The organism is Klenkia sp. AC732 (assembly GCF_979256525.1).
On sequence record NZ_CEEDOS010000010.1, the window covers coordinates 55,566 to 111,682 of the forward strand.

Genomic DNA, 56,117 nt, shown 5'->3' on the forward strand with positions numbered 1-56,117 from the left:
CCGCGGTGGCCTCCAGCAGTGACCAGACCGGCGCCACGCACGCGTCCGTGCCGGCGAACACCCGCCACCACTCGTCCCGGGTCCGGCCGGCGAAGACCTCGGTGAACCGCTCGCGCAGCGCCGGCCAGGCGGCCGGGTCCGCCCGGTCGGGCAGCGTGGCGTCGTCGGCCAGGCCCAGACCGGTGAGCAGCGCGGCGTAGAACTGCTCCTCCAGCGCGCCGACGGCCAGGAACTGCCCGTCGGCGCAGCGGTACACGTCGTAGAACGGCGCCCCGGTGTCGAGCAGGTTCACCCCGCGGGCGTCGGTCCACGCCCCGGTGTCCAGCATCCCGTGCAGCATCGTGGTGAGGACGGCGGTGCCGTCGACGATGGCGGCGTCCACGACCTGGCCCTGCCCCGTCGTCCGGGCGTGCAGGACGCCGGCGACGACGCCCAGGGCCAGGAAGACCCCGCCACCGCCGAAGTCGCCGAGCAGGTTGACCGGCGGAGCCGGTCGCTCGTCGGGCCGCCCGGAGGCGCCCAGTGCGCCGGTGAGCGCGATGTAGCCGATGTCGTGCCCGGCGCTGTGCGCCAGCGGGCCGGTCTGGCCCCAGCCGGTCATCCGGCCGTAGACCAGCCGCGGGTTCAGCGCGTGCGCCGGCTCCGGGCCCAGGCCCAGCCGCTCCATGACGCCGGGCCGGAAGCCCTCCAGCAGCACGTCGGCCCGCTCGACCAGCGCCCGGACGACGGTCAGGTCGGCGTCGTCCTTGAGGTCCAGGGCGATCGAGCGCTTGCCGCGGTCCAGCAGCGACGTCGCCCCCATCGAACCGACCAGCCCGGTCGAGGCGCTGCGCCGGTCGATCCGGACGACGTCGGCGCCCAGGTCGGCCAGCAGCATCCCGCAGAACGGGCCCGGGCCCAGCCCGGCGAACTCCACGACGCGTACTCCCTGCAACGGTCCGGCCACGGTGCCGTCCTCTCCTCGCGGTGTCGCCCCGCCTCGCCCCGGCATGGGATCCCTCGCATACCGCTGAACGCTCCCGCCGTATGCGAGGGATCCCATGCCGAAGCGGGGCGCGGGCTCCTCGGTGGCATGCTGCCGCACCGTGCGGACCTACGGGGTGGTGGCCGCCGGCGGTGCCCTGGGGGCGCTGGCCCGGTGGGCGGTGGGGCGCGGGCTGCCGCACGACCCGGGCGCGTGGCCGTGGGCGACCGTGACGGTGAACGTGACCGGCTGCCTGCTCATCGGCCTGCTGCTGGCGGTGCTGCTGGCCCGGGCGCCGGGGCACCCGTGGCTGCGGCCGTTCCTGGCGACCGGGGTGCTCGGCGGCTACACGACGTTCTCCGCCCTGGCCGTGGACGCCGTCCAGCTCGCCGACGCCGGCCGCTGGCCGGTGGCGGTCGGGTACCTGCTGGCCAGCGTGGTGGGCGGCCTGGCCGCCGTGGTGGTCGGGCTGGTCCTGGGGCGGGCGGCGGTCGGCCGTCCCGGTGTGGCGGAGGCCGGGGAGGGCCGGTCGTGACGGCGCTGTGGGTGGTGCTGGGCGCGCTGGTCGGTGCCCCGGTCCGCCTCGCCGCGGACCGGCTGGCCGTGCGGTGGCGGGGCGCGGGCAGCGTCGTGGGGATCCTGGTCGTGAACGTCGTGGGCAGCCTGGCGCTGGGCCTCGTCGTCGGCGCGCGGGACCTGTCCCCCGCGGTGGTGGCACTGGTCGGCACCGGCTTCTGCGGGACGCTCACCACCTTCTCCACCTACGGGTACGACGTCGTCCGGCTGGTGGAGGGACGGCGGGTCGGCCGGGCGCTGGTGTACCTGACCGGCTCGTTGCTGCTGGGCGTCGGTGCGGCGACGATCGGGTACGTGATCGTCCGCTGACCTGCGACCGACGCGGGCGCTCAGTAGGGTCGGGGTCGGTATGGCAGCTGAGCAGAAGTCCGAGAGCCCCGTCGTCGTCGTCGCCAACCGGCTGCCCGTGGACCAGGTGGTGGCCCCGGACGGGTCGGTCAGCTGGACCCGCAGCCCCGGTGGCCTGGTCACCGCCCTGGAGCCGTTCGTGGCCGGGCGCGGTGGTGCGTGGGTGGGCTGGTCGGGGTCCTCCGGTGACGCTCCCGAGCCCTTCGAGTCCGGTGGGATGCAGCTGGTCCCGGTCGCGCTGAGCGAGGACGACGTCGACCAGTACTACGAGGGCTTCTCCAACGCCTCGCTGTGGCCGCTGTACCACGACGTGGTCGAGAAGCCGGAGTACCACCGGACCTGGTGGAACAGCTACGTGCAGGTCAACCGCCGGTTCGCCGAGAAGGCCGCCGAGGTCGCCGCCGAGGGCGCGATCGTCTGGGTGCACGACTACCAGCTGCAGCTGGTCCCGGCGATGCTGCGCCAGCTGCGCCCGGACCTGACGATCGGGTTCTTCCTGCACATCCCGTTCCCGCCCTACGAGCTGTTCACCCAGCTGCCGTGGCGCAACGCGATCGTCGAGGGCCTGCTGGGCGCGGACCTGATCGGCTTCCAGATGCCGGCCGCAGCCACCAACTTCGTCCAGCTGGCCAAGCGGCTGCACGACCTGCCCACCCGCGGCAGCACGATCGACTACGACGGGCGCACCGTCACCGCCCGGGCCTTCCCGATCTCCATCGACGTCGCCGCGTTCGACGAGCTGGCCCGCACGCCGGCGGTGCTGGAGCGGGCCGCGGAGATCCGCCGGGAGCTCGGCAACCCCGAGAAGATGGTGCTGGGGGTCGACCGGCTGGACTACACCAAGGGGATCAGCGTCCGGCTCGAGGTCTTCCTGGAGCTGCTGGAGGACGAGCAGGTCGAGGCGCCGTCCACGGTCTTCATGCAGGTGGCCACGCCCAGCCGTGAGCGGGTCGAGCACTACGTGACGATGCGCGAGACGATCGAGCAGCAGGTCGGCCACATCAACGGCGTCTTCGGCTCCACGTCGGGGCCGGCCGTGCACTACTTCAACCAGTCGATGCCGCGCGAGGAGCTCGCCGCCCTGTACCGGGCCGCCGACGTCATGCTCGTGACGCCGTACCGGGACGGCATGAACCTGGTCGCCAAGGAGTACGTCGCCGCCCGCAGCGACAACGCCGGCACCCTGGTGCTCAGCGAGTTCGCCGGGGCCGCCGCCGAGCTCAAGCAGGCCTACCTGGTCAACCCGCACGACAAGGACGGCGTGAAGAAGGCGCTGCTGCGCGCGCTGCGGGCCGACCCCGCCGAGTCGGCCAAGGCCATGAAGGCGATGCGCCGGTACCTGCTCAAGCACGACCTGGACCACTGGGCGAACTCCTTCTTCGACGCCCTGGAGGCGCAGGCGTGACCACCGAGCTGGGGCTCCACCTGGAGGACGCGCTGGACGTGCTGGCCCTGCGGCGACCGCTGCTGCTGGCCAGCGACTACGACGGCGTGCTGTCCGCGCTGGCCGACGACCCGCAGGCCGCCGGCCCCGAGCCGTGGGCGGCGGACCTGCTGGCCCGCCTGGCCGGCGCGGAGGGTGTCACCGTCGCGCTGGTCAGCGGCCGCGGCGTCGCCGACCTGCGGGCCACCAGCGGCTTCACCGGCCCCTACCGGTGGGTGGGCAGCCACGGCGCCGAGTTCGACGGCGACCTGGACCCCGCGGTGCTGGCCGCGCGGGACCGGCTGGTCGCGGCTGTCGGACCGCTGGTGGAGCGCGTGCCCGGGGCGCGGCTGGAGGTCAAGCCGGCCGCCGTCGCCGTGCACGTGCGCACGGTGCCCGACCGGGACGCGGCCGGCGCGCTGCTGGCCGCCGCGGACGCGGCCGCCGAGCCCGAGGTCACCCGCAAGCCCGGCAAGGACGTCATGGAGCTGGCGCTCACCGCGGCCGACAAGGGCACCGCGCTGGTCCGGCTGCGCGACGAGCTGGGCGCCGACGCCGTCCTCTACCTGGGCGACGACGTCACCGACGAGGACGCCTTCACCGCCCTGGGCCGGGAGGACGTCACGGTCAAGGTCGGCGCCGGGACGACGGCCGCGCAGCACCGGGTCGCCGACCTGGACTCCGTGCGGGCCCTGCTGGAGCGGCTCGCGACTGCCCTGGCCGTCTGAGCCCGCAGCGTCTCCGAGCCCGCAGCGCTCTGAGCTCGCAGCAGCGCGTCACCTCGCCGTCACGGGGAGGCGGCAGACTGCGCGCGTGGCCAGGGACCTGCGCGTGTGCTTCGTCGGCGACTCCTTCACCGCCGGCACCGGGGACGAGACCGGGTCGGGCTGGGTGCGGCCGCTGGTCGCGGAGGCCCGGGCGAGCGGGACGGCGCTGACGGCCTACGAGCTGGGCGTCCGCCGGGAGACCTCGCTGGACGTGGCGCGCCGCTTCCACGCCGAGGTCGCCGCCCGGTTGCGCGACGGCGACGACGGGCGGGTGGTGCTGTCCTTCGGGGCCAACGACGTCTCGGCGCCCGCCGGTCGGCCGCGGGTGCCGCACGAGCGCACCCTCGCCGTCCTCACCGACCTGCTCGACGACGCCTGGGCCTCCGGCTGGGCCACCTTCGTGGTCGGCCCGCCGCCCTCGCTGGACCCGGCGCAGACCGCCCGCGCGATCGACCTGTCGCTGGGGATGGCGCAGGTGTGCGAGGAGTGCTCGGTGCCCTTCGTCGACGTCGCCGCCGGGCTCGCCGACGACGACACTTGGGCCTCTTCGGTCCGCGCCGGGGACGGCGTGCACCCGCTGGCCGCCGGCTACGCCCGCCTCGCCGACGTCGTTCGGGACCCGCTGCTGACCTGGCTGGACTGAGCCCGGGCCCGCTGTGCGGTGGTTGTGTAACCAAGGGACAGCGCCGATCGTGTGACGTGGGTCGCGCGCACCCCTAGCGTCCCGTGACGTGATCGCCGTCTCCCCAGCGTCGGGGGTGCACCTTCCGTGCAGCTGACCCGAAGAGGATTCCTCGCCGGAGCGCTCGCGCTGCCGGCCCTGTCCGCCCTGTCGGCCTGTGCCGGCACCGTCGTCTCACCCGGTGACCTGTCCCGCCTGCGCATGATGGTCCCGGCCAGCCCGGGCGGCGGGTGGGACACCACCGCCCGCACCCTGCAGCGGGTCGTCCAGCAGACCGGCGTCGCCCGCAACGTGCAGGTGTTCAACGTCGAGGGCGCCGGCGGCACCATCGGCCTGGGCCAGCTCGCCCGTGAGGACGACGACGCCCTGCTGATGATGATGGGCCTGGTCATGGTCGGGGCCATCGACACCAACGACTCGACCACCCGGCTCACCGACGTCACCCCGATCGCCCAGCTGATCGCCGAGACCGAGCTGATCGTCGTCCCGGCGGAGTCGCCGTACGAGACGCTCGAGGACTTCGTGCAGGGCTGGGCCGCGGACCCCCGCGGCACCCCGATCGCCGGCGGCTCGGCCGGTGGCACCGACCAGATCCTGGCTGGGCTGCTGGCCCAGGCGGTGGGCATCGACCCGATCGAGGTCAACTACATCGCCTACTCCGGCGGTGGGGAGTCCCTGGCGGCGCTGCTGGGCAACCAGGTCGCGGCCGGCATCTCCGGCACCGCCGACTACGGCCCGCAGGTGCAGTCCGGTGACCTGCGGGGCATCGCCGTGTCCACCGCGGAGCGGTCCAACCAGGTGCCCGACGTGCCCACGATCCTGGAGAGCGGCTACGACGTCGAGGTCACCAACTGGCGCGGCCTGATGGCCCGGCCGGGCATGAGCGACAGCGCCCGCGAGGACCTGATCGCGCTGGTCACCGAGGCCCACGACACCGACGAGTGGGCGGAGGCGCTGGACACCAACGGCTGGCTGGACACCTTCATGACCGGCGACGAGTACGGCGACTTCCTCGCCGAGGAGGAGACCCGCGTGCGCCAGGTCCTGACCGAGATCGGGTTGATCCAGTGAGCGCCAGCGAGATGGACCGTCCAGCAGAGCCAGTGAGCGCCAGCGAGATGGACCGTCCAGCAGGGCCATTGAGCACGAACGCGAGCGCGGGCACCGAGCCCCGCACCACCGCCCGCAACACCGGCGAGCTGGTGCTGGCCCTGCTGCTGGCCGCCCTGGGCGTCTACCTGCTGGTCGACGCCGGGGCGATCGCCGTCCCGGGGTCGACGAACACCCTGGGCCCGCGGTTCTTCCCCTACCTGGTGGGCGGGCTGACCGTGGCCACCGGTGCGCTGCTGGCCCTGCGGGTGCTCCGCGGTGACCGGGCGGCCTCCGACGACAGCGAGGACGTCGACCCCGACGCCCCGACCGACTGGCGCGCCGTCGCCGTCATCGCGGTGGCCTTCCTGGCCCACGCGCTGCTGATCAACGTCATCGGCTGGCCGCTGGCGGTGGCGCTGATGTTCGCCGCGGTCGCCTGGGCGCTGGGGGCGGTCGGCATCGTCCGGCCCTTCCTCATCGGCCTGGCCGTGGGCTGCATCGCCTGGGTCGTGTTCGTGAAGGCCCTCAACGTGGCGCTGCCCGGCGGCACGGTCCTCGAGTTCGTGACGAGTTGGTTCTGATGGGCTTCGACGCACTGCTGGGCGGGTTCGCCGACGCGATCACGCCGGTCAACCTGCTCTTCGCGCTGCTGGGCGTGGTCCTGGGCACGGCGGTCGGCGTGCTGCCGGGCATCGGCCCGGCGATGACCGTGGCGCTGCTGCTGCCGGCCACCTACGTGCTGGAGCCGACCGCGGCGCTGATCATGTTCGCCGGGATCTACTACGGCGGCATGTACGGCGGGTCGACGACGTCGATCCTGCTGAACACCCCCGGTGAGTCCAGCTCGATCATGACCGCGCTCGAGGGCAACAAGATGGCCAAGGCCGGGCGGGGCTCGGCAGCCCTGGCCACGGCCGCCATCGGCTCCTTCGTGGCCGGCACGATCGCCACCCTGCTGCTGGCGCTGGTGGCCCCGACCGTGGTCGACCTGGCCATCGGGATCACCGCGGCGGACTACTTCGCCCTCGCCGTCATCGCCTTCGTCGCCGTCGCCACGGTGCTGGGGTCCTCCCCGCTGCGCGGGCTGGCCTCGCTGTGCCTGGGGCTGTACCTGGGCCTGGTCGGCACCGACGTGATCACCGGCCAGGAGCGGTTCACCCTGGGCATCCCGCAGCTGTCCGACGGCATCGACGTCGTGGTGGTCGCGGTGGCGCTGTTCGCGGTGGGCGAGTCGCTGTTCGTGGCCAGCCGGCTGCGCAAGGGCGCCGTCCAGGTCATCGACCACAAGGGCAGCTGGATGACCAAGCAGGACTTCGCCCGGTCCTGGAAGCCCTGGCTGCGCGGGACGGCGTTCGGGTTCCCGTTCGGTGCGCTGCCCGCCGGTGGCGCCGAGATCCCGACGTTCCTGTCCTACGCGACCGAGCGCAAGCTCACCAAGCACCCCGAGGAGTTCGGCAAGGGCGCCATCGAGGGCGTCGCCGGGCCGGAGGCGGCCAACAACGCGGCCGCCGCGGGTGTGCTGGTGCCGCTGCTGACCCTGGGCCTGCCCACCTCGGCCACCGCGGCGATCATCCTGGCCGCGTTCCAGGGCTACGGCATCCAGCCCGGCCCGACGCTGCTGACCACCGAGGGCCCGCTGGTCTGGGCGCTGATCGCCTCGTTGTTCATCGGCAACGTCATGCTGCTGGTGCTGAACCTGCCGCTGGTCGGCGTGTGGGTGAAGCTGCTGAAGATCCCCAGGCCCTACCTGTACGCCGGCATCCTGGTCTTCGCCTCGCTGGGCTCCTTCGCGGTCAACGCCGACCCGCTGGACCTGGTCATCCTCATGGTGCTGGGCCTGCTCGGGTTCGTCATGCGGCGCTTCGGCTGGCCGGTCGCCCCGGCGGTCATCGGGCTGATCCTGGGCCCGATCGCGGAGAACAACCTGCGTCGCGCGCTGGCCATCAGCGACGGCGACCTGGGCGTGCTGGTCGACACCTGGTTCAGCCGCGTCGTGCTGCTGCTGGCGCTGCTCGCGCTGGTCGGGCCGTTCGTGCTGCGCCTGGTCAAGGGCCGGCGGGCCACGCCCGAGGAGGTCCAGGCCGACGGGCACCTGGAGCACCGTGACGAGCGCAGCGTCACGTCGGGCAAGGACCAGTGATGGGAGAGGATCAGGCCATGGCCGTCGTCGTCGTGGGGTACGTCCCCAATGCCCGCGGGCGCGCAGCGCTCGACCACGCTCTCGTCGAGGCCCGTCGCCGGGACGCGCTGCTCGTGGTGGTCAACAGCTCCCGCGGGGACGCCCTGGTGGACTCGGACTTCCTGCAGGGCCAGGCGCTGCTGGACCTGCACGAGGAGCTCACCGCCTCCGGGGTGCGCGCCGAGGTGCGCCAGCCGGTCCGCGGCCGGGACGTCTCCGAGGAGCTCACCGCGGTGGTCGAGGAGACCGGGGCCGAGCTGCTGGTCATCGGGCTGAAGAAGCGGTCGGCGGTCGGCAAGCTGCTCATGGGCTCGGCCGCGCAGCGCATCCTGCTCGACGTCGAGTGCCCCGTCCTCGGGGTCAAGTCCTCACCGACGGGCGCCTGAGCAGCACGGACGCAGCACCGACGCAGCACAGCACGATCAGAGGGGCCGGGCAGCAGACGCTGCCCGGCCCCTCTGCCGTGGGTGCGGGGCGGTCGCCGTGTCGACGTCCCGCGGACGGTGACCCGCCTCCCGGGCAGCAGTTCGGTGACGACGCAACGGAACGGCGCGATACCGGGACTGCTGGGGCCGAAGTGACGCGTGGTGCCGGAGACCACCGGCCGCCTGCCCGTCCTCAGGAGTCCCCCCGTGCCCGACACCGCTGTCCCCGCCCACGCCCGCCGGGGCCTCGCCCACCGCTCCCTGCGCACCAAGGCCGCCGTCCTGCTCGCCGTCGTCCTGGCCGCCGTCGGCGCCCTCGTGGGCACCCTGCTCGTCGGCAACGCGCGCATCTCGGAGGAGACCAGCCGCCTGGAGCAGCTGTCGACCGCGCAGACCCTGGTCCTGCAGCTCGACACCCGGGCCAGCGAGCTCAAGGTCGACGGCTACAAGGCCCTCGTCCGTGAGGACCCCGCCGCCCAGCAGGCCGACGTCGTCGACGACCAGGGGCAGGTGACCGACCTGCTCGCCCAGCTGGCCGAGGTCCCGCTCACCGGGGACAGCGCTGCCGCCGTCGCCGGCCTGACCGGCGCCTTCGAGACCTACGTGGCCGACATCGGCGCCTTCGTCGACGACGCCGTCGCCGACCAGGAGGGCACCCGCTCCCGCTGGGCCGACGTGCAGACCGCCAACGACGTCACCGACGACGCCGTCGGCACCGCCAAGGACGCGCTGGCCGCCGAGGTCGCCGCCGCCGGGGCGGCGCTGACCGCCACCACGGCGACCACCGGCTGGACCGCGGTCGCCGTCGCACTGGCCGGTCTGCTGGTGATCGGCTGGGTCGGCCGGACGACGCTGCTGTCCATCACCCGTCCCGTCGGGCGGGTGCACAAGGCCCTCGAGGCCCTCGCCGGGGGCGACCTCACGGTCAGCCCCGACGTCCGCTCCGACGACGAGATCGGCCGGATGGGTGCCGCCCTGGAGCGCGCCCAGTCCTCGCTGCGCACCCTGGTGGGCCAGGTGGCCGCCGCCGCCGACGCGGTCGCCGCCTCCGGCCAGCAGCTGTCGGGCTCCAGTGCCCAGATCGCCGTCTCCGCGGAGGCGACGTCCGTGCAGTCCGGGGTAGTGTCCGGTGCTGCCGACGAGGTCTCCCGCAACGTGGCCACCGTCGCCGCCGGCGCCGAGGAGATGAGCGCGTCGATCCGCGAGATCGCGCAGAGCGCCAACGAGGCGGTCCGGGTCGCCGGCACCGCCGTCACCGAGGCCGAGGCCACCAACGCCACCGTCGTCCGGCTGGGCGACAGCTCCAAGGAGATCGGGGACGTGGTCAAGGTGATCACGTCCATCGCGGAGCAGACCAACCTGCTGGCCCTCAACGCCACCATCGAGGCCGCCCGCGCCGGTGAGGCCGGCAAGGGCTTCGCCGTGGTCGCGAACGAGGTCAAGGAGCTGGCCCAGGAGACGGCCCGCGCCACCGAGGACATCGCCCGCCGGGTCGAGGCCATCCAGGGCGACACCGCCGCTGCGGTCCAGGCCATCGGCCGGATCTCGGTGACCATCGGGTCGATCAACGACTACCAGCTGACCATCGCCAGCGCGGTGGAGGAGCAGACGGCGACGACGAACGAGATGTCGCGCAGCGTGGCCGAGGCGGCCAGCGGCTCGACCGAGATCGCCGCCAACATCGTCGGGGTCAACTCCGCCGCCGGGGCCACCACCCAGGCGCTGGGGCAGACCCGGGTCGCCGTGGACGAGCTGTCCCGGATGGCGGACGACCTGCGCACCACCGTCGGCCGCTTCCGCTTCTGAGGGCGGGCGGGGCGGAGGGTGGGGGCGCAGCAGACCTGCGCCCCCACCCTCCGCTCAGGCGATCTGGAAGGAGCGCTTGGACAGGCCCATCATCCAGCCCTCGACGGTGGTGGTGACCGGCTGCTCGGGGTCCGCGGCAGCGCCCAGGGTGACGAACAGCGGGGTGAAGTGCTCCACCGTGGGGTGGGCGTAGGGCAGGCCCGGGGCCTGGGCCGCGTAGTCGGCCAGGCCCTCGACGTCCCCGCGGGCCAGGGCGTCGGCGGCCCAGGCGTCGAAGTCCGCGGACCAGGACGGCACGGTGCCGCTGGTGACGGACTCCCGGGTGAGGAACGGCAGGCCGTGGGTCATGAACCCCGAGCCGATGACCAGGGTGCCCTCCTCGCGGAGCTCGCGGACCCGGCGGCCCAGGTCCAGCAGCCGGTGCGGGTCGTGGGTGGGCAGGCTCATCTGCAGCACCGGGACGTCGCCCAGGGGGTACATGACCTTCAGCGGCACCCAGGCGCCGTGGTCCAGGCCGCGGGAGCGGTGCTCGTACACCGGCTCGGAGTCCGGCATGGCCGCGGCGACCCGGCGGGCCAGTGCTGAGGCGTCCGGTGTCCGGTACTCCATCTCGTGGTAGCGGCGGGCGAAGCCGCCGAAGTCGTAGACCAGCGGGGTGCCCGCGGCCGACCCGGACAGCGACAGCGGCGCCGACTCCCAGTGCGCGCTGATGATCAGCACGTCCTTGGGCTTGGGCATCGACAGCGCCCAGGTGTGCAGGTCGCGCATCCACGGGCCGTCGTCGAACAGCGGGGGCGCGCCGTGGCTGAGGTAGAGGCTCGGCAGGGCGTCGTCCCCGTCGGTCCAGGAGCGCTGCTCACGCGCGGCCGGCAGGGCGTCGACGAGGAAGTCGTCGAACGCCCCGGCGGGCACCTGCGGGTCGAAGATCGAGGTCACGGGTGCACCCTAGGCCGTTGTACTTGAGAAATCAACAAAACAGGTCCGGACTCAACTATTCCGACCCTGTGCCGACCTGAACTCCGGACGACCCTCCGGTGGGCAGTCCGGACGAGGGGTGTTCCACGTGGACCAGACGACGGGCCGACGACTGCGGACGGCGCGAGCCGCTGTCGCACTGCTGCTGCTGGGCGCCGTGCTGCTCACCGTCGGTCCGGCGCAGCGAGCCGTGCCGGTCGACAGCCCGGCGCTGGCCACGGTCAGTGACGCCGACCCGCTCCCGCCGTCGAACGTGCAGATCACGGTCGGGGACCGCCGGTTCACCACGATCAGCTGGACGGCGTCCAGCGAGCCGAACCGCAGCGGCTACCTGGTCCGGCTGGGGTCCACCTCCATCACCGTGAACGGCGCCGACGCCACCTCGACGGGGACCGTGGCCGCCCCGGCCTTCACCGGGCTGACCAACGGCACGGACTACACCGTCGAGGTGGTCACCCAGACCCGTTACGGGTTCCTGAACCTGGCGTCGGCCACCGGCACGGTCGCCACCACGGCCTCCGCGTACCCCCAGGACGGTCTCGCCCCCGCCGCACCGACCGGAGTCACCGCGGCACGCGGGGAGAACCGGGTCACCGTCTCCTGGGCGGCCAACACCGAGACCGACCTGGCCGGCTACCGCGTCCTGCGCGACGGCGTGGTCGTCAGCCCGACGGTCACCGGCCCCCGCACCTTCGTCGACACCGGCCTCGTCAACGACCGCGCGTACAGCTACACCGTGCAGGCCGTCGACGTGAGCCGGCAGTGGTCGGCGGTCTCGTCGCCCGCCGTGTCGGCGACCCCGACGGACCTGACAGCACCCGCGGCGCCCACCGGGCTGACCGCGGTCCGCGGCGACGGCCGGGTGACGCTGTCCTGGACGGCCGCCACCGAGCCCGACCTGGGCTCCTACCGGCTGCTGCGCAACGGGACCGAGGTCGCCACGGTGACCGGGACGACCACCACCGTGGACACCGGGCTAGTCAACGACACGACCTACACCTACACGCTGGTCGCGGTGGACACCCACGGCAACCGGTCGCCTGCGTCGGCCCCCGCGGTGTCCGCGACCCCGACCGACCTGACCCCGCCCGCGGTGCCCACCGGCCTGACCGCGGTCCGCGGCGACGGCCGGGTGACGCTGTCCTGGACGGCCGCCACCGAGCCCGACCTGGCCTCCTACCGGGTGCTGCGCGACGGCGTCGAGGTCGCCACCCGGACCACCCCGGCCTACGTGGACGGCGGGCTGACCAACGACACGGTCTACCGGTACGCCCTGGTGGCGGTGGACACCCACGGCAACCGCTCGGCGGCGTCCGCGCCCCCGGTGGCCGCGACGCCGACCGACCTGACCGCGCCGGCGGTGCCCACCGGGCTGACCGCCACCCGCGGGGACGGTCAGGTCGACCTGGCCTGGAGCGCGAACACCGAGCCCGACCTGGCCGGCTACCGGGTCCAGCGCGACGGTGTCCTGCTCACCACGGTCGCCGCGCCGGCGACCTCGCTGGCCGACGTCGGGCTGACCAACGACACCACGTACCGGTACACGATCACCGCGGTCGACACCCACGGCAACGCCTCGCCGGCCTCCGCGCCGGCCGTGTCCGCCACGCCCACCGACCTCACCCCGCCGGCCCCGCCGACCGGGCTGACCGCCGGGCGGGGGGACAGTCGGGTGACGTTGTCCTGGGCGGCCGCCACCGAGCCCGACCTGGCCTCCTACCGGGTGCTGCGCGACGGCGTCGAGGTCGCCACGGTCACCACCCCCGCCTTCGTCGACGCCGGGCTGACCAACGACACGACCCACCGGTACTCCCTGGTCGCCGTCGACACCCACGGCAACCGGTCCGCGGCGTCGGCCCCCGAGGTGCCGGCCACCCCGACGGACCTGACCGCGCCGGCAGTGCCCACCGGGCTGGTCGCCGTCCGCGGGGACGGCCGCGTCGACCTGGCCTGGGCGGCGAGCCCGGAGCCGGACCTGGCGTCCTACCGCCTCCACCGGGACGGCGTGGTGCTGGCCACGGTCCCGGCCGGCACCACGACGCTGGCCGACACCGGGCTGACCAACGACACCACGTACCGCTACGCCATCTCCGCGGTCGACAACCACGGCAACGTCTCCGCCACCTCCGACCCGGCGGTGCCGGCCACCCCGACCGACCTCACCGCGCCGGCCGCCCCGACCGGGCTGACCGCCACCCGTGGGGACGGCCGGGTCGACCTGACCTGGGCGGCGGCCACCGAGCCGGACCTGGCCTCCTACCGGGTGCTGCGCGACGGCGTCGAGGTCGCCACCGTCACCGCCCCGTCCCACGCCGACCCGGCGCTGACCAACGACACCGCGTACCGGTACACCGTCGTCGCCGTCGACACCCACGGGAACCGCTCGCCCGAGTCCGCCCCCGCCGACGCCACCCCGACGGACCTGACCGCGCCGCCGGCCCCGGTCGACGTCGTGGCGACCCCCGGGGAGCGGCGGGCGACCGTCAGCTGGGCGCCGCCCACCGCCGTGGACGTCGTCGAGCACCGGGTGCTGCGCGACGGCGTCGTCGTCGCCACCTCGCAGGGCACCTCGGTGCTGCTCACCGGCCTGGAGCCCACGGCGGTGACGTTCACCGTGGTCGCCGTCGACGGGCACGGCAACGTGTCCCCCGCGTCGGCCGCCGTCACCGTCACCCCCCACGACACCACCGCCCCCGCGGTGCCCGCCGGCGTCGCCGGGCGGGCCGGGGACGCCACGGCCACGGTGTCCTGGCAGCCGGTGGGCGACGCCGACCTCGCCTCCTACCGGGTGCTGCAGGACGGCGTCGTCGTCGCCACCGTGACCGGGACGACCGCCACCGTGAGCGGTCTGGTGAACGGCACCCCGTACCGGTTCACCGTGGTCGCGGTCGACGGCACCGGGAACGCCTCCGCGGAGTCCGTCGCGGTCACCGTCGTCCCGGTGGCCACCACCGTGCCGACGCTGGGCTCCGGGGAGACCGGCGGGCTGGCGGCGAGCCGGGACGGCCGGTTCGTCGTGGTCGGCACCCGGGCGCAGCTGGACCCCGCGGACACCAACTCCGCCTACGAGCTGTACCTGCTGGACCGCACCGCCGGGACGGCGACCCGCATCGCGCCGCTGCCGGCCACCGCCACCGGGGCCTCGGACCCGACCAACACCGCAGCCCCGGCGGTCAGCGACGACGGCCGCTACGTCGCCCTGGCCACCACCGCGGCGCTGGTCCCGGCCGACACCAACCGGCTCGCCGACGTCTACCGGCTCGACCTGCGCACCCGGACCTGGTCGCTGGTCAGCGTCCCGGTGGCCGGGACGGTGAGCCCCACCGTGGCCGGCACCGTGCTGCAGTCCGGCGCGTCGGTCGCGGCCACCAGCCCGACGGTGGCGATGAGCGCCGACGGCGACCTGGTCGTCTTCTACTCCGCCCGGGCCGACCTGGGACCCCGGGACACCAACGGCGCCGTCGACGTCTACGCCAAGCGGCCCTCCACCGGCGCCGTCACCCGGGTCTCGACGACGGTGACCGGCACCGACCTGCCGCGCACCGCGACCGGGCCCGCGCTGGCGCTGACCCCGGACGGGCGCACCGTGGTCTTCCCGGCGACCAGCTCCAGCGGCCCGCTGGTGCTCTACCGCAAGACGCTGAGCGGGCCCGGAGCCGGCGAGGCGGTCGTCGTCTCCACCGTGGTCGCGGCCGGGCGGACGACGGAGGTCGCGGTCTACCGGGACGCCGGTGACGTCGCGGTCTCCGACGACGGCCGGTACGTGGTCCTGGTGACGGCGGCCAAGCCGGCCGCGCCGGGGACCAGCTGGTCGACGGGGCTGGCGTACCGCAAGGACACCGTCACCGGGGCGCTGGACCCGCTGGGCACCGGGCAGACCGGCAGCTGGGAGCACCAGGTCGGGCTGGACCCCACCGGCCGGTACGCGTTCTTCTCCACGACCGCGCCGCTCGGTGCCGCCGACACCAACGGGCACACCGACGTGGCCCGGCGGGACCTGGACACCGGTGCGCTCACCCTGGTGACCGCCGACGCCGCCGGGCGGCCGACCACCGGTCCGACCGGCGCGGTGACGACGGCCGAGTACGGCCGGGTGCTGCCGGTGACCGGTGACCTGGTGCTGCTGACGACGTCCCAGGCGCTGCTGCCCAGCGACGGCAACCGGCTGCGCGACCTCTACGCCAAGGACCTCGGCAGCGGGGTGGTGCTGTCGCCGGTCCGCTGAGCGCGGGTCGGCGTGACCAGCCAGACCGCCTGGTACGGGGTGAGCTGGACGGCACCGTCGGAGACCCGGGGCCGCTCACCGGTCAGGTGGTCCACGACGGTGGCGGGGTCCAGTCCCAGGTCGGTCAGCACGTCGAGCGGCACGTGCCGCGGCTCGGGCGCGGCGTTGTAGGCGCCGAGCACGGCACCGAGCGGGTGCCGGCGGGCGACCAGCAGCACCGCCGGGTCCCGCGGGTCGAGCACCTGGGCGGGGAACGCGGCGTGCAGCTGGGGCAGCGTCGCCCGGGCCCGGGTCAGGGCGGCGATCCCGGCGACGATCGCCGGGGAGTCCGGGGCGGGGGTGCCGTCGGGGGTCCAGGTCAGCCGGGGCCGGTGGGCCCACCGGTTGTCCTCGGCGTGGCCGGCCTCCTCGGCCCAGTGCGGGTCGTCCAGCAGGCCCAGCTCGTCCCCGGACCACAGCACCGGGACGCCGCCGAACCCGAACACCACCGCGTGCGCCAGCAGCACCCGGGCCACGGCGTTCGGGTCCCAGGCGCCCAGGCCGGCCAGGGAGGCGGCGGTGCCGGAGATCCGCCGGTCGCCGGTGGCCTCGTTCTCCCCGAAGACCAGACCGCGGGCCCAGGAGCCGGGGAACTGCCCGGAGTACCAGTCGGAGAGGAAGGCCCGGTGCGCCGGGCCGGACAGCCCGACGGCGGCCGCGTCGCCGTCGTCGACCGCCCAGCCGATGTCGTCGTGGCAGCGCACGTAGGTGGTCCAGGCCGTCGTGGACGGCGGGACCGGCAGCGCCTGCAGCGCCCGGGAGGCGAGCACCGCGTCACGGGAGGCCAGCATCGACCACACCTGGACCATGAGCCCGTTGTGGTAGGCCAGGTCGCTGACCTTCCCCCAGTGCTCGCCGGTGCCCAGGTAGGCGACCAGGTCCCGCGGGCCGACGATCGCCTCGGCCTTGAACAGCAGCGCCGGGCAGGCGATCCGGGCCACCGTGCGCAGCGCCTGGGTGAGCGCGTGCACCTCGGGCTGGTTCTGGCAGTCGGTGCCCAGCCGCTTCCAGGTGAAGGCGATCGCGTCCAGCCGGAGCACCTCGACGCCGTGGTTGGCCAGGTCCAGGACCACGTCGGCGTAGGCGCAGAAGACGTCGGGGTTGGCCCAGTCGACGTCCCACTGGTAGCTGTTGAACGTCGTCCACACCCAGCCGTCGAGCTCGGCGTCGAAGGTGAAGCTGCCCGGTGCGAGGTCCGGGAAGACCTCGGGCAGCGTGGCCTCGTGGGCGTCGGGCAGGGTCCGGTCGGGGAAGACGTGGAAGAAGGCGCGCGCGGCCGGGTCGCCGGCCCGGGCCGCCCGGGCCCAGGCGTGCTCGCGGGCCACGTGGTTGAGCACCAGGTCCAGGCACAGGCTGATCCCGCGGCCGCGCAGCTCCCGGGTCAGCGCCCGCAGGTCGGCCGTCGTGCCCAGGTCGGGGCGGACGGCGCCGAAGTCGGCGACGGCGTACCCGCCGTCGTTGGGCGGTGGGCCGGGGGTGAGCACCGGCATGAGGTGCAGGTAGCCGACGCCGAGGTCCTGCAGGTACCCGGCCCGCGCGGCGACGGCGGCCAGGTCTCCGGCGAACCGGTCGGCGTAGGCGGCGTAGCCCACCAGCCCGGGCCGCTGGAACCAGTCCGGGGCCAGGGTGCGGCGCAGGTCCAGGGCGTGCAGCTCCTCGTCCCGCTCGGCGAAGGCCGCGGCGGCGGCGGCCAGCAGCCGGTCGGCGACGGCCTGCGGGTCGGGGTAGAGCGGGGTGAGCCCGGCCAGCAGGTCGGGGAGCCACCGGTCGACGCGGGCCCGGAAGAGCTCCTGCCGGTGCGCGGGCAGGGTGGCGAGGACGTCGTCGACCGGGGGCACGGCAGCAGCATCGCAGCCGGTGGCGGGGTCAGCGCTCGGTGGACCACCGTCGGGCCGACAGGTCCTCGATCATGGTCACCAGCTGCTCGCGCAGCCCGGGGAGGTCGGCGACGGCGTCGCCCAGCACCCGCTCGGCAGCGGCGTCGGAACCCGCCTCGGCCAGGGCCGTCCGTCCGCCGTCGGTGACGGAGACCTCGACGCGCCGGCGGTCGGTGGTCGAGCGGGCCCGGCTGACGTGCCCGTGCCGCTCCAGTCGCTCCAGCACCCGGCTCATGGTCTGGTCCTCGACCTGCATGGCCTGGGCCAGCTCGCGTTGGGACCTGGGTCCCGACCCGAGCATCCAGAGCACGGCGAACGAGGCGTGGTTCAGACCCCATCCGGCCAGGTGGGAGTCCCAGGCGTGTTCGGCCAGCCGGGCGGCCGTGGACAGCAGCCGCCCGGTCGCCCAGGTCCGGGGGTCGTTGCCCACCGGTTGTTCGTCCACGTGACACCCCGATCCGGTGACGATTGCTCAGCTTGCTGAACATACCTGCTAGGTTTCCTCAGCAGGCTGACCATCTTGCGCCGCCCCCCGCCCGACCGCGAGCCAGGAGCCCCCATGGCCGGCACCACCCCCACCCGCTCCCACCGCCGGCTGCGCTGGCTGCTGCCCGCGGTGCTGCTGCTCGCCTGGCTGGCGCTGTCCGCCGTCGCCGGGCCGTACAGCGGCAAGCTGGCAGAGGTCCAGTCCAACTCCCAGAGCGACTTCCTGCCCTCCGAGGCGGAGTCCCAGCGGGTCGCCGAGCTGTCCGCGGGGTTCAGCGACAGCGAGGCCTTCCCGGCCTTCGTGCTGCTGGAGTCCGACACCCCGCTGACCCCGGCCCAGCTGACCGACTTCGCCGACTTCGCGGCGTCGGTCCCCGACATCGAGGTGCCGGTGGCCGGGGCACCGGCCGAGCGGGTCGGGGAGTTCCTGCTGCCCGGGGACATCCCCGTCGTGCCCAGCGAGGACGGCCTGGCCGTGCTCGCGCTGCTCACCTTCGACACCGATCAGGTGTTCGAGACCCTCGCCGACGGCCAGAACCCGGTCGTCGCCGCCGTCGAGCAGCTCCGCACGGTCGTCCCCGACCTGGGCGGTGAGGTCTTCCTGGCCGGGCCGGCCGCCACCACCGCCGATCTCGTCTCCGCCTTCGGCGGCATCGACGGCACGCTGCTGCTGGTCGCCGGGATCGCCGTGCTGGTCATCCTGCTGGTCGTCTACCGCTCCCCCGTGCTGCCGTTCTTCGTGCTGCTGACCGCCGGGTTCGCCCTCACCACCGCCAGCCTGGTCGTCTACCTGCTCGCCGACGCCGACGTCGTCACCCTGGACGGGCAGGGCCAGGGCATCCTGTCGATCCTGGTCGTCGGCGCCGCGACGGACTACTCGCTGCTGCTGGTCGCCCGCTACCGCGAGGAACTGCGTCGCCACGACGACCGCTACACCGCGATGCGCCGGGCCTGGCGGCAGACGCTGGAGCCCGTCACGGCCAGCGCCGCCACGGTCGTGCTGGGGCTGCTGTGCCTGCTGCTGGCCGACATCGGCCCGACCCGTGGGCTGGGCCCGGTCACCGCCGTCGGCATCGTCTCCGCGGTCCTCGCCGCCCTGACGTTCCTGCCCGCGCTGCTGGTGCTGCCCGGCCGGACCTCGCCCGGGCAGCACGGTCGCTGGGTCTTCTGGCCCGGCATCCCGCAGGTCGGCTCGACGGGCCCCGAGGTCTCCGGCGTCTGGGCGCGGGTGGCCCGGCTGGTCGGCCGCCGGCCGGTCGCGGTCGGCGTGCTCAGCACCCTGGCCCTCGTCGTCCTCGCCGCGTTCGCACCGACCCTGGACACCCAGGGCGTCTCGCAGACCGACACCTTCCTGGACCGGGTCGAGTCCGTCGTGGGCGGGGAGGCCCTGGCCCGGCACTTCCCGGCCGGCTCCGGCTCCCCGACGCTGGTGATGGCGCCGGAGGACGAGCTGTCCGCCGTCACCACCGTGGTGCAGGACGCCGACGGCGTCTCCTCCCTCGTCCCGACCCTCGACGGGTCCGGGCAGCCGCGGGTGTCCGAGGGCATGGTGCAGCTGCAGGTCACGCTGGAGGACGCCGCGGACTCCCCCGCCGCCGAGGACGCCGTCGCCGCGCTGCGCACCGACCTCGACGGGGTCGACCGCGACGTGCTCGTCGGCGGGACCACCGCCCAGGCCCTCGACATCCGGGAGTACTCCACGGCCGACCGGGACCGGATCATCCCGGTGATCCTGCTGATGATCTTCGTGGTGCTCGCCGTGCTGCTGCGCTCGCTGCTGGCCCCGCTGCTGCTGGTGGTGGCCAACGTGCTGTCCTTCGCGGCCACCCTGGGAGCGGCCTCGCTGGTCTTCGACCACGTGCTGGACCTGCCCGGCGGCGACCCGACGGTGCCGCTGTACGCGTTCGTCTTCCTGGTCGCGCTGGGGATCGACTACTCGATCTTCCTGATGACCCGGGTGCGCGAGGAGTCGCTGCTGCAGGGCACCCGGCCCGGCGTGCTGCACGGCCTGGCGGTGACCGGCGGGGTGATCACCAGCGCCGGCATCGTGCTGGCCGCGACGTTCGCCGCGCTGGGCGTGCTGCCGATCCTCTTCCTGCTCCAGATCGCGTTCCTGGTCGCCTTCGGCGTCCTGCTGGACACCTTCGTCGTCCGCAGCCTGCTGGTGCCCGCGCTGGTGTACCTGACCGGCAAGAGGGTCTGGTGGCCGCACCCGGTGTCCCGCCGCGAGGAGCCCGCTCCCGCCGAGGGCGACGTCCTGCTCCCCACCGGGACCTCCACCCGATGATCGACCCGGCGCGGACCCTCAGCCCTCGGAGCGCCAGCGGTACTCCAGCTCCGGGCGGCCGGTCCCGCCGTACCGGGGCGTGCGGACGACGAGGCCGGCCTCGGCCAGGTGCTCCAGGTAGCGGCGCGCGGTGATCCTCGAGGCGCCGATCTGGGCGCCGGTCTCGGCCGCGGACAGCCCGTCCCCGGTCCGCACCGCGGCGACGACGGCGTCCAGGGTCTCCCGGCCCATGCCCTTGGGCAGCGGGGCCGGCCGGGTCGGGCGGGCGGCCTCCAGCACCCGGTCGACGGCGTCCTGCCCGGCGATGTCGCCGTCGGCGCGCAGCTGGGCGCGGTAGTCGGCGTAGGCGGTCAGCCGGTCCCGGAGCGCGGCGTAGGTGAAGGGCTTGAGCAGGTAGCCGACGACGCCCTGGGCGGCGGCAGCGCGCACCGTGGACAGCTCGCGCGCCGAGGTCACGGCCAGCACGTCGACGTCCCGGCCGGCAGCGCGCAGCCGGCGGACCAGCTCGATGCCGTGCGTGTCGGGCAGGTTCATGTCCAGCATCACCAGGTCCACCGGCAGCCGGCCCAGCGCGTCCCAGGCCGCCGCCCCGGTCCCGGCGACGGCGACGGCGACGAAGCCCGCGGTCCGGTCGACGTAGGCCCGGTGCGCATCGGCGGCGACCGGTTCGTCCTCCACCACCAGCACCCGCAGGTCGCTCACGACGTCACCCCCGCGGTGCTGCGCAGCGGCAGCGACACCCGGAACTCCGCGCCCGGCCCGGGCCGGACCGACACGGTCCCCCCGTTGCGCCGCACGGCCTGCGCGACCAGCGCCAGGCCCAGGCCGCGGCCGTTCCCGCGCGGGCCGTCGGCCTTGGTGGACCAGCCGCGCTGGAACACCTGCTCGGGGTCGGGGACGCCGGGGCCGGTGTCCTCCACCCGCAGCTCCAGCATCCCGTCCTCCTCCCACAGTGACAGCTGCACCTCCCGGGGGGCGTCCCCGGCCAGGGCGGCGTCGATGGCGTTGTCCAGCAGGTTGCCCACGATGGTCACCAGGTCCCCGCCGGGGATGCCGGTGCTGCCCACCGAGGTGGCCGGGTCGATCTCCATCGCCACCCCGCGCTCGTGGGCGGTGGCCGCCTTGCCCAGCAGCAGCGCGGCCAGCACCGGCTCCTCGACCGCGCCGACCACCCGGTCGGTGAGCCGCTGGGCCAGCGCCAGCTCGGCGGTGGCGAACTCGACGGCCTCGGCGCTGCGGCCCAGCTCCACCAGCGACACCGTGGTGTGCAGCCGGTTGGCCGCCTCGTGCGCCTGGGCGCGCAGCGACTCGGCGAAGGCCCGCACGCTGTCCAGCTCCCCGGTCAGCGCCTGCAGGTCGGTGTGGTCCCGCAGCGTGACGACGGCGCCCACCGAGCGGCCCTTCGGCGTCGCCGGCGCCTGGTTGACCACCAGCACCCGGGAGCCGCTGACGTGCACCTCGTCGACCGCCAGCCGCTGCTGGGACAGCGTGGCGGCCAGCTCCGGGGACAGCCCCAGCTCGCTGACGTGCCGGCCGGTGACGTCGCCGTCCAGGTCCAGCAGCCGGCGGGCCTCGTCGTTGACCAGCTGCACGGTCCGGTCGCCGTCCAGCAGCAGCAGGCCCTCGCGGACGGCGTGCAGCACCGCGTCGTAGTACTCGAGCATCCGGGCCAGCGGGGCTGCGCCGAGGCCGTGGGTCTGCCGCCGGAGCCGGCGGCTGATCAGCCAGCTGCCCAGCGCGCCGACGGCCAGCACCGCGCCGGCCACGCCCAGCAGCTCGGGCAGGGCGGCGGTGACGTCGTCCCCGATGGCGGTCAGGACGATGCCCACGCTGACCAGCGCGACGACGTCGGTCGTGCTGCCCACCCGGAACACCGGCGCCACGGCACGGACCGAGGGGCCCAGCGTGCCGGCGTAGGTCTCGGTGAAGGTGTCCCCCGCCAGGGCGTCGTCGATGGTGCCGACGAACGGCTTGCCGATCTGCGCCGGGTCGGGGTGGGTGAACCGGGTGCGGTCGGGGGCCATCACGGTGATGAAGGAGGTGTCGGTGTCGGCGCGGACCTGCTCCACGTAGGGCTGCAGCACGAACGTCGGGTCCTCGGTGAGCACCGTCTCCCGGACCAGCGGGGAGTCCGCCAGGGTCTCGGCGATGCTGCGGGCCTGGTTGGTGGCCCGGTCCTCCACGGCGGTGCGGGCGTCCAGGACGGCGACCCAGCCCAGCGCGACGACGACGACCACCAGCACCAGGGCCTGCAGCCCCAGCAGCTGCCGGGCCAGGCTGCGACGGTCCGAGCGCGCGCCACGGCCCGGGCGGCCGACGGGGCCGCGGGCGAGGACGGCGGGGATGCGCACGGTGCGAGTGTGCCGCGTCCGCGCTGCCCAGCGGCCCGTCCGGCGCCACCGGTCGTGCACGCAATGAACGCAAGGGTGACCGCCATCACGCGACCGGTCATGGTCTACCCGTCGCCGGTCCCCGGCGACCGCACTCCAGGCCGGCCCGATCCACCGATCGCCCGCCACCGACTCCACAGGAGCAGTCCATGGCACAGCGCAGCGCCCCCCTCGACGGGGCACCGAAGGTCAAGCGCGACAAGACGCACTGGCTCTACATCGCGGTGATCATCGCCGTGGTCGCCGGCATCGTCGTCGGGCTGGTCTTCCCGGAGTTCGGCGTCGAGCTCAAGTGGCTGGGCACCGCGTTCGTCGGCCTGATCAAGATGATCATCGCGCCGGTCATCTTCTGCACGATCGTGCTGGGCATCGGCGCCATCCGGCAGGCGGCGCAGGTCGGCCGGATCGGCGGCCTGGCGCTGGGCTACTTCATCGCGATGTCGACCGTGGCCCTGGCCATCGGCCTGGTCGTGGGCAACATCCTGCACCCGGGTGAGGGCCTGCAGCTGACCGACGAGGTCCGCGGTGCCGGCCAGGAGCTCGTGGACACCAGCGCCGAGGGCGCACCCGAGGGCACCACCGGCTTCATCCTCTCCCTCATCCCGACCACGCTGCTGTCCTCGCTGACTGCGGGCTCGGTGCTGCAGGCGCTGCTGGTCGCGTTGCTCGTCGGCTTCGCCCTGCAGGCCATGGGCCGCGCCGGCGCCCCGATCCTCACCGGCATCGGGCACATCCAGAAGCTGGTCTTCCGCATCCTGGCGATGATCATGTGGGTCGCCCCGATCGGTGCCTTCGGTGCCATCGCCGCGGTCGTCGGCGCCACCGGCATCGACGCGCTGAAGAGCCTGGGCATCCTGATGCTGGGCTTCTACGCCACCTGCGCGGTCTTCGTGTTCGTCTTCCTCGGCGCGATCCTGCGGATGGTCGTCGGGATCAACGTCTTCACGTTCCTGAAGTACCTGGGCCGCGAGTACCTGCTGATCGTCTCCTCGTCGTCCTCGGAGACCGCGCTGCCCCGGCTCATCGCCAAGATGGAGCACATCGGCGTCAGCAAGCCCGTCGCCGGCATCGTCGTCCCGACCGGGTACTCCTTCAACCTCGACGGCACCGCCATCTACCTGACGATGGCCTCGCTGTTCATCGCCGAGGCCCTCGGCGACCCGCTGAGCCTGGCCGAGCAGATCAGCCTGCTGGTCTTCATGATCATCGCCTCGAAGGGTGCGGCCGGGGTCTCCGGCGCCGGCCTGGCCACGCTGGCCGGTGGCCTCTCTTCGCACCGCCCCGAGCTGCTGGACGGCGTCGGCCTGATCGTCGGCATCGACCGGTTCATGTCCGAGGCTCGCGCGGTCACCAACTTCTCCGGCAACGCGATCGCCTGCATGCTGGTCGCCACCTGGACCAAGGAGCTGGACCGGGAGCAGATGTCGGCCGTGCTGGCCGGCGACCGCCCCTTCGACGAGACCACGATGCTCGACGACGACCACGGCCCCTCGACCACCGAGGGCGACCCGGTCGACGCCGCCCCGGCCAGCGGCACCAACGCCGGCCCCGGCCAGCGCGACGCCGGATACGCCGAGCGGTCCCTCGCCAAGGACTCGCTGACCTGATCCGCACCCCCTGACGCCGACGCCCGCGCCCCCACGAGGGGACGCGGGCGTCGTGCTGTCCGGGTTCAGCGGGTGACGGCCGCCCGGACGGTGTCGGTGATCGCGGTGACGCCCTGTGGGGACCACAGCATCGAGAAGTGGTCGGTGTCGGGCACCTCGACCGCGGTGATCCCGGCCGGCTCCAGGCCGAGGCCGGCGAGCCGGACCTCGTCGTAGAGCCCAGGGGTCTCACCGAGCAGGCCACGGGTCGCCCACAGCAGGGTCGCCGGCACCGGCAGGGAGGCGCTGGCCTCGCGCACCATCTCGTCCAGCAGCACCTCGCCGCCGTCCACCCGCACGGCCCGGTCGACGACGGCGCTGCGCAGCCCGTCGCCGCTGGGCACCAGGTCCCGCTGCACGTAGGCGTCCACCGCCGGGTCCTCCAGCCACGGCCCGACCGCCGGGTGCTGTGCCCACCAGGCGCGGGCGTCGTCGAGGTCGGCGAAACGGAGGTCCAGGCGTTCCAGGGAGGGCCCGAGGACGGCGGCCAGCATCGCGTCGACGTCACCGGCCGGCGGGACGGCGAGCTGCAGCCCGCCGTCGACCAGCACCAGCCCGTGGACCAGGTCGCGGGCCGGGCCGGCGGCGGCCAGGGCGGCCACGAACCCGCCCATCGAGTGCCCGACCAGCACCGCCGCGTTCGCCCCGCCCTCCCGGTCGGCGCCGTACGCCTCGAGCACCGCGGTGACGTCGTCGGCGTGCGCCTGCAGGCCGTAGACGCCGGGGACCTCGGCGCTGCCGCCGCGCCCGCGCAGGTCCACGGCGACCACCTCGTGCTCGCCGGCCAGGGCGGCGCCGACGGCGGTCCAGGCCGCGGCGTTGGCGGTGATGCCGTGCACCAGCACGACCAGGGGCGCCGAGGGCGCGTCGGCCGCCCAGTACAACGCAGCCAGCTCACCACCCTCGACCGGGACGCGGATCTCCTCGGGGGCGACGGGTTCGATCATGGGCTCCCCCTGCCCACCCCGTTCCACGTGGAACCGGCCTCAGGCCATCTCGATGGCGAAGGCCACCAGGAAGCCCAGTGCGGTGATCAGCCCGGTCCAGGTCCGGGTCTCGGCGAACGCCTCCGGGATCATCGTGTCCGCGATCATGGTCAGGATCGCGCCCGCGGCGACCGCGGTGATCACCGCGATCACCTCGGGCGGGGCGCTGCCCAGTGCCAGGTACCCGACCAGCGACGACAGCCCGGACAGCACCGCGATGCCGGACCAGACGCCGAAGACGTAGCGGGCCGAGCGTCCGCTGCGCTTCATCCCGGCCGCGCTGGACAGTCCCTCGGGCACGTTGGAGATGAACACCGCGGCCAGCACCGGCAGGCTCACCGCCCCGCCGGACAGCAGTCCGACGCCCAGCACGACCGACTCCGGGACGCCGTCCAGCAGGGCACCGACGGCGATCGCCGCCCCGCTGCCGGACTGCTCGTCCTCGCTGGGTTGCTGCCCGCCCGAGCGCTTGCGGTGCCGGGCGCCCCGCCGGGCCAGCAGGGCGTTGGCGCCCAGGTAGACCACCGCACCGCCGAGGAACCCGACGGCCGTGGCCGGCAGTCCGCCGGTCTCGGCCGCCTCGGCCATCAGGTCGAAGGCCACCGCGGAGATCAGCACCCCCGAGCCGAACGCCATCACCGAGGCGACGACGACCTGCGGCACCCGCAGGGACCAGGCGACCAGTGCGCCCAGCACCAGCGCGCCGCCACCGAGCAGGCCCCAGAGCCCGGCCTCCAACCACGTGGGCACCGCCCACCTCCCGTCGTCGGGGACGGCGGTGCCCACCGGCGCAGGGCCCAACCGGTCGGCAGGGCTCTGCCGGTCAGCGGGGCTCAGCCGGTCAGGAGGGCCAGGCGCTTGGTGATCGCGGCGACCCGGTTCCGGGGTCCGACCAGGCTCACCGCCCGGCAGGCCAGCCCGGCACCGGGCGTGGTCGCCAGCTCGGCGAGGTAGCCGTCGTAGACCCGGTGGGTCTGTGCGGTCCGGGGCATGTCCACGACCAGGACACCGACCGACCCCACCGCCTTCTCCCGGACGGCGGCCAGCTCCTCGGCGGTCGCGGTCAGCACCGAGCAGCCGGCCCACGGCAGGCCCGGGTGGTGCACCCCGTCGGCGTCCGGGCCGCCGTGGGCCAGCAGGTGGTCCACCGCCGCCCCGGTCGCGGCCGCCACGCAGGCGACGGCGTTCACCAGCTCACCGGCGGGCACCGCGGCGTCGACGACCACCACCCACTTCAGCCGGGCGTTGCGGGTCGGCTCGGCGGTGACCACCTCGTCGGGCAGGAAGCCGATGTCGTTCGCTGTCATGAGGCCACGCTAGGCAGATCGACGCCCTGCGTGGGCGCCTGCCGTACGTCGTTCGGCTGGAGCCGCCAGGATGGACGCGTGGACGAACTCGATGCGGCGATCCTGCGGGAACTGCAGTCCGATGCCCGGCGGACCAACCGGGACGTGGCGGCCGCCGTCGGGGTCGCGCCGTCCACCGCGCTGGAACGCACCCGGGCGCTGCGCGACCGCGGGGTGATCCGGGGCGCCACCCTCGACGTCGACCTCGCCGCCGTCGGCCGCCCGGTGCAGGCGCTCATCGCCATCCGGGTGCGGCCGCCGTCCCGCCGGGCGATCGAGGCCTTCCGGGACTGGGCGCAGGCCCAGCCCGAGACCATCGGGCTCTTCGTCGTCTCCGGGGCGGAGGACTTCCTGGTGCACGTGGCGCTGGCCGACAACCAGGCGCTGTACGCCTTCGTCGTCGACCGGCTCACCCAGCGGCCCGAGGTGGGCGACGTGCGCACCAGCGTCGTCTACGAGCACCTGCGCCGGCCGCCGCGGATCACCGCGACCGACGACTGACGCTCAGCCGAACGCGGCCTCGAACAGCGCCCGCAGCTCCGGGCTGTCCACCCCGCTGCCCCCGCAGGAGCCGATCGTGCCGCCGTCGGCGGTGAGCAGGTACGTCGTGCCCTGCTGCAGCTCCAGCGGGGCGCCGTCCACCACGTCGCCGGCGTCGCCCTGCACCACCTCGACGGTGTCGGCGACGTCGCCGGCGAAGCGCTCCGTCGTCTCCAGGGTCACGGTGCCGCCCGCGATGCCGGTGACCCGGGCGGCGAAGGCGACGTCGCTGCGGGCCAGCGTCTCGGGGGTGAGGGCGGCGCAACTGGCTGCCGGGCCGCCGCCGGGCTGGGCGGTCAGCACGGTCGGGTCCCCGCCGGCGGTCAGCCAGAGCGCTCCCCCGCCGACGGCGACGACGGCCGCGGCGGCACCGGCCAGCAGCAGTGCGCGCGGACGGCGGTGGGTGTCGGGGGTGCTGCTGGTCGGGGCGGTGCTGGTCACGGTGTCCTCCAGGAGCTGGTCCAGCCGGTCGGGCCGGAGTGCGGGCAGGTCGGGGAGGGGGTCGGCGGCGCGCAGTCGCCGGTCCAGGTCGTCGTCGGTCATCGGGTCCCCTCTCCTCGCAGTCCTGTGTCCGGCCGGGCCGCCGCTCTTCCCAGTTCCTCGCGCAGCCGCCCGCGGGCCCGGTGCAGCCGGATGGCGACCGCGTTCGTCGTGATGCCCAGCAGCTGGGCCAGCTGGGCGGTGGTCAGCTCGTCCCAGGTGGCCAGCCGGAGCAGCTCGGCGTCGGCGGGGCGCAGCCGGTCCAGGGCCGCGCGCACCACGGCGGCGTCGTCCAGCCGGCCGGCGACCGGCTCCGTGGGGTCGGGGACCGACGTCGGCTCGCTCCCGCCGAACCGCAGCGCCAGCCGGCCCTGTCGACGCCGCCCGCGCTCGGCGTTGGCCAGCTGCAGCCGGGCGATGCCGATCGCCCACGGCACCGGGTCGGCCGGGACGTCGTCCAGTCGCCGCCAGAGCACCAGCAACGTCTCGCCGAGCACGTCGTCGGCGGTGGCCGGGTCGGTGCGGCGGTGCAGGTGTCGGCGGACGGGCTCGACCACGGCGCGCACGACGCGCTCGAGGTCGGCCCGCCGCTGGTCCGGTGCGGTCCTCACGGGGTGCTCTGTCCGGGACCGCCGCCGGTCTTTCAGTCCGGGTGACGGAGCAGGTAGCGGCCGAAGTGCGGCACGGTGAAGGCGATCTGGCCGCGCTCGGCGCTGTAGACCAGGCCCTTCTTGATCAGCGCGTCCCGGGCCGGGGACAGCGAGGCGGGCTTGCGGCCCAGGGACACGGCCACGTCGGAGGTGCCGACGGCGGCCCCGCCCGGCCCGCCCAGGTCGGCCATGGCGTGCATGTACTCCCGCTCGGCGGGGGTGGCCCGGTCGTAGCGGGAGCCGAAGAAGCCCACTGCCAGCTCGGCCTCGGCGGCCGGGGCGGCCATCGCGACGTCGGCGGCGGTGATCGGGCTGGTGGCGGCGACGTCCCAGGTGACCTTGCCGTAGGCCTGCACGAAGTAGGGGTAGCCGTCCGCGGCGGCGTAGAGGGCGTCCAGGGCGTCGGCCTCGAAGACGACGTCCTCCCGCTCGGCCGGCCCGACCAGCGCCCGGTCGGCGGCGGCCCGGTCCAGCCGGTCGATGCGCAGGTAGCGGAAGAGCCGCTCGGAGTAGGACTTGGACGCCGACAGCACCGCGGGCAGGTGCGGCAGCCCGGCCCCGACGACGATCAGCGGGGCGCCCTGCTGGGACAGCTCGTGGCAGGCCGCGCAGATGGCGCTGACGTCGTCGGCCTGCACGTCCTGCATCTCGTCGATGAACAGCGCGATGCCGCTGCCCACGTCGGCGGCCACCCCGGCGGCGTCGGAGAGCAGCTCGACCAGGTCGATCTCCATGTCCCCGCTGTCGGCCCTCCCGGTCGCGGCCGGGACGTCGATGCCCGGCTGCCAGCGGTCCCGCACCTTCGCGTCCGGCGCCTGGCGCTGGGCGAAGGCCTTCACCACGCCGAGCACCTCCTGCACCGACTCCTGGTCCCCGTGCCGGGGGCCCAGCTCGCGCAGCGCCATGTGCAGCGCGCTGGACACCGGCCGGCGCAGCGACTGGTCGGGCCGGGCCTCGATCTTCCCGGTGCCCCAGCCGCGGGCGATCGCCGCCGAGCGCAGCTGGTTGAGCAGCACCGTCTTGCCCACGCCGCGGAGCCCGGTCAGCACCAGCGAGCGCTCGGGCCGGCCGTGCGCGATGCGCTCCAGCACGACGTCGAAGGCGGACAGCTCGGTGTCGCGGCCGGCCAGCTCGGGCGGCCGCTGACCGGCGCCGGGGGCGTACGGGTTCCGCACGGGGTCCATGTGTCGCACCGTATTCCGCTCTCTAGTCCCCGACGTAGAAGCTGGTAGAAGCGACTAGCGCGTGTCGCGGTGGGCAATCCCCCGGGGTGACCCGCGAACGCTTCGACGGCTGGATCCTCGGCACCGGGACGACGTCGGGCACCCGGCTCGTGCTGGGCCACTGGCCGCGCTCCCCGCTGGGCGCGGTGTCCGACGTGATGGCCGAGCGCGCCGACGGGCACCGCACCCTGCTCGCCCAGACCGCCGAGCTCGCCGACTTCGTCGCCGCCACCTACTCCTTCGACGAGGTCCGGGTCGTCGACGTCGCCGTCGGGCGGGTGGCCGAGCACTGGGCGGTGGACGCCGGACCGCTGCGGCTGCGGGTGCGCGCCGGGCGCCGTCCGGGCCTGGGCTGGCTGCTGCGCGCCGTCCCTCCCCCGCTGGCCCGCACCCCCGCCTGGGTCGGCCTGCTCGACGGCCCGGCACAGCTGCTCACCGGCCTGCACACCCGCGGCTCGGCCGGGAACGGGCGCACCGAGTGGTACGGCGTGCAGGACCTGCACCGGCTGCGCACCGTCTCCGCCAGCTGGGACGGCGCCCCCCTCGGCGGGCTGGCCCGCGTCGACCCGCCGGTGCGGTTCGGCTTCGGCTCGGTCCCGGCGGAGCCCTCCGTCGTCCGGGTGACGACGACGGTCGACGTCCCCTAGACCCGTCTGGGGCTGTCTTGCCCTGGCGCTAGAGGGCTGTAGATCGCTGCATACGCCGTCGGCGGGTGAGCACCACGGCCACCACCACGACGACGACGAGCGGGACGGCGCTGACCAGCAGCGTCCAGCCGCCGCCCGTCGAACCCACGGTCGCGCCGATGCCCACGTGCAGCACGGTGCCCGGCAGCAGCCCCAGCGCCGAGCCGGCCAGGTAGGCAGACCACCGGATGCCCGACAGCCCGGCCGCGTAGCTGACCAGCGTGAACGGGGCGACCGGGGTGAGGCGGCCGAGCAGCGTGGCCAGGAACCCGCGGCCGCTCAGTGCCGCGTCGGCCCGGGCCAGCCGCGGGCCCGCCAGCCGCTCCACGGTGTCCCGGCCCAGCGCCCGGGCCAGCCCGTAGCCGGCCGCCGCGCCCAGCACGCCGCTCACCCAGGCCACCGCCAGCCCGCCCCAGAACCCGGCGACCACCCCGGCCAGCACGCTCAGCGCCGTCCGCGGCACCGGCGCCAGCGTGGCCAGCGCGCTGAGCGCGATCAGCCCGACCCAGCCCCACGCGCCCGCGTCGGCCAGCCAGCCGCGCACCGCCGTCACCGACGGCAGGTCGACGGTCAGCGCCACGACGAGCCCGGTCAGCACCAGGGCGACCAGCAGCCCGGCCCGCACGGCCTGCGCCGTCGTCACCCGGCCCCGTCGCACGCCCCCAGTCTGCCGCCCGCCCTGTGACCCGTCCCCACCCGTCGAGTGAGCACCCACGGTCCCTTCGGGGCGCCCGAAGCGACCGTGACTGCTCACTCGGCGAGCCCGGGCGCGGGGCCGTGACCGGATCGTTACCCGGGTGGTGTCGGGTGTCCGGGGGGATCGACGCGTCATCAGGAGTGAGGGCACACACCGACGACGGGAGCAGCATGCCGAGCAGCAGCGACGCGTTCACCGACTTCGTCGTCCAGGTCGAGCGCCCGCTGCTGCGCACCGCCTACCTGCTCACCGGCGACCACGGCCACGCCGAGGACCTGGTGCAGAACACCCTGGTCAAGGCACACCGGCACTGGGGCCGGGTGCAGGCCGCGAACTCCCCGCTGGCCTACGTGCGCCGGGTGCTGGTGACCACGCACGTCAGCTGGCGACGGCGGCTGTCTACGTCCGAGCAGGTGATCGAGACCGTGCCCGAGCGGGCCGGTGAGGACCCGCAGGCCCGGCAGGCCACCTCGGACCTGGTGCGGGCGGCGCTGCGGGAGCTGTCGCCGCGGGTGCGCGCCGTCGTCGTGCTGCGCTGGTTCGAGGACCTCACCGAGGTCGAGACCGCCCGGGTGCTGGGCTGCTCGACCAGCACGGTCAGCACCCACGCGGCCCGCGGCCTGGCCACCCTGCGCCGGCACCTGGCCGAGGTCGACCCGCCCGCGGACCCCGACGACCGGGCCTACGCCCGGCCCGGCAAGGCCCCCGCCAGCCCCGACACCGCCACCCGGAGGACCTCGTGACCGACGTCCGCACCCTGCTGCACGACCTCGCCGACGAGGCCCCGGCCGCCCACGGCGCGGACACGGCCGACCGGGCGGTCGACGCGCACCGCCGGCAGGACCGCCGCCGACTGCGCTGGGCCGGCGTCGCCGCAGCCGCCGCCCTGGTGGTCGCCGTGACCCCCGCGGTGCTGGACCGGACCGGTCCGTCCGACACCGCGGCCACCGCGGTGGGCACCGCCGACCTGGGCCTCTACGACCTGCCGACCCGGGGGTCCCTCGCCGGCGACGGCGACCTCGTCGCCCAGGCCCTGGCCGCCAGCTGGGACGACGGCATCCCGCTCAACGACGTCGGCGACGTCCTGGACCCCCTCCCCGACACCCGGCAGGTGGCCTTCCTCGGCGAGGTGCCCGGCGGCCAGGTCTGGGCGCTGGTGCTCGGCCGCACCGGCACACAGCTGGCGCAGGCCTGGTTCGCCGACGTCGACGCCTCGGACGGGGTGGAGCTGCAGCTGGTGCAGAGCCCGCAGCGCACCTACGGCGACGTCCCGCTGGCGCTGGTGGACCTCGACGGGGCGACCGGTCCGCTGGTCGTCGTCGGGCTGCCGGGTGACCGGTTCGAGTACGCACCGGACGGGTCGGGGGGCGAGCCGAGCCGGTCGGTGGCCTACGGGCGGCTGGCCGCCGAGGACGGCGTCGCCGTCGCCGAGGTGGTCGCCGACGGGGACTCCGCGGGCTGGCCCTCCTACCGCGTCGTCCGGGACGACGTCGTGGTCCTGCAGCAGGCGCCCTCGCTGTTCCAGTCGAGCGAGCCGCTGGGCCCGTACGAGACGCCCGGTGGGCCGCCGGTGCTGCGCGACCCGGTCTTCGCCCCGCTGGCCGCGCAGTGCCTGACCGGCCGCGGCTGGAACGTGACCACCAGCAGCGACGGCACGGTCGGCCTCGACTTCCCGCTGGGCCAGGTCCTGGTCATCGAGTTCCTGGACGCCGTGGACGCCTGCGCCGCCGAGATCGGGTACCCGTGAGGCGTTTGCTGGCCGGGGCGGCCCTCGTGGTGTCGGTGCTGGCCGGCTGCGAGTTCGGGGCGACCACCTGTACCGCGATGGGCTACGGCACCGGCCTCACCGTCAGGCTCGACGACACCTGGCCGGAGGGGCCGCTCCGGACCGTCGAGGTCGACTGCGGCGAGAACTGCCAGTCCGGCCCGGCGGTCACGGTGGACGCCGACGGCGTGGCGGTCTTCTCCCTGTCCTACCCGCCGATCCCCTTCACCGTCCGCGTGCTGGAGGAGGGTGTGGTCGTCGTCGAGGAGTCGGTCGCCCCGGAACTCGTGCGGGTGGGCGGCACCGCCGAGTGCGGCGGCCCGACGGAGGCCGAGGTCGTCGTCCCGGCGCCGTAGCCCGTCGAGTGGGCGGTGGTGCTGGTCTCCCGGGCCCGGTGGGCAGACCAGGGGTGCACTCGGTGCCACGCGGGGGCCGGGCCGCAGACTGGGGGGCGTGCCGACCCGCCTGCCGCCCGCGTGACGGGGGTCCTGACCGGGTTCGTGGTGATCGGGCTGATCATCGCGGTCGGCTACGTCGCGGCCCGGCGTGGCGTGCTGCCCGACGGCGCGCAGGTGGTGCTGGCCCAGGTGTCGTTCCGGGTGGCCACCCCGGCGCTGCTGTTCACCACGCTGGTCGCCGCGGATCTGGGGCAGGTGTTCTCCGGGACGCTGTGGGTGACCTCGTCCGCTGCGCTGGTCTGCGCGGGGGTGTTCCTGGCGGTCGGCGCGGTGCGCCGGTGGGGCGTGGGCCGGACGACGATCGGCGCGCTGTCGGCCGGGATGGTCAACAGCGCGAACCTCGGGATCCCGATCGCGGTGCACGTGCTGGGTGACGCGACGCTGGTGGCCCCGCTGCTGCTGTTCCAGCTGGTCGTCTTCGTGCCGGCCGCGGTGGTCGCGCTGGACCTGTCCGGCCCGGACGACGGCACCCCCCGCTGGGTGCGGCTCACCGCGCCCTTCCGCAACCCGGTGCTGGTCGCCTCGGTGCTCGGCCTGGTGGTCGGCGCCCTGGGGTGGACGGTGCCCGAGCTGGTGCTCGAGCCGCTGACCCTGCTGGCCTCCTTCGCGATCCCGGCGGTCCTGCTGGCCTACGGCATCTCGCTGCACGGGGCGCCGGTGCCCGGCCGCGGCCCCGACCGTGGGGCGGTGCTGCTGGCGACCGCGCTCAAGCTGGTGGTCATGCCGGGGACGGCGTGGGCGCTGGGGGCCGCGCTCGGCCTCACCGGCACCGACCTCTTCGTCGCCGTGGTGCTGTGCGCGCTGCCGACGGCGCAGAACGTCTACACGTACGCGGTCGCCTACGACACCGGTCAGCGCATCGCCCAGCAGACGGTCACCCTGACGACGGCGGGCTCGATCCCGGTGCTGCTGGGCGTCTCGGCGCTGCTGGGCTGAACCGGCTCAGGCCGGCGGCGGGCCCCCCACCTGGTCGGCACGCTCGGCCCACCACGCCAGGGTGGTCGGCAGGTCGGCGATGCCGGCGTCCGAGCCCAGGCCCTGGGCGACCAGTGCGGCCGCGGCGGTGGCCAGCCGGGCGGCGACCGGCAGCGCCCAGCCCTGCTGCAGCCCGACGACCAGCCCTGCGCTGAAGGCGTCGCCGCACCCGGTGGTGTCGACGACGTCCACGGCGAAGGCGGGCACCGGCACGGCCGGGCCGTCGCCGACGACGAGGGACCCGGTCGCCCCCGTCGTCACCACCACCGTGCCGACGCCGAGTCCCCGCAGCACCCGTGCCGCGGTCTCGAGGTCGTCGACGCCGGTCATCGAGCGCAGCTGGTCGTCGTTGGGCAGGAAGAGGTCGACGGCGGGCCACAGCGGGGTGAGCTGCTCGAGCACCTCGGGGCCGGCGCCCGAGCGCAGCACGTCCACCGAGGTGGTCGTCCCCGAGGCTCGGGCGTGCTGCAGCAGACCGGGGGCGACGTCGGTGGTGAAGGCGCCCAGGACGTCGGGCCCGCCCAGGTGCAGGTGGTCGGCCCGGGCGACCAGGTCCCGGTCGACGTCACCCGCCTGCAGCGTGGCGGTGACGCCGGGCAGGTGCAGCGTGGGCCGCTCGCCGTTGGGCCGGATGGGCAGGATCGTGGTGGAGGTGCCGCCCTCGCGGACCACCACGTGGTCGGTCTCCACGCCGTGGTCGGCCAGCAGCAGGAGGAGCAGCCGGCCCAGTGCGTCGGAACCGACGGCGCCGACCGACGTCACGCGGGCGCCCAGCTTGGCCAGGTCGACGGCGGTGCCGGCGCCGGTCCCGGCCGCGGTGATCCGGGTCTCCTCCAGCAGCACCCCGCCCTGACCCGGCGGGATGGCGGTGACCGGCCGGGCGTGGACGTCGACGATGTGCGGGCCGATGCAGACGACGTGCGGGCTCACGGGTCCTGCCTCTCGTAGCGGGCGGCGAGGACCTCGTCGAGCTCCTCGGTGCTGAGCACCCGGGGGCGGCCCAGGGCGGAGGCCTCGACGAAGAGCTCGCACAGCCACTCCAGGAGGTGGGCGCGCTCGAAGGCCTCGTCGAGGTCGGTGCCGTGGGTGACGGCGCCGTGGTTCTGCATGAGGGCGGCGGAGCGGTCCTGCAGTGCGACGGTGACGGCGCGGGCCAGGTCCGGGGTGCCGTAGCGGTGGTAGGGCGCCACGCGGGGGGCGCCGCCCAGTCGGACCGCGTAGTAGTGCAGCGGCGGCAGCACGTCCACGACCGTGGAGACGGCGACGCTGCGCAGGCCGTGGTGGTGCACCACCGCGCCGGCCGAGGTGTCGGCGTAGACCGCCAGGTGCAGGCCTGTCTCGGTCGAGGACCGCAGCGAGCCGGCGACCTGCCTGCCCTGCAGGTCCACCACGCAGACCTCGTCCGGGCCGACCCGGTCGTAGGGCACGGTCGACGGCGAGATCGCGACCAGGTCCCCGACCCGGACGCTGACGTTGCCGGCCGTGCCGGTGACGAGCCCCTGCGAGACGAGACGCCGTCCACCGTCGGACACTGCCTGGCGGGCGGTGCGCACGGCCGGGTCGTCGACGGGGTTCATGCGGGCGCTGGTGGGGCCGTCGTCATCGCCGTAACGTATCTCGAACAGCCGACATAAATAAAGACGTCAGGAGTGCCCGTGCGCGCCGTGCCGACCGCCCCCAGCCACCGGTCCGATGCAGGGCCGGCCGGCCGGTGAGCACCGACGTGCGCGCCTGGGTCGAGCGGTTCCAGGCCGCTCTCACCGCGCGGGACGTCGAGGCCGCGGTGGCCCTCTTCGCGCCGGACTGCTTCTGGCGGGACCTGGTCAGCTTCACGTGGAACCTCGCGACGGCCGAGGGGCAGGCGGCCGTCCGGGCCCGGCTGGTCGAGGTGCTCGACCGGGTCGACCCGACCGGCTTCCGGGTGGACGGCGAGCCGACCTCCTCCGGGGCGGTCGAGGAGGCCTGGCTGGACTTCGAGACCTCCGTCGGGCGCGGGCGGGGGCACCTGCGGCTGCGCGACGGCCGGGCCTGGACCCTGCTCACCACGCTGCAGGAGCTGACCGGGCACGAGGAGCCGGTCGGCCCGCGGCGGCCGCGGGGCGCTGAGCACGGGGTGGACGCGGACCGGCAGACCTGGCTGGAGCGCCGCGACGCCGAGTCAGCCGAGCTGGGCCGCACCCGGCAGCCGCACGTGCTGGTGATCGGCGGCGGGCAGGGCGGGATCGCCCTGGGTGCCCGGCTGCGCCAGCTCGACGTCCCCACGATCGTGGTGGACCGGCACGCCCGGCCCGGGGACCAGTGGCGGTCCCGCTACAAGTCGCTGTGCCTGCACGACCCGGTCTGGTACGACCACCTCCCCTACCTGCCGTTCCCGGAGAACTGGCCGGTCTTCGCCCCCAAGGACAAGATCGCCGACTGGCTCGAGATGTACGCGCGGGTCATGGAGATCGACCTCTGGTCCTCCACCACCGTGGACTCGGCGAGCTTCGACGAGGCCGCCGGCACCTGGACCGTCCAGCTCACCCGCGACGGGGAGCAACTGACCCTGCACCCGACCGAGCTGGTCTTCGCCACCGGCATGTCGGGCAAGGCCCGGGTGCCCCGGTTCCTCGGGACGGACCGCTTCCGGGGCCGTCAGGAGCACAGCTCGCAGCACGACGGCGGGGCGACCCGGGCCGGGGAGCGGGTGGTCGTCGTCGGGTCGAACAACTCCGCGCACGACATCTGCGCCGCGCTGTGGGAGAACGGCGCCGACGTCACGATGGTGCAGCGGAGCTCCACCCTCGTCGTCCGCAGCGAGGCCGTGCTGCGCAGCATGGCGGGCTCCTACTCCGAGGAGGCGCTCGCCGCGGGTGTGACCACGCACCGCGCGGACCTCACCGTCGCCTCGGTGCCCTTCGGCCTGCTGGCCGGGTTCCAGAAGCCGGTCTACGACCGGATCCGGGCCCGCGATGCCGGGTTCTACGCCCGGCTGGAGGCCGTCGGGTTCGAGCTGGACTTCGGCGACGACGACAGCGGCATGACGATGACCTACCTGCGCCGGGGGTCGGGCTACTACATCGACGTCGGTGCCTCCGAGCTCATCGCCGACGGCTCGGTGGCGCTGGCCCACGGGCAGGTGCGGGAGCTGACCGAGGACGCGGTCGTCCTCGACGACGGCACCGAGCTCCCGGCCGACCGCGTCGTCTACGCCACCGGCTACGACTCCATGAACGGCTGGGTCGCCGACCTGGTCGACGCCGAGACCGCCGACCGGGTGGGGCGGGTCTGGGGCCTGGGCTCGGACACCACCAAGGACCCGGGCCCGTGGGAGGGCGAGCTGCGCAACATGTGGAAGCCGACTGCGGTCCCCCAGCTGTGGTTCCACGGCGGGAACCTGGCCCAGTCCCGGCACTACTCGCTGTACCTGGCGTTGCAGCTCAAGGCCCGGTTCGAGGGGCTGGCGACGCCGGTCAGCGAGCGGGCGACGGTGCACCACACCCGCTGACCGCTCGCGCCTCAGGCGGCGATGCGCTCCAGCAGCCGGTCCACCAGGACGACCTGGTGGGCCGGTGTCATCCGGGCCGGGTCGATGATGGCCTGCACGGACAGGGCCTCGACGAGCACCAGCACCTCGTCGACGAGCAGTTCGGCGTCCTGCTCCTGGTCGACCTCGCCGGCGTCCTGGGCCTGGGTGATGAAGCCCCTCCACAGGGTGCGGGACCCCGCGTGCGAGGCGCTGCGGATCTCCCGCAGGTGGTCGTTGCCCACCGTCTGCCCCAGGAAGCTGACGTCGACCTGGGCCTCGAGGTGGCGTTCCTCGTCGAGGGGCAGGGCCTCGTGCATGGCCGCGCGGAGGGCCTGCAGCCCCTGCTGCTCCCTGGTCGCGGCGAGGATGCGGTCCCGGGCCTGGGCGAAGGCCAGCCGGTGCGCGGAGACGAGGATGTCCTCCTTGTCCTGGAAGTAGTGCGTGAGCACGCCGATCGAGTAGCCGGCCTCCTCGGCGATCCGCCGGGTCGTCGCGGCGTCCAGGCCCTCGCGGGCGATGACCCGCCAGGTGGCGTCGAGGACCTCCCGCCGGCGTTGGGCGTGGTCGACGATCTTCGGCACGGGGCTCCTCGTGGCGACCGGTGCGCGCTGCGGCGCAGGTGTTCGGGCGATCTCGGGCCGAGGTCTTTACAGCAGCGTAGTCGTTCCCTAACTTATCTCGAACATCCGACATAAATAGTCAGACCGTGCAGGACACCGCCCCAGGAGGCCCCCGCGTGACCCTCGCCGAAGACCGTCTGACCGTGTCGCGCACGCTGGACACCGAGCTGCGGGCCCGTGCCGCGCGCGTCGTCCCCGGCGGCATGTACGGCCACATGCTGGCCAACGAGCACACGCTCCCGCTGTCCTACCCGCAGTTCTACGACCGCGGCGAGGGCGCCCTCACCTGGGACGTCGACGGCAACTGCTACCTGGACTTCATGTGCGCCTTCGGGCCGATGCTGCTGGGTCACCGCAACCCCCGCGTCGACGCGGCCGCCGCGGCGCAGCTGGTCCTCGGGGACACCCTGACCGGCCCCTCGGCCCGCATCGTGGAGCTGGCGGAGCTGCTGACCGACACCGTCGCGCACGCCGACTGGGCGATGTTCGCCAAGAACGGCACCGACGCCACCTCGATGGCCATCCGCATCTCCCGGGCGGCCACCGGCAAGTCCAAGTTCCTCAAGGCCGCCGTCGCCTACCACGGGGCCAACGACTGGTTCACCCCCCGCGCGGCCGGCGTCACCGCCGAGGACCGGGCCAACATCGTCGAGTTCGAGTACAACGACGTCGCCTCGCTGGAGGCCGCGGTCGCCGAGCACGCCGGGGACATCGCGGCGGTGATCGTCGCGCCGTTCCGGCACGACTCGTTCGTCGCCCAGGAGGCGGTCGACCCCGCCTTCGCCCGGGCCGCCCGACGGCTGGCCACCGCCGAGGGCGCCGCGCTGGTGCTCGACGAGGTGCGCACCGGCTTCCGGCTCGACGTCCGCGGCGCGTGGGAGGGCCTGGGCGTGCGACCCGACCTCACCGCGTTCTCCAAGGCCATCGCCAACGGCTACGCCCTGTCCGCCCTGGTCGGGGTGGACGCCCTGCGCGAGGCGGCCTCCGAGGTCTACGTCACCGGGTCCTTCTGGTACTCCGCGGTGCCCATGGCCGCCGGGATCGCCACCGTCCGCGAGGCCGTCGAGGTCGACGCCCCGGGCCTGATCACCGCCGCCGGTGAACGGTTCAAGGCCGGCCTGGAGGCGCAGTCGGTGGCCGCCGGGCACCCGCTGGAGCTCACCGGGCCCGTGCAGATGCCGCTGATGGTCTTCGCCGACGACGTGCACAAGAAGACGGCCTTCGCCTTCACCGACGCCGCGATCCGTCGCGGTGTGCTGCTGCACCCCTGGCACAACATGTTCCTCTCCACGGCCCACACCGACGACGTCGTCGACGAGGCGCTGCTGCGCACCCAGGACGCCTTCGACGAGCTCGGCTCCCTCCCCAGCTGACCCGCCCGCTCCGCCCGTTCGGCCAGCACCGCCCGTTCCACCCCCATCCGGCACCGGCAGAGGAGAACCCATGAGCAGCGTCCGTCCGAGTGCAGCCCACCGGCACCGACGAACCGCCGTCCGGGCGGGTGTCGCCGTCCTCTCCGCCGTGGCCCTGGCCGCCTGCTCCTCCACCGGCCCGGCGACGACCGACCGGACCGGGATCATCATCGGCCGGGCGATGGACGTGAACTCCCTCGACATCTCCCGGTCGCTCTGCGACACGTGCCAGATCTACAACTCCGCCGTCTACGAGACGGTCGTCCGGGCGACCCCGGACGGTGAGCTCGAGCCGCTGCTGGCGGAGTCCTGGGAGACCAACGAGGACTCCACCCGGTTCACCTTCGAGATCGACCCGGACGCCGTGTTCGCCGACGGGTCCGCGGTCGAGGCGAAGGACGTGGCCTGGTCCTGGCTGCGGCTGCAGAACCTGCAGGGCGACCCCAGCTACTTCATGCAGGGGATCACCGGCGTGGAGGCCACCGGCGACCGCACCGTCGTCGTCACCTCGGCGGCGCCGAACTCGGCGTTCCTGAACATCGCGTCGGCCTCCTACATGGGCATCGTCAACTCCGACGTCGCTGCCGAGAACGGGGCCACCGCCGACGCGGACGCGGCCAGCACCGACACCGCCGAGCAGTGGTTCCTGGAGAACTCCGCGGGGTCGGGTCAGTACGTCCTGGACTCCTACGCCGAGGGGTCGGAGATCGTGCTCAGCGCCAACGACTCCTACTGGGGCGAGGAGCCGAACTTCTCCGGGGTGACCATCAAGGAGGTCACCGACGCCTCCGCGCAGCTCCAGCAGCTGCAGCAGGGCGACATCGACCTGGCGATGCAGATCAGCTTCGACGCCCTGGACCAGGTCGAGTCCGACACGTCACTGACCACCGAGGTCGTGCCCTCGTTCAACTTCCTCTACCTGGCGCTGTCCCCCGGTGTCGCCGGCGGTGAGGCCCTGCAGGACGTGCGGGTCCGTGAGGCCATCCGGATGGGCATCGACTACGAGTCGGTCATCGACGCGACGCTGGCCGGCAACGGCGAGCTGCAGTCCACCGGCATCCCGAACGGGTTCGAGGGCACCGAGGACCTCCCGCTGCCCTCCTTCGACCCCGACGGCGCCCGGGCGCTGCTGGCCGAGGCCGGGTACCCCGACGGGCTGTCCTTCGAGGTCACATACCCGACGTTCTCCGCCTACGGGGTCAACTCCGGGGTCATGCTGCAGTCGATCCAGCAGAGCCTGGCGGCGGTCGGGGTGACGCTGGACCTGGCGCCGGTGGAGTTCTCCACCTGGGGGGAGCAGATCGCCGGCGCCGGCATCCCGTTCACGGCCATCTACTTCGCCCCCGACCACCCGGACACGATCCAGTACCTGCAGTACTTCGCGCTGATCGACGGGGCCGTCTGGGCCGACCGGGCCGGCATGCCGGTCAACCCCGAGGAGAACACCCTCACCGCGGCCGCGCTGGCGCAGTCCGGGGACGAGCGCGAGGCGACCTACGCCGAGGTCGGCCAGCTGATGTACGACGACGCGATCATCCTGCCGGTGGTCAACCCGCGGTACATCCTGGCCAGCTCCGCCGAGCTCGAGGGCAACAACTACGACATCACCCGGAACCTGGACCTGACCCGGCTGACGTTCGCAGACTGACCCCCTGGTCCTCCCGGGGGGCGGTCACCCGCCCCCCGGGAACCGGAGCCGACCCCACCCAGGGAGCTGTCCCGTGCTTCGTTTCACCCTCAGGCGCCTGGCCCTGATGCCCCTGCTGCTGTGGGGCATCGTCACGATCGCGTTCTTCCTGTCCCGCTCGGTCTCGGACAACCCGTTGGCCACGATCGTGGGCGAGCGGAACCTGAGCAACCCCGACGTCGTCGCGGCCGCCACCCGGCGGTGGGGGTTGGACCAGAGCCTGCCCGAGCAGTACTGGCTCTACCTGTCCAACCTGGTCCGCGGCGACCTGGGCACCTCGTTCCGGACCAAGTCCTCGGTGCTGTCGGACCTGGGCGCCCGGCTGCCGGCGACGCTGGAACTCGCGCTGTTCGCCCTGGTCATCGCGGTCGTGCTCGGCACGCTGCTCGGCGTCGTCGCCGCCCGGAACCAGGGCCGGCTCGCCGACGGCGTCGTCCGGGTGGGCGCGCTGGTCGGGTCCTCGCTGCCGGTCTTCTGGGTCGGACTGGTCTTCCTGTTCGTCTTCTACGCCACGCTGGGCATCGCGCCGAGCCCCGGCCGGCTCTCCGCCCGGGTCATCCCGCCGCCCGACGTCACCGGCCTGTACACGGTGGACTCGCTGCTGGCCGGTGACTGGCCGCTGTTCGTCGACGCCTTCGCGCACCTGGTCATGCCCGCGTTCATCATGAGCCTGGCGCTGCTGGGGACGGTCATCCGCCTGGTGCGCTCCCAGATGCTGGAGGAGCAGGGCGCGGACTACGTCCGGACCGCCCGCGCCAAGGGCATGTCCCGCGGCCAGGTGCTGGACAAGCACGTGCTCAAGAACGCCATCACCCCGGTGGTCACCCTCATCGGCGTCTCGGTGGGCCTGCTGATCATGGGCGCGGTGCTGATCGAGACGATCTTCTCCTGGAACGGCATCGGCACCTACGCGGTGGAGTCCTCCCGGGCACTGGACTTCCCGGCCATCACCGGGGTCTGCCTGGTCGGCGGTGTGCTCTTCCTGCTCGGCAACCTCCTCACCGACATCGCCTACGCGACCATCGACCCCAGGGTGCGGCTGTCATGACGATCACCGCAGGCCCGATCCCGGAGACCGGCCCCCTGGGCACCGGCCTCCCCCAGACCCCGTCGGACGACCAGGAGCTGCCCCTGCAGGTGCGGTTGCGGCGGTTCCTCCGGCCGCAGATCGTCTTCGGCGCGGCCGTCGTCGTCGTGTGGCTGCTGGTCATCGCCTTCGCGGGGGTGATCGCGCCGCACGACCCGTTCGCCGCCGCCGGTGGCCGGCTGCTGCCGCCCTCGGGCGAGCACCTGTTCGGCACCGACTCGCTGGGCCGCGACGTGTTCTCCCGGGTGCTGCACGGCGCGCGCCTGTCACTGCCGGTGGCCGCGTTCGCGATCGTGCTGTCGGTCGCGGTCGGCAGCCTGGTCGGCGCCGTCGCCGGGTTCTTCGGCGGCTGGGTCGACGCGGTCCTCATGCGGGCCGCCGACATCACCATGGCGTTCCCGTCGATCCTGCTGGCCATGGCCGTCGCGGCCGCGCTGGGCCCGGGCCTGACCAACGCCTTCCTGGCCATCGTCGCGGTCTGGTGGCCCATCTACGCCCGGCTCATCCGCGGCCAGATCCTGTCCGTCAAGGAGCGCGAGCACGTGCTCGCCGCCCGGGCGATCGGGATGAGCCGGACGGCGATCCTGCGCAAGCACGTCCTCCCGCACTCGCTGACCCCGGTCTCGGTCAACGCCACGATGGACCTGGGGCAGATCGTCATCCTGGTCGCCTCGCTGAGCTTCCTGGGCCTCGGCGCGCTGCCGCCGTCCCCGGAGTGGGGCGCGATGATCACCGACGGGGCGGCGAACTTCTACCAGTGGTGGGTCGCGGCCGGGCCCGGCATCGCGATGGTCTCGGTGGTGCTGGCGGTCAACTTCCTGGGTGACGGCCTGCGCGACGTGTTCGACGTCAAGAACAGAGGACGCTGAGATGACCACCTCCCCGCTGCTCGAGCTGCAGGACCTGACGGTCGCCTTCCGCACCGACCGGGGTGACGTCGAGGCGGTGTCCGGTGCCTCCCTCACCGTGCACGCGGGCCAGACCGTCGCCGTGGTCGGTGAGTCCGGGTCGGGCAAGTCCACGCTGACCGCGGCGGTGAACCGGTTGCTCGCCCCCAACGGGCGGGTCACCCGGGGGGCGGTGCTGCTGGACGGCGAGGACCTGCTGGCGCTGTCGGAGAAGAAGATGAACGGCGTCCGCGGCCGACAGGTCGGGCTGGTGCCGCAGGACCCGATGTCCAACCTGAACCCGCTGCGCTCGGTCGGCTCGCAGATCGCCGAGACCCTGGTGGTGCACCGGGTCGCCCGTGGCCGGGAGGCGAGGAACCGGGCCGTCGAGCTGCTGGAGACCGTCGGCATCACCGAGGCCGGACGGCGGTACTCCCAGTACCCGCACCAGTTCTCCGGCGGCATGCGCCAGCGGGTGCTCATCGCGATGGGCCTGGCCTGCCGGCCCCGGCTGCTCATCGCCGACGAGCCGACCTCGGCCCTGGACGTCACCGTGCAGAAGGTCGTGCTGGACCGGCTGGCCGAGCTGACCGCCACCATGGGCACCGCCGTCCTGCTGGTCACCCACGACCTGGCGTTGGCCGCCGAGCGGGCCGACCACGTGGTGGTGATGCGCTCGGGGCGGGTCGTCGAGGAGGGCTCCGCGCGCGCGGTGCTCACCGCGCCGGAGGCCGAGTACACCCGGCTGCTCATCGCCGCCGCGCCGAGCCTGGCGTCGGAGACGATGGTCGGCGCGCCGGTCGGGCCGGCGGACGACGGCCCGGTCATCGAGGTCACCGGGCTGCGCAAGGAGTACCCGGTGCGCCAGGGCCTGCTCGGTCGGCGGACCGCGTTCGCCGCCGTCGACGACGTCTCCTTCACCATCCCCCGCGGCACCACCGTCGGCATCGTCGGGGAGAGCGGGTCGGGCAAGTCCACCGTGGCGAAGTCGGTGCTCAAGCTGGAGGACGTCACCGCCGGCGAGATCGCCTTCGACGGCCGGTCGGTCACCGGGATCGCCGGCCGGGAGCTGTTCGCCTTCCGGCGCCGGGTGCAGCCGGTCTTCCAGAACCCCTACGCCGCGCTGGACTCCCGCTACACCGTCGGGGACGCCGTCCGGGAGCCGCTGGACGTGCACGAGGTGGGCACCCCCGCGGAGCGGGCAGCCCGGGTGACCGAGCTGCTGACCCAGGTCGCACTCGACCCCGCGCTGGCCCGCCGCTACCCGCACGAGCTGTCCGGCGGCCAGCGTCAGCGGGTCGCCATCGCCCGCGCGCTGGCCCTGGACCCCGACGTCGTGGTGCTCGACGAGGCGGTGTCGGCACTGGACGTGCTGGTCCAGGCGCAGATCCTGCGGCTGTTGGTCTCGTTGCAGCAGCGGCTCGGGCTCAGCTACCTCTTCATCAGCCACGACCTGGCCGTCGTCCGGATGATCTGCCACCAGGTGCACGTGATGCGGGCCGGCAGCATCGTGGAGAGCGGCAGCCCGGCCGAGCTCTTCGACCACCCGCAGCACCCGTACACCCGGGACCTGCTGGCCGCGATCCCCGCCGGGAAGGCGGTCCGCGCCGAGGCGGTGTGAGTGTGGGGGCCGGTCCGACAGCCGCCTCGCGGCGAGTGGTCGCTCGTGGCGACGTGGGTGAGGCCCGGGGGCATGGACCGGACCGGCCACCCGTAGTCAAGCACGCCGGGGCGCCGGCTGTTCCCGCCGCGCCGGAGCCCTGCATGTCGTCGTCTGCAGCTGTCTAGGTCCTGGGCTAGAGAGGTCCAGACGAGGGCATCATCGGGTCCCGTCCAGGCCGAGCGAGGGTGCCGTCAGGGTGGCCCCTCCTCGAGCCAGGCCCTGAGCTCCTCGACCTGCCGGTCCAGCCGTCGGCGCAGCCCACGGTCAGGTGTCCCTCGGGGTGCGCGACCGCACCGCCCACCGCCCGGGGACCGGCGCCCACGCCGACGCCGACGGCGAGCGCGAGGCACAGGACCGCTCCCGCGCCGGCGAGCAGGGCCACCAGCAGGGCCTCGATGGCCAGCTCGCGGGTGGGGACCCGGAGGTCGACCCCGCCGGGCCGCGGCCGGCGGGTGTCGTGGTCGGTCACCGGCACAGGGTGCCCCCACCGGGAGCGGTCCCACCCAGGCACGGCCCGACCGGGCTCCGGTCAGCCCACGGGTGGATGCCCCGGCCGGGGTCCGTGCGCGAGCGTGGGGGCATGACCCGGATGCTGCTGATCCTGTCGTGGGCCGTCGGGGCGCTGCTCGTCATCGGCTGGTGGGGCGTGTACCTGTGGGCCGGCGACAGCTGCGAGCTGGGTGCGGGCACCTCCGTGTACGGCCGGGCGGAGTGGACCTGGGCGCCGCCGGGCTGGTCGTGCAGCTGGACGACGGCGGCCACCGGGGTCGGGCCGCTGTCCAGCGGCCCGAGCGCCGGACCGGCGCTGGCGACGCTGGCCCTGCTGGGGTGGCCGCTGCCGGTGGGTGGGCTCCCGGGCGGGACCGCGCTCGGCGGGCGGCTGAGCAGCAGGCAGCAGGGCGGGAGGCAGTGGGGCAGCAGGGCAGCTCGGCGGCGGGGCGCCGGACGGGCCGACCGTGATCACCGCCGCTACCGTCTGCGGCGTGTCCACACTCGTGAAGTTCGCCCTCCGAGTCGTCGTCCTGGCCGTGATCATCTACGTGGTCACCCAGCTGGTCAGCGGCATCACCGTCATCGGCAACCCCGACGGCACGTTCGGTGAGACCGGCACCTTCCTGTGGGTCGCGCTGCTGTTCGCGGTGGTGAACTCGATCGTCGGCCCGGTGGTGCGGCTGTTCTCGTTGCCCTTCGTCGTCCTGACGCTCGGGTTGTTCCTGCTGGTGGTCAATGCGGCCCTGCTCGGGATCACCGCGGCGATCAGCGACCGGCTCGAGGTCGACGGGTTCTGGACGGCGGTCGTGGGTGGCTTCCTGATCGCGGTCTTCAGCTGGATCGCCGAGCTGCTGCTCCCGCTGCGGGTCCGCGCGGACTGACCACCCACGACCGCTCGCTCAGTACCGGAACTGACCGACCAGCTGCTGGAGGCCGCCGGCCATCCGGGCCAGCTCGTCGGCCGCCTGGGCGGTGTTCGCCGCCCCCGCCGTCGTCTCCGCGGTGGTGGTCGTCACCTCGGCGACGCTGGCGACGATCTGCTGGGCGTTGGACGCGGCGTCGGACACGTTGCGGGCCATCTCCGTGGTCGTCGCGGTCTGCTCCTCGACGGCCGAGGCGATGGTGGCCTGCCGGTCGCTGATCTGACTGACGATGTCGGAGATCTCCTGGATGGCCGCGCTGGCCTCCACCGTGTCGTTCTGGATGGCGGCGATGCGGCGGGTGATGTCCTCGGTCGCCTTCGCGGTCTCCTGGGCGAGCTCCTTGACCTCGTTGGCGACGACGGCGAAGCCCTTGCCGGCCTCGCCGGCGCGGGCGGCCTCGATGGTGGCGTTGAGGGCGAGCAGGTTGGTCTGCTCGGCGATGCTGGTGATCACCTTGACCACGGCGCCGATCTCCTGGGACGAGGCCCCCAGCTTGGCGACCGTCGTGGTGGTCGTGGCGGCGGAGGCGACCGCCCGCTGGGCGACCTCGGAGGCCTGGGTGGCGTTCTGGGCGATCTCCCGGATGGAGGCCCCCATCTCCTCGGTGCCGGCCGCGACGGTGCCGACGGCGGTGGAGACCTGTGCGGTGGCCGACGAGACGGCCTCCACCTGGCGAGCGGAGGACGAGGCGTTGCCCGAGAGCTGGGTGGAGGTCGCCATCATCTCCTCCGACGCTGCGGACAGGGTCTGGGCGTTGGCGTCGATGGCCCGCATCGCGGTGGCCAGGGACCCCACGGCCCGGTTGAGCGCCCGGGCCATGTCGCCGACCTCGTCGCGGGTGTCGACGTCGAGGGTCTGGTCCAGTCGCCCGTCGGCCAGCCCCTCGAGGACGTGCACGCTGCGCCGGAGGGGCCCGGAGATGCCGCGGGTGAGCAGGACGGCGATCGCGCCGACGGCCAGCGCGCCCAGCACGAGGGCCAGGTACACGGTGTTGCGCGTCTGGGTGGCGGCCGCCGTCGAGGAGTCCGACCGGGTGGTGAGCAGCGCGGACTCCGTGTCCTCGCCGTCGGTGATCAGGCCGTCGATCTGCTCGCCGACGGCCTGTCCCGCGTTGGTCAGCACGATCGCCTGGGCGGCCTCGAAGCCGGCGTCGCCCAGGACGTCGATGGTCGACTGCATCTCGTCGAACTTCTGCTGGACCAGCGGTCGGAGGGTGGCGATCCGGTCCTGCTGGACGGCGTTGTCGGCCGTCAGCTCGGCGACGGCGTCCAGCGCCGTCCCGACGTCGCGCTGCGCGGTCGTGAACGGGGCCAGGTAGCTCTCCTCGGCGGTGACGAGGTAGCCCCGCTGGCTGGTCTCGGCGGCGGTGATGGCACTGCGCACGTCCTGGAAGCGGTCCAGCACGTCGTTGGTGTGGAGCACGCTGGCCGTGTTCTGGTCCAGCGTGTGCAGGTTGTCCACGGTCAGCCAGGAGGTCACGACCAGGGGCAGCAGTGCGGCGGCGAAACCGAGGGACAACCTCGTGCCGGTGCGGAGGTCCGAGAACCTGCGGCGGCGGAGGGGCTGAGGCGAGCTCACGGTTCTCCTTCATCGATCGGTGGGGTTCCGGGGGGACCGGGTCCTGAACCGGTTTCGGCCCCGGACGGCTCGCCGACAGCGGAGTCGGCGGGTGTGACCGACTTGCGGCCGGCCGGGTGGGTCACCCCCCGGCCGGTGTCGTCACGGCGACCTGGCGGGCAGCCGCACGACCACCGGTGCGCCACCTGACGAGGCGCCGCGGGAGGGCTAGCGTCCAGGCATGGCGAGCCCCGGCACCCTCCCTGGTCCCCCGCCCTCGACGGCGGGGACGGCGTCGGGGGGCGGCAGCGGGCGGCTGGCGGACCTGGCCGCCCTGGAGGCGGCCCGCCGGGAGAAGCAGCAGCTGCTGGACCGGGCCGCCGAGCTGGGCACCGCCGAGGTCGGTGCGCTGCCGGCCGGGTTGACCGCCGACGACGTCCCGGCGCTGGTGCACCGCTACTACCGGGGCGAGCCGGCCGCCGAGGTCGTCGACCACGAGCCCGCCGAGCTGGTCGGCCTGGCCCTGGACCACCTGCGGCTGGCCGCCACCCGCCCGCAGGGCTCGGCCACCGTGGACCTGCGACGCCCCACCGACGGCACCCCGGGCGTGCTGCGCGTCGTCACCGACGACATGCCGTTCCTGGTGGACTCGGTCACCGCCGAGGTCGTCCGGCAGGGCGTGGGGCTCGAGCACGTCGTGCACCCGGTCGTGGTGGTCCGCCGCGACGTCACCGGGCAGCTGCTGGAGTTCTGCGACTCCGGGGACCCGCAGACCTGCGGCGCCGACGCCCTCGCCGAGTCCTGGATGGCCGTGGTCCTCGCCGGCCCGGTCGACGACGAGGCCGCCGCCGACCTCGTCGCCGGGCTGCGCACCGTGCTGGCCGACGTCCGCGGGGTGCACGAGGACGCCGCCAAGCTGCGTGACCGCGCCCTGGACCTGGCGCACTTCCTGGACGCCGAGCCGTGGGACGAGTCCGACCCGGCCGACGCCGCGCTCGGCGACCCGCACGAGGCCGCCGCCCTGCTGCGCTGGATGGCCGAGGGCGCGTTCGTCTTCCTCGGCGCCAAGGACGTCGACCTGGTCGTCGACGCCGACGGCTCCCCCGCGACCGCCGCCGTCCCCGGCACCGGGCTGGGCGTGCTGCGCGCCGACGGTGACATGTCCACGCCGGTGGTGCCGATCGGCGCGGCGGCCCGCGACGTCGTGGGACGGCGGGTCGTGGTGACCAAGGCCGACGTCCGCTCGACGGTGCACCGCCCGGCCTGGCTGGACGTCGTCGCCGTCACGCTGCCCGGCCCGCAGGGCACCCGCGGCCGCCAGCACCGGATCGTCGGGCTGTTCCCGACCGGCGCGTACACCGCCAGCGTCACCGAGGTGCCGCTGGTCCGGCGCACGGCCGCGGCGGTGCTGGCCCGCTCCGGCGTGGAGGCCGACAGCCACACCGGCAAGGAGCTGCTCGACGTCCTGGAGACCTACCCGCGCGACGAGCTGCTGCAGGTCGACGTGGACGAGCTGCTGCCGGTCGCGCTGGCCGTGCTGCACCTGCGCGAGCGTCGGCAGACCCGCCTGTTCCTGCGCCGGGACCCCTTCGGCCGGTTCTTCTCCGCGCTGGTCTACCTGCCCCGCGACCGGTACACCACCGAGGTCCGGCTGGCGATGCAGAAGCTGCTGCTGGAGCGGCTGGGCGGCACCAGCGTCGAGTACACCGCCCGGTCCACCGAGTCGGTGCTGACCCGGCTGCACTTCGTCGTCCGGGTGCCGATCGGCAAGCGCGGCGCCTCCTCGCTGCCCGATGTCGACGCCGGTGAGCTGGAGCGCGCCCTGGCCGCGGTCGCCCGCAGCTGGACCGACGACCTCACCGACGTGCTCGGCGCCGAGTACGGCGCGGACGCCGAGCGCCGGCTGGCCCAGGTCGCCGACGCCTTCCCGGCCGCCTACCAGGAGGACTTCCCGGCCTCGACCGCCGTCGCCGACCTGGACCGGCTGGAGTCGCTGTCGGAGGGTGAGCTGTCGCTGCGGCTGTGGACCCCGCGCGACGCCGCCCCGGGCGAGCGCCGGCTGACCGTCTTCCGGGTGGGTGAGCGGCTGCTGCTGTCCGACGTGCTGCCGGTGCTGCAGCACCTGGGTGTGGACGTCGTCGACGAGCGGCCCTACGAGATCGACCGGATCGGCGCGCCGCTGGCCTGGGTCTACGACTTCGGCCTGGCCACCCCGACGGGTGCGATCCCCGCGCTGGACTCCCTCCCCCGCCGGTTCACCGACGCGGTCTCCGCGGTCTGGCGCGGGGACGCCGAGGACGACGGCCTGGGTGCGCTGGTCCTGGTGGCCGGGCTGACCTGGCAGCAGGTGGCCGTCGTCCGGGCGTACGTGCAGTGGCTGCGCCAGGGCGGGCTGCCGTTCTCCGCCGGCTACGTGGAGTCCGTGCTCGCCGCGCACCCCGACGTCGTCTCCGGGGTGGTGGACCTGTTCGCGGTGCGCTTCGACCCCGGTCACACCGGGGACCGGGCCGCCGCCGAGCGAGAGCTGGCCGACCGGCTGCGGCAGCGGATCGGCGCGGTGGAGTCCCTGGACGCCGACCGGGTGCTCACCGCCCTGCTGGCCGCGGTCCAGGCGACCCAGCGGACCACCGCCTACGTCGCGGGTGCGTTCACCGACGGCACGCCGCTGGCGGTCAAGCTGGACCCGCACGCCGTCCCCGACCTGCCCGAGCCGCGCCCGGCCCGCGAGGTGTGGGTGTCCTCGCCCCGGGTGATCGGCGTGCACCTGCGCTTCGGCGCCGTCGCCCGCGGTGGGCTGCGCTGGTCCGACCGGCGCGAGGACCTGCGCACCGAGGTGCTCGGCCTGGTCAAGGCGCAGACGGTGAAGAACACCGTCATCGTGCCCACCGGCGCCAAGGGCGGGTTCGTGGTGCTCCGGCCGCCGGCCGACGGCGCCTCCCGCGAGCAGGTGCTCGCCGAGGGCCAGGCCTGCTACAAGCTCTTCATCGGCGCCCTGCTGTCGCTCACCGACAACCTCGTGTCCCAGGGCGGTGCCCCCGCCGCGGTCGCCCCCGCCGAGGGCGTCGTCCGGCACGACGCCGACGACACCTACCTGGTCGTCGCCGCCGACAAGGGGACGGCGACGTTCTCCGACCTGGCCAACTCCGTCGCCCTGGAGCGCGGGTTCTGGCTGGGCGACGCCTTCGCCTCGGGCGGCTCGGTGGGCTACGACCACAAGGCCATGGGCATCACCGCCCGCGGCGCCTGGGAGTCGGTGACCCGGCACTTCCGCGAGCTGGGCATCGACACCCAGAGCCAGGAGGTCACCGTCGTCGGCGTCGGCGACATGTCCGGCGACGTCTTCGGCAACGGGATGCTGCTGTCCGAGCACCTGCGGCTGGTGGCCGCCTTCGACCACCGGCACGTGTTCGTCGACCCCACCCCGGACGCGGCCACCTCCTTCGCGGAGCGGCAGCGGCTCTTCGCCCTCCCCCGGTCCAGCTGGGCCGACTACGACCCGATGCTGATCAGCGCCGGCGGCGGCGTCTGGCCGCGGACGGCGAAGTCCGTGCCGGTCAGCGGCCCGATGCGGGAGGCGCTGGGCCTGGAGCCCGACGTCGAGCAGCTGACGCCGGCAGAGCTGGTCCGCGCCGTGCTGCTGGCCCCGGTGGACCTGCTCTTCAACGGCGGCATCGGCACCTACGTGAAGGCCGAGACCGAGAGCGCGCTGGACGTCGGGGACAAGGCCAACGACGCGGTCCGGGTCGACGGCCGGGAGCTGCGGGTCCGGGTCGTCGGCGAGGGCGGCAACCTGGGCCTGACCCAGCGCGGCCGGATCGAGTTCGCGCTGTCCGGGGGCAAGGTCAACACCGACGCGATCGACAACTCCGCGGGCGTGGACACCTCCGACCACGAGGTCAACATCAAGATCGCGATCAACCGGGTCGTCGACGACGGCCAGCTGGACGCCGAGGGCCGCGCCTCACTGCTGGCCTCGATGACCGACGAGGTCGCCGCCCAGGTGCTCACCGACAACTACGCGCAGAACGCGACGCTGGCCGCCGAGTCCACCGCCGCCCGCAGCCTGCTGGACGCCCACGGCCGGTTCATCCGCGCCCTGGAGCGCTCGGGACGGCTGGACCGGGCGGTCGAGGCGCTGCCCGACGGCCGGGCGCTGTCCGAGCGGCGCCGGGACGGCCAGGCGCTCACCTCCCCCGAGCTCTCGGTGCTGCTGGCCTACGCCAAGCTCGAGGTCGACGACGCGGTGCTGCACTCCACGCTGCCCGACGACCCCGCCCTGGGCCGGCTGCTCACCGAGTACGTGCCCACCGAGCTGCGCACCCGGTTCCCGGCCGCGGTGGAGGCGCACCCGCTGCGCCGGGAGATCGTGGCCACCGCGCTGACCAACCGGGCGGTCAACACCGCCGGCGTCACCGGGCTGTTCCGGCTGGCCGAGGAGACCGGGGCGCCGCTGGTCGCGGTCGTGCGGGCGCACACCGTGGCCCGCGCCGTGTTCGACGTCGACCGGCTGTGGGACGCCGCCCGCGCGCTGGACAACCGGGTGCCCGCCGCCGTCCAGGTGCAGCTGCGCACCGAGGCCACCCGGCTGGCCGAGCGGGCCGCCCGCTGGCTGCTGCGGGTGCCCGAGCTCGCCGCCGAGCCCGCCGTCTCGGTGGCCACGGTGACCGCCCGGTTCGCCGGCCCGGTCGCCGTCGTCGCCCGCGAGCTGCCCGAGTGGCTGTTGGGCGCCGACGCCGGTGCCTACGCCGACCGGGCCGCGTCGCTGCGCTCGGCCGGGGTGCCCCCGGAGCTGGCCGCCGACACCGCCGTCGCCGCGCTGCTGCCGGCGGCGCTGGACCTGGCCGTCGTCGCCGAGGACACCGGGGCGCCGATCGGGCTGGCCGGTCGGGTCTGGCAGTGCCTGGCCGAGCGGCTGGACCTGGTCCCGCTGCGCGAGCTGGTCATCGGCCTGCCCCGGGACCGCCGCTGGCCGGCGATGGCCCGCGCCTCGCTGCGCGACGACCTCGCCGCGGAGCAGGCCGTGCTCACCGCCGAGGTGCTCCGCGCCCGCACCGGGGACGACGACCCCGCCGACGCCCTGGTCGAGCGCTGGGCCACCCGCTGGGACACCGCCCAGCGGCGGGCCGCCGCCCAGCTGGCCGAGCTCGCCGCCGGCGAGGCGCACGAGCTGGCCGAGCTGGTCGTCGCCGTCCGCACGCTGCGGGGGCTGCGCGCCCGCAGCTGACCCGCCGCACACCGCCCGGGGCGGGGTCGCCCCGGGCGGTGTGGCGGCCCGGGATCGAGCGGGTCTCGCACGTGTTTCGGGTGTGAATACCACCCATCTGCGAGACATCCGCACGGTGAACGCTGCACATGTCGCCCGGAGGGCGGCGCTGGCCAGACTGGTCGCGCACCCCATCCCCCCGGCGAGGAGCGAACACCGTGAGCGTGGTCCCGGTCATCGACATCAGCGACCTGTCCAGCGACGACGAGGCCCGTCGCCGCGCGGTCGGCAAGGAGATCGACGCCGCGTGCCGGGAGATCGGGTTCTTCCAGATCACCGGGCACGGGCTGGACCCCGAGCTGGTGACCGGGGTCTACGACTCGGCCAAGGCGTTCTTCGCCCAGCCGCTGGAGGCCAAGCGCGCCGTCGCCCAGCCCGACCCCAAGACCGTGCGCGGCTACACCGCCGTCGGTGAGCAGGCCTTCGCCTACAACGACGACACCAGTGCCCCCGGTGACCTGCACCAGAAGTTCGACATCGGTCCGGTCGGCGTCCCGGACGACCCGTACTTCTCGGTGGAGAACGCCGGCCCGCACTTCATCCCCAACCAATGGCCGGCCGAGCCCGCCGGCATGGAGGCGGCCTGGACCGCCTACTTCCACGCCGCCAACGACCTGTGCCGCACGATCATGCGCGGCTTCGCGCTCGGGCTGGACCTCGACGAGCAGTTCTTCGCCCCGTACGTGGACAAGGACATCTCGATGCTGCGGGCGATCCACTACCCGCACCGCGACGAGCCCCCGCTGCGGGGCCAGATGCGGGCCGGGGCGCACACCGACTACGGCAGCCTGACCATCGTGCGGCCCGAGGAGGCCCCCGGTGGCCTGCAGGTCTTCACCCAGGACGGCGACTGGTTCGACGTCCCGGTCATCCCCGGCGCCCTGGTGGTCAACATCGGCGACCTGATGGCCCAGTGGACCAACGACCAGTGGATCTCCACCCGGCACCGGGTCGCCAACCCGCCGCGGGACGTCGTCGCGGACACCGAGCGGATGTCGATCGTCTTCTTCCACCAGCCCAACTACGACGCCGTCATCGAGGCGCTGCCCACCACGGTGGCCCCCGGCGAGGAGCCGCGCTACGCGCCCACGACCTCGGGTGACCACCTGACCTCGAAGTTCGTCAAGACCCACCAGCGGGTCTGAGCGTGCCCGGGGTGCCGGCCGGAGCGGGGTCCCCGGTCGCTGCGTTCCACGTGGAACTGCGCCGCAGCGGCGTGACGCTGGCCGTGCCGGCCGACCGCTCGGTCCTGGAGGTCGTCGAGGAGGTGGTCCCGGTGGACTCCACCTGTCGGGCCGGGGACTGCGGGGCCTGCGTCAGCACGGTCCTGGAGGGCCGGGTGGACCACCGCTGCACGGTGCTCTCGCCCCGAGCCCGGGCGGCGGGTCGGCGGATGGCGCTGTGCGTGGACCGGTCGGTCGACCCGGTGCTGGTGCTGGACCTGTGACCGCCACCCTGCCGGTGGACCCGGTCGACGTCACCGACCCCGGGTACGCGCTGGCCTGTGAGGACGTGGTCAAGACCTACCCGGGCGTCCGGGCGCTGGACGGCGTCTCGCTGGGTCTGCGCCGGGGCAGCGTGCACGCCCTGCTCGGCGAGAACGGTGCCGGCAAGTCCACCCTGATCAAGGTGCTCACCGGCGCCGAGCGGCCCGACGCCGGCCGGGTCGTCGTGGGTGGGGTGCCCATGCGGGCGCACACCCCGGTCGCCGCCCGCCGGCTGGGCATCCGGGTGCTGCCGCAGGAGCGGCACGTGGCCGGCGAGCTCAGCGTCGGGCACAACGTGCTGCTGGACTCCCTGCCCCGGGGTGCCCTGGGCCTGGTGAGCGCCCGCGCCGTGCACCGCCGCGCGCAGGAGCACCTGGACCGGCTCGGTCTGGCCATCGACTCCCGCGCCCGCGCCGGGGACCTGTCGCCGGCGCAGCAGCAGCTGGTGGAGCTGGCCCGCACGGTCGCCCGCCCGGCGGCGGTCGTGGTGCTCGACGAGCCGACCGCATCGCTGGCCGGGGACGAGGTGGAGACGCTGTTCGGCGTCATCGCCCAGCTGCGCGCCGGGGGCACCTCGCTGCTCTACATCTCCCACCACCTGCACGAGGTCTTCGAGGTCGCCGACACCGCCACGGTGCTGCGCAACGGCCGGCACGTGCTGGACGTCCCGGTCGCCGAGACCGACACCGACAGCCTGCTGCGGGCCATGTTCGACCGGGACGTCGTCCACCAGCGGCTGCCGCGCACGCCGCGGCCGGCGCCCGGCGCGGGACCGGCACCCGCAGTGCGCGCCGTCGGGGTGTCGGTCGCCGGGTCGCTCGAGCCGGTCGACCTGGACGTCCGGCCCGGTGAGGTGCTGGCGCTGTCCGGCCCGGCCGGCTCGGGCACCTCGGTGCTGGCCGAGCTGCTCGCCGGGGTCCGCCGTCCCGATACCGGGTCGGTGGAGCTCGAGGGCCACGGCGCGCTGACCGGACGCCCGGCCGCCGCGGCGGCCGGCATCGGGTTCGTGCCGGCCGACCGCAAGCGGTCCGCCCTGCTGCTGGAGCGCTCGATCACCGAGAACCTGGCGCTGGGCCCGACCGCACCGCTGGTGCACCTGCCCGGCCGGGCCCGGCGGGCCGCCGTCGAGGCGCTGCGGGTGGGTCGGGTGCGGGCCGACGACCCCGGCCGTCCGGTCCGGGTGCTGTCCGGCGGCAACCAGCAGCGGGTCGTGTTCTCCCGCTGGCTGGCCGGCGGCTGCCGCGTGCTGGTGCTCGACCAGCCCACCGCCGGCGTCGACGTGGTCGCCAAGTTCGACATCTACGCCCAGCTGCTGGACCTCACCGCCGAGGGCGTCGCCGTCGTCGTGGTGTCCAGCGACTACGAGGAGATCGCCGCGCTGGCCGACCGGGTCGTGGTGCTGCGCGGCGGCCGGGTCACCGCCACCGTCGACGGCGCCGACGCCACCCCCGAACGCCTCTACGCGCTGGAGACCCTCGACCAGCACACCAGCGCCCCCCAGGAGGACCCCCGATGACGTCGACCGCCCCGCCCCGGGC

The 56,117-nt window shown here is 74.4% G+C and carries 47 protein-coding genes (1 of these 47 only partly in view); 30 read left to right on the forward strand and 17 right to left on the reverse strand.

Annotated elements, in window-relative coordinates; genetic code table 11:
- Positions 1-946 carry the 5' portion of a CaiB/BaiF CoA transferase family protein gene (locus tag AC0IVP_RS06660; protein ID WP_235564801.1) on the reverse strand. Its footprint begins 155 nt before the window's first position, so only the first 946 of its 1,101 coding nucleotides appear in the window; it begins with the start codon at positions 944-946; its stop codon lies beyond the left edge, outside the window.
- Positions 947-1,085: 139 nt separating this feature from the next.
- On the opposite strand from AC0IVP_RS06660, the gene crcB reads away from it, so the two are divergent.
- From crcB to AC0IVP_RS06710, 10 genes are all read left to right on the forward strand, one after another.
- Complete coding sequence (crcB, locus tag AC0IVP_RS06665; RefSeq protein ID WP_471755394.1) at positions 1,086-1,499, forward strand: fluoride efflux transporter CrcB; 414 nt, start codon at positions 1,086-1,088, stop codon at positions 1,497-1,499.
- Entirely contained in the window at positions 1,496-1,849 is a 354-nt protein-coding gene (locus AC0IVP_RS06670) for a fluoride efflux transporter FluC (RefSeq protein WP_471755396.1), read from the forward strand. The genes crcB and AC0IVP_RS06670 overlap by 4 nt, the downstream gene beginning before the upstream one ends.
- Before the next feature lie 40 nt (positions 1,850-1,889).
- Entirely contained in the window at positions 1,890-3,293 is a 1,404-nt protein-coding gene (locus AC0IVP_RS06675; RefSeq protein WP_056295961.1) for an alpha,alpha-trehalose-phosphate synthase (UDP-forming), read from the forward strand.
- Positions 3,290-4,039, forward strand: a complete 750-nt coding sequence (gene otsB / locus AC0IVP_RS06680) for a trehalose-phosphatase (protein ID WP_471755398.1) — start codon at positions 3,290-3,292, stop codon at positions 4,037-4,039. The genes AC0IVP_RS06675 and otsB overlap by 4 nt, the downstream gene beginning before the upstream one ends.
- 85 nt (positions 4,040-4,124) lie before the next feature.
- Positions 4,125-4,721, forward strand: a complete 597-nt coding sequence (locus AC0IVP_RS06685; RefSeq protein WP_471755400.1) for a GDSL-type esterase/lipase family protein — start codon at positions 4,125-4,127, stop codon at positions 4,719-4,721.
- A 126-nt stretch (positions 4,722-4,847) separates the two neighbouring features.
- Positions 4,848-5,831: a Bug family tripartite tricarboxylate transporter substrate binding protein gene (locus AC0IVP_RS06690; RefSeq protein WP_056295951.1), complete on the forward strand. Its 984-nt coding sequence runs from the start codon at positions 4,848-4,850 to the stop codon at positions 5,829-5,831.
- Between the two features lie 68 nt (positions 5,832-5,899).
- Positions 5,900-6,433 carry a tripartite tricarboxylate transporter TctB family protein gene (locus AC0IVP_RS06695; protein WP_471755402.1) on the forward strand — a complete coding sequence of 178 codons (534 nt, stop codon included), beginning with the start codon at positions 5,900-5,902 and terminating at the stop codon, positions 6,431-6,433.
- Positions 6,433-7,992, forward strand: coding sequence for a tripartite tricarboxylate transporter permease (locus AC0IVP_RS06700; protein ID WP_471755404.1), 1,560 nt, complete (start codon positions 6,433-6,435; stop codon positions 7,990-7,992). The genes AC0IVP_RS06695 and AC0IVP_RS06700 overlap by 1 nt, the downstream gene beginning before the upstream one ends.
- A gap of 17 nt (positions 7,993-8,009) precedes the next feature.
- Positions 8,010-8,417 (forward strand): universal stress protein, encoded by a 408-nt coding sequence (locus AC0IVP_RS06705; protein WP_471755406.1) that lies wholly within the window; start codon positions 8,010-8,012, stop codon positions 8,415-8,417.
- A gap of 246 nt (positions 8,418-8,663) precedes the next feature.
- On the forward strand, positions 8,664-10,262 hold the full coding sequence (locus AC0IVP_RS06710) for a methyl-accepting chemotaxis protein (RefSeq protein ID WP_471755408.1): 1,599 nt from the start codon (positions 8,664-8,666) through the stop codon (positions 10,260-10,262).
- Positions 10,263-10,316: 54 nt separating this feature from the next.
- Here AC0IVP_RS06710 and AC0IVP_RS06715 read toward each other — a convergent pair whose 3' ends face one another.
- Positions 10,317-11,198, reverse strand: a complete 882-nt coding sequence (locus AC0IVP_RS06715) for a dioxygenase family protein (protein WP_056295933.1) — start codon at positions 11,196-11,198, stop codon at positions 10,317-10,319.
- Positions 11,199-11,325: 127 nt separating this feature from the next.
- Between AC0IVP_RS06715 and AC0IVP_RS06720 the strand changes: the two genes are divergently transcribed.
- Positions 11,326-15,462: a fibronectin type III domain-containing protein gene (locus AC0IVP_RS06720; RefSeq protein ID WP_471755410.1), complete on the forward strand. Its 4,137-nt coding sequence runs from the start codon at positions 11,326-11,328 to the stop codon at positions 15,460-15,462.
- Here AC0IVP_RS06720 and AC0IVP_RS06725 read toward each other — a convergent pair.
- Together AC0IVP_RS06725 and AC0IVP_RS06730 are read right to left on the reverse strand one after the other, a co-directional pair.
- Positions 15,414-17,339, reverse strand: a complete 1,926-nt coding sequence (locus AC0IVP_RS06725; RefSeq protein WP_471755412.1) for an alpha-amylase family protein — start codon at positions 17,337-17,339, stop codon at positions 15,414-15,416. The two genes, AC0IVP_RS06720 and AC0IVP_RS06725, sit on opposite strands and share 49 nt — an antisense overlap.
- A gap of 28 nt (positions 17,340-17,367) precedes the next feature.
- A complete protein-coding gene (locus tag AC0IVP_RS06730) occupies positions 17,368-17,823 on the reverse strand; it encodes a MarR family winged helix-turn-helix transcriptional regulator (protein WP_200938921.1) in 456 nt (151 codons plus the stop codon).
- 114 nt (positions 17,824-17,937) lie between these two features.
- On the opposite strand from AC0IVP_RS06730, the gene AC0IVP_RS06735 reads away from it, so the two are divergent.
- Positions 17,938-20,151, forward strand: a complete 2,214-nt coding sequence (locus AC0IVP_RS06735; protein WP_471755414.1) for an MMPL family transporter — start codon at positions 17,938-17,940, stop codon at positions 20,149-20,151.
- Between the two features lie 18 nt (positions 20,152-20,169).
- Here AC0IVP_RS06735 and AC0IVP_RS06740 read toward each other — a convergent pair whose 3' ends face one another.
- Both AC0IVP_RS06740 and AC0IVP_RS06745 read right to left on the reverse strand, forming a co-directional pair.
- Complete coding sequence (locus AC0IVP_RS06740; protein WP_056295919.1) at positions 20,170-20,853, reverse strand: response regulator; 684 nt, start codon at positions 20,851-20,853, stop codon at positions 20,170-20,172.
- Positions 20,850-22,502, reverse strand: coding sequence for a sensor histidine kinase (locus tag AC0IVP_RS06745; RefSeq protein WP_235564798.1), 1,653 nt, complete (start codon positions 22,500-22,502; stop codon positions 20,850-20,852). Before AC0IVP_RS06745 ends, AC0IVP_RS06740 begins: the two co-directional genes overlap by 4 nt.
- Before the next feature lie 188 nt (positions 22,503-22,690).
- Here AC0IVP_RS06745 and AC0IVP_RS06750 point away from each other — a divergent pair, with 188 nt between their 5' ends.
- Positions 22,691-24,148: a cation:dicarboxylate symporter family transporter gene (locus AC0IVP_RS06750; protein ID WP_056295916.1), complete on the forward strand. Its 1,458-nt coding sequence runs from the start codon at positions 22,691-22,693 to the stop codon at positions 24,146-24,148.
- Positions 24,149-24,213: 65 nt separating this feature from the next.
- On the opposite strand, the gene AC0IVP_RS06755 is transcribed toward AC0IVP_RS06750, so the two are convergent.
- From AC0IVP_RS06755 to AC0IVP_RS06765, 3 genes are all read right to left on the reverse strand, one after another.
- A complete protein-coding gene (locus tag AC0IVP_RS06755; protein ID WP_471755416.1) occupies positions 24,214-25,134 on the reverse strand; it encodes an alpha/beta fold hydrolase in 921 nt (306 codons plus the stop codon).
- A 39-nt stretch (positions 25,135-25,173) separates the two neighbouring features.
- The gene (locus tag AC0IVP_RS06760) at positions 25,174-25,923 is read right to left on the reverse strand and encodes a ZIP family metal transporter (RefSeq protein ID WP_471755418.1); all 750 of its coding nucleotides are present in this window, start codon (positions 25,921-25,923) and stop codon (positions 25,174-25,176) included.
- 83 nt (positions 25,924-26,006) lie between these two features.
- Positions 26,007-26,480, reverse strand: coding sequence for a DUF2000 domain-containing protein (locus tag AC0IVP_RS06765; protein ID WP_471755420.1), 474 nt, complete (start codon positions 26,478-26,480; stop codon positions 26,007-26,009).
- Positions 26,481-26,558: 78 nt separating this feature from the next.
- Between AC0IVP_RS06765 and AC0IVP_RS06770 the strand changes: the two genes are divergently transcribed.
- Positions 26,559-27,020 (forward strand): Lrp/AsnC family transcriptional regulator, encoded by a 462-nt coding sequence (locus tag AC0IVP_RS06770; RefSeq protein ID WP_056295905.1) that lies wholly within the window; start codon positions 26,559-26,561, stop codon positions 27,018-27,020.
- 3 nt (positions 27,021-27,023) lie between these two features.
- Here AC0IVP_RS06770 and AC0IVP_RS06775 read toward each other — a convergent pair whose 3' ends face one another.
- Genes AC0IVP_RS06775 through AC0IVP_RS06785 form a run of 3 tightly spaced genes read right to left on the reverse strand, consistent with a single transcriptional unit; the run spans position 27,024 to position 29,373 of the window.
- Positions 27,024-27,602 carry a hypothetical protein gene (locus tag AC0IVP_RS06775; RefSeq protein WP_471755422.1) on the reverse strand — a complete coding sequence of 193 codons (579 nt, stop codon included), beginning with the start codon at positions 27,600-27,602 and terminating at the stop codon, positions 27,024-27,026.
- Positions 27,599-28,150 (reverse strand): RNA polymerase sigma factor, encoded by a 552-nt coding sequence (locus tag AC0IVP_RS06780; protein WP_471755424.1) that lies wholly within the window; start codon positions 28,148-28,150, stop codon positions 27,599-27,601. Before AC0IVP_RS06780 ends, AC0IVP_RS06775 begins: the two co-directional genes overlap by 4 nt.
- Positions 28,151-28,182: 32 nt before the next feature.
- On the reverse strand, positions 28,183-29,373 hold the full coding sequence (locus AC0IVP_RS06785) for an AAA family ATPase (RefSeq protein ID WP_471755426.1): 1,191 nt from the start codon (positions 29,371-29,373) through the stop codon (positions 28,183-28,185).
- 86 nt (positions 29,374-29,459) lie between these two features.
- On the opposite strand from AC0IVP_RS06785, the gene AC0IVP_RS06790 reads away from it, so the two are divergent.
- Positions 29,460-30,059: a hypothetical protein gene (locus tag AC0IVP_RS06790; protein WP_471755428.1), complete on the forward strand. Its 600-nt coding sequence runs from the start codon at positions 29,460-29,462 to the stop codon at positions 30,057-30,059.
- 28 nt (positions 30,060-30,087) lie between these two features.
- Here the strand turns inward: AC0IVP_RS06790 and AC0IVP_RS06795 are convergent, their stop codons facing one another.
- Positions 30,088-30,756 carry a TVP38/TMEM64 family protein gene (locus AC0IVP_RS06795; RefSeq protein ID WP_471755430.1) on the reverse strand — a complete coding sequence of 223 codons (669 nt, stop codon included), beginning with the start codon at positions 30,754-30,756 and terminating at the stop codon, positions 30,088-30,090.
- A 209-nt stretch (positions 30,757-30,965) separates the two neighbouring features.
- Between AC0IVP_RS06795 and AC0IVP_RS06800 the strand changes: the two genes are divergently transcribed.
- From AC0IVP_RS06800 to AC0IVP_RS06815, 4 genes are all read left to right on the forward strand, one after another.
- Entirely contained in the window at positions 30,966-31,538 is a 573-nt protein-coding gene (locus AC0IVP_RS06800; protein ID WP_471755432.1) for a SigE family RNA polymerase sigma factor, read from the forward strand.
- A complete protein-coding gene (locus AC0IVP_RS06805; protein WP_471755434.1) occupies positions 31,535-32,542 on the forward strand; it encodes a hypothetical protein in 1,008 nt (335 codons plus the stop codon). Before AC0IVP_RS06800 ends, AC0IVP_RS06805 begins: the two co-directional genes overlap by 4 nt.
- Entirely contained in the window at positions 32,539-32,916 is a 378-nt protein-coding gene (locus tag AC0IVP_RS06810) for a hypothetical protein (protein WP_471755436.1), read from the forward strand. The genes AC0IVP_RS06805 and AC0IVP_RS06810 overlap by 4 nt, the downstream gene beginning before the upstream one ends.
- Positions 32,917-33,036: 120 nt before the next feature.
- Positions 33,037-33,954 carry an AEC family transporter gene (locus AC0IVP_RS06815; protein WP_056295884.1) on the forward strand — a complete coding sequence of 306 codons (918 nt, stop codon included), beginning with the start codon at positions 33,037-33,039 and terminating at the stop codon, positions 33,952-33,954.
- Positions 33,955-33,960: 6 nt separating this feature from the next.
- On the opposite strand, the gene AC0IVP_RS06820 is transcribed toward AC0IVP_RS06815, so the two are convergent.
- Both AC0IVP_RS06820 and AC0IVP_RS06825 read right to left on the reverse strand, forming a co-directional pair.
- Positions 33,961-34,923, reverse strand: a complete 963-nt coding sequence (locus AC0IVP_RS06820) for a carbohydrate kinase family protein (RefSeq protein ID WP_471755438.1) — start codon at positions 34,921-34,923, stop codon at positions 33,961-33,963.
- Positions 34,920-35,570: a class II aldolase/adducin family protein gene (locus AC0IVP_RS06825; RefSeq protein ID WP_471755440.1), complete on the reverse strand. Its 651-nt coding sequence runs from the start codon at positions 35,568-35,570 to the stop codon at positions 34,920-34,922. The genes AC0IVP_RS06820 and AC0IVP_RS06825 overlap by 4 nt, the downstream gene beginning before the upstream one ends.
- A gap of 134 nt (positions 35,571-35,704) precedes the next feature.
- Here AC0IVP_RS06825 and AC0IVP_RS06830 point away from each other — a divergent pair, with 134 nt between their 5' ends.
- On the forward strand, positions 35,705-37,480 hold the full coding sequence (locus tag AC0IVP_RS06830) for an NAD(P)-binding domain-containing protein (RefSeq protein ID WP_471755442.1): 1,776 nt from the start codon (positions 35,705-35,707) through the stop codon (positions 37,478-37,480).
- 11 nt (positions 37,481-37,491) lie between these two features.
- On the opposite strand, the gene AC0IVP_RS06835 is transcribed toward AC0IVP_RS06830, so the two are convergent.
- Positions 37,492-38,082 carry a TetR/AcrR family transcriptional regulator gene (locus tag AC0IVP_RS06835; protein WP_471755444.1) on the reverse strand — a complete coding sequence of 197 codons (591 nt, stop codon included), beginning with the start codon at positions 38,080-38,082 and terminating at the stop codon, positions 37,492-37,494.
- A 155-nt stretch (positions 38,083-38,237) separates the two neighbouring features.
- On the opposite strand from AC0IVP_RS06835, the gene AC0IVP_RS06840 reads away from it, so the two are divergent.
- The 6 genes from AC0IVP_RS06840 (at position 38,238) to AC0IVP_RS06865 (ending at position 46,230) form a co-directional block, all read left to right on the forward strand.
- Positions 38,238-39,494: an aminotransferase class III-fold pyridoxal phosphate-dependent enzyme gene (locus AC0IVP_RS06840; protein ID WP_471755446.1), complete on the forward strand. Its 1,257-nt coding sequence runs from the start codon at positions 38,238-38,240 to the stop codon at positions 39,492-39,494.
- 70 nt (positions 39,495-39,564) lie between these two features.
- Complete coding sequence (locus AC0IVP_RS06845) at positions 39,565-41,181, forward strand: ABC transporter substrate-binding protein (protein ID WP_471755448.1); 1,617 nt, start codon at positions 39,565-39,567, stop codon at positions 41,179-41,181.
- A gap of 73 nt (positions 41,182-41,254) precedes the next feature.
- Complete coding sequence (locus AC0IVP_RS06850) at positions 41,255-42,268, forward strand: ABC transporter permease (protein WP_471755450.1); 1,014 nt, start codon at positions 41,255-41,257, stop codon at positions 42,266-42,268.
- Entirely contained in the window at positions 42,265-43,176 is a 912-nt protein-coding gene (locus tag AC0IVP_RS06855; RefSeq protein WP_471755452.1) for an ABC transporter permease, read from the forward strand. Before AC0IVP_RS06850 ends, AC0IVP_RS06855 begins: the two co-directional genes overlap by 4 nt.
- A 1-nt stretch (position 43,177) precedes the next feature.
- Positions 43,178-44,815 carry an ABC transporter ATP-binding protein gene (locus AC0IVP_RS06860; RefSeq protein ID WP_471755454.1) on the forward strand — a complete coding sequence of 546 codons (1,638 nt, stop codon included), beginning with the start codon at positions 43,178-43,180 and terminating at the stop codon, positions 44,813-44,815.
- Positions 44,816-45,840: 1,025 nt separating this feature from the next.
- Positions 45,841-46,230: a phage holin family protein gene (locus AC0IVP_RS06865; RefSeq protein WP_235564797.1), complete on the forward strand. Its 390-nt coding sequence runs from the start codon at positions 45,841-45,843 to the stop codon at positions 46,228-46,230.
- Positions 46,231-46,248: 18 nt separating this feature from the next.
- Here the strand turns inward: AC0IVP_RS06865 and AC0IVP_RS06870 are convergent, their stop codons facing one another.
- Positions 46,249-47,850, reverse strand: a complete 1,602-nt coding sequence (locus AC0IVP_RS06870; RefSeq protein ID WP_471755456.1) for a methyl-accepting chemotaxis protein — start codon at positions 47,848-47,850, stop codon at positions 46,249-46,251.
- 220 nt (positions 47,851-48,070) lie between these two features.
- On the opposite strand from AC0IVP_RS06870, the gene AC0IVP_RS06875 reads away from it, so the two are divergent.
- The 4 genes from AC0IVP_RS06875 to AC0IVP_RS06890 all read left to right on the forward strand — a co-directional run bounded on the left by AC0IVP_RS06875 (position 48,071) and on the right by AC0IVP_RS06890 (position 56,095).
- Positions 48,071-53,053 (forward strand): NAD-glutamate dehydrogenase, encoded by a 4,983-nt coding sequence (locus tag AC0IVP_RS06875; protein ID WP_471755458.1) that lies wholly within the window; start codon positions 48,071-48,073, stop codon positions 53,051-53,053.
- A gap of 197 nt (positions 53,054-53,250) precedes the next feature.
- Positions 53,251-54,237 (forward strand): isopenicillin N synthase family dioxygenase, encoded by a 987-nt coding sequence (locus AC0IVP_RS06880; RefSeq protein ID WP_471755460.1) that lies wholly within the window; start codon positions 53,251-53,253, stop codon positions 54,235-54,237.
- An 11-nt stretch (positions 54,238-54,248) separates the two neighbouring features.
- Complete coding sequence (locus tag AC0IVP_RS06885; RefSeq protein ID WP_471755462.1) at positions 54,249-54,539, forward strand: 2Fe-2S iron-sulfur cluster-binding protein; 291 nt, start codon at positions 54,249-54,251, stop codon at positions 54,537-54,539.
- Entirely contained in the window at positions 54,536-56,095 is a 1,560-nt protein-coding gene (locus tag AC0IVP_RS06890; protein WP_056295855.1) for a sugar ABC transporter ATP-binding protein, read from the forward strand. The genes AC0IVP_RS06885 and AC0IVP_RS06890 overlap by 4 nt, the downstream gene beginning before the upstream one ends.
- Positions 56,096-56,117 lie beyond the last annotated feature (22 nt).

What these genes read in the sequence shown, in the direction of transcription:
- AC0IVP_RS06675 (WP_056295961.1), top strand. Translation starts at nt 1,890, where the DNA reads ATGGCAGCTGAGCAGAAGTCCGAGAGCCCCGTCGTCGTCGTCGCCAAC.
- AC0IVP_RS06700 (WP_471755404.1), top strand. Translation starts at nt 6,433, where the DNA reads ATGGGCTTCGACGCACTGCTGGGCGGGTTCGCCGACGCGATCACGCCG.
- AC0IVP_RS06705 (WP_471755406.1), top strand. Translation starts at nt 8,010, where the DNA reads ATGGCCGTCGTCGTCGTGGGGTACGTCCCCAATGCCCGCGGGCGCGCA.
- AC0IVP_RS06735 (WP_471755414.1), top strand. Translation starts at nt 17,938, where the DNA reads ATGGCCGGCACCACCCCCACCCGCTCCCACCGCCGGCTGCGCTGGCTG.
- AC0IVP_RS06750 (WP_056295916.1), top strand. Translation starts at nt 22,691, where the DNA reads ATGGCACAGCGCAGCGCCCCCCTCGACGGGGCACCGAAGGTCAAGCGC.
- AC0IVP_RS06755 (WP_471755416.1), bottom strand. Translation starts at nt 25,134, where the DNA reads ATGATCGAACCCGTCGCCCCCGAGGAGATCCGCGTCCCGGTCGAGGGT.
- AC0IVP_RS06765 (WP_471755420.1), bottom strand. Translation starts at nt 26,480, where the DNA reads ATGACAGCGAACGACATCGGCTTCCTGCCCGACGAGGTGGTCACCGCC.
- AC0IVP_RS06775 (WP_471755422.1), bottom strand. Translation starts at nt 27,602, where the DNA reads ATGACCGACGACGACCTGGACCGGCGACTGCGCGCCGCCGACCCCCTC.
- AC0IVP_RS06785 (WP_471755426.1), bottom strand. Translation starts at nt 29,373, where the DNA reads ATGGACCCCGTGCGGAACCCGTACGCCCCCGGCGCCGGTCAGCGGCCG.
- AC0IVP_RS06800 (WP_471755432.1), top strand. Translation starts at nt 30,966, where the DNA reads ATGCCGAGCAGCAGCGACGCGTTCACCGACTTCGTCGTCCAGGTCGAG.
- AC0IVP_RS06825 (WP_471755440.1), bottom strand. Translation starts at nt 35,570, where the DNA reads ATGAACCCCGTCGACGACCCGGCCGTGCGCACCGCCCGCCAGGCAGTG.
- AC0IVP_RS06845 (WP_471755448.1), top strand. Translation starts at nt 39,565, where the DNA reads ATGAGCAGCGTCCGTCCGAGTGCAGCCCACCGGCACCGACGAACCGCC.
- AC0IVP_RS06855 (WP_471755452.1), top strand. Translation starts at nt 42,265, where the DNA reads ATGACGATCACCGCAGGCCCGATCCCGGAGACCGGCCCCCTGGGCACC.
- AC0IVP_RS06860 (WP_471755454.1), top strand. Translation starts at nt 43,178, where the DNA reads ATGACCACCTCCCCGCTGCTCGAGCTGCAGGACCTGACGGTCGCCTTC.
- AC0IVP_RS06875 (WP_471755458.1), top strand. Translation starts at nt 48,071, where the DNA reads ATGGCGAGCCCCGGCACCCTCCCTGGTCCCCCGCCCTCGACGGCGGGG.